Below are 57,671 nucleotides of genomic sequence, written 5' to 3'. Positions count from 1 at the left end.
TAATGATGACAATGGCATTATTGATGGTGGTGACACCGTTATTGTTGATGGCAATGCGCTAGTACTCATAGATAAAGACCAAGATGGTTCTGTCGACAATTGGGACGATGCTAACAACAATGGTCTGATAGATAGTGGTGATTCAGTTTCTGGTTTAGTCGACAGTGATAGTGATGGTCTGGCAGATAATGAAGAATTGCGCGGCACGACCGTGATGATTAGGCTAGTTAGTGGTGAAACTATTCTTCGTGAAGTCACCAGTGACCCTACCACTAAAGATACCGACCAAGATGGTTTATCGGACGGTGAAGAGTGGGCATTTGGTATGGATCCCCGTTCACCTGATACCGACGCCGATGGTTTGAGCGATTATATCGAGTGGAACGTTATATACAGCGCGCCTGCAGAGCAAGACACCGATGGCGATTCGTTACCGGACGGAGCAGAACATACTTTCTTCCTAACGTCTCCTCTGCTTGCTGATACCGATGGTGATCAATTTACTGATGATGAGGAGCTAACGTCTTTAAATCGTGATCCCAAAGTGGCTGATATGCCTGCCTTAGATATCAAAGTAAATGGTATTAATTTAAAAATCGATGAACGGTATACCTATGTGAATAGCGATGGACAAACGGTTAGTAGCGAGTCTAGTACCAGTGCGTCTCTTAGTAATTCACAAAATACCTCTTTCGCAAATAGTACTACGACTTTTAGTGAAAACGTCAGTTCGTTTAATTGGGATGTAGGCTTTGGTATTCGTGATGCTCAAACTGATGATGGAGCCGCAACTACCCCGGAAGTAACTACTACATTTGGAGCCGAAATAGGCTTTTCACTATTTAACCGACTTTTCGTTGAGGTTGGTTTGGGTGGTGGAAGCGAAACTAAAACAGGAACTAATACCCAGATAGATACAGCAAGTGCACGCGAGTCTCAGCAAGCATTGGAAAATTCGTTAGTTAAATTTAATGAGCAAGCTAAAGGTCAGGAAGTGACCCGTGAGCTTACAGCGGCAAGAATTAGTGCAAATATTATTGTACAAAATAAAGGGGATGTAGCTTTTACCGTTAAAAATTTAGAAATATCAGTGTTACAAGTCGATCCTCAAAACCCATCTCGTTATTTGCCTATTGCTACTTTAATTGCTGATTCTACCTTAATTACTGGTAATGATTTAGAGGTTAATATAGGTCCATTTGATGGCAGTAAAGGACCATTTATATTTGCTAATAACGATGTTTATCCTTCCGTGATTGAAGCGTTAATGCGCGACCCTAAAAGCTTAGTGTTCAAAGTGGTAAATTATGATATTGCTGACGAATATGAGCGTAACTTTGCTTTTAGTAGTCAATTGGTTCATGACAGAACAGTGGGTATTAGTTTTGATTTCGGCGAGCTTGGAAATGAAAATTACCAAGCAGCGAGCAACGGTGTGCTCGACAATAAAATCTACTTAGGTGGATTTGATGATAAAGGCAAAACTAAAGGTTTGCCCTTAGGCTATTTGCTTGAATCTGTATTAGGTCTCGCCAAACATGATACCGCAGCAGACTATATTGATGCCGGTAGTGACGGCGCACTTAATTCGATTATTGCTGGAGATGACGTCTTAGTAAATGGCAGAATAACTGTTGGTGCAGACGGTGTACTAAGTTCTGTTCCAGGATATGGCGATTTGAAACTGAATGACAACGTATACACAGGCATCATTGCTGGTGTGAATAAAAAGGTCGATACCCATGCACAGGGAGATGACGTGCAATTGGTGCCCTTTGGTACAACAGGTGTCGCGCCTCGAACTCTAGTTATCGGTCCCGGTGACAATGGAGTGCTGGACTCTATTCAAAGCGTTGGTGATGAGCAGGAATTTATCAGTGGCTATGAATTACAAAAAACGTGTTCGATAACGTCATTAGATCAAAGCTTAGTTGGGGAATATTGTGCAACAGATACCAACAATTGCGCTTGTAATGGTCCTTCAGGATTAGTTCGTGTAAAAACCTTCCGAAATGGCGATTATGGTGCTAATTGGTTTGCGCGTATCGAAGGGGATATGCCTACATCTGTCGATTTTGATAAGATTACCTTAAAAGCAGGCCAGTCAATTCGTTTAGCATTCTTACAAGATCTTGATAAAGACGGTTTGTTTGCTCATGAAGAGTTTCTATTTGGTTCAACCGACAGCAGTGCTGATATATACAAAAACGATGAGTTTGTACCAAAGGTCATTAATAATCGTTATTTGAAGAAATCACTTGGAGATTATACTGACGTTGGTATTGGAGATGGCTTGCCAGATTCAATGGACAGTGACCGAGATGGTATTAGTGATTTAGTTGAAGCTAAATTGGGTTGGTTGATTAGCCGTAATGGAGAATTAAAACGTGTCTTTTCAAGCCCTGCGACTGAAGATTCAGATAACGATGGTTTGTGGGACATCCAGGAACAAGATTTACGTGAGTTCTGCACAGTAGATGACCCACGAAGTGACTCGTTATGTGTTTCGCAAGTTGTTTCAAAAGCTGATGCCAGTGCCATTATTGTTGGTAAGAATGGTAAATTAGATAGTCTCGTTAGCGGTGATGATGTTTATGCATTTATTGCTTTAAGTGATGATAACAATGATGGAATACCCGATGAGAACAGCTTCAACCGCGCTTTAATGTTTGCTACGGTCGGTATTTTACCCGGCGATAACGGTATTATAGATACAGATATTAGTGCTCTTGATGAATACAGTAATTCTAGTCTTATTCTGCCGGCCACAGACCCTCTTTTGAGTGATACAGATGCTGACAGAGTCAATGATGGTGACGAGTTATTTGGTTTTGCTGCTGGAATGTCAATTGTTGAAACCGGTGAAACAGAATGTAACTACACAGTAGTTGGCGCTAATAAAGTATGTGATAGCAGCGGTATCAGGTGGGGAATTGTCGAAACCGTAGCACAGGGTGATGACATTCAGCGAATTTTCCTCGGCAGTCGCACTCAAATTGGTGATGTAATCATCACGGCAGGCCCAAATGGTATTTTAGAGACCGAGCCTCAAGGCAGTGATGCAACGGTCCCTGAGTGGTATTTAGCCGCCGGCCCTGATAGACAATTAAACAGTATAGATTTGAGTACCTACAATTACGTCTCAAATCCCGCTCCGGGCAACAATATTGTTGTTTACGCAACAGACAATCTTGTTCTAGACCCATACGCAGCGGCTGTGTGGAATACCGCAGGCAGCCCAGTAGGTTTAGATCCAACTAAATACGTTGAACCTTGGTTGCCAGTGGCAAGTGGTCAGGACATAAAACTTTATGGCCATATAGTCACTACCGACCCGCTGAGACGTGATACCGATAGAGACTCTATACCAGACGGTTTTGAAGTGGCTATTGGTGCTGACCCAACCGTAGATGATAGCGAGCAGTTCAAAGATAGTGACTTTGATGGCCTCTCTGATATGCAAGAAGCTCGAGGCTGGATTGTATCGGTCAATAATGCCTTAGGTGTATTAGTACGTCCTAGCTCTGTTGTTGCAGATTCTGACTACGACGGATTACCTGATTATGTTGAACGTGATATTGGCTCAAACCCAAATAATAGCGACACTGATTATGATGGTCTGGATGATTATGAAGAATTTCGCTCCGTCACCAGAGAGGCTATGGATGGTACTAAAGTCAATTTCAGCGTTTACGATTACGCTAAAATAGCGCAATTATTTACTGGTTTTAACCTAGTCATCAACCCAGATGCAATCAATACCGACCCTGTTTTATCGGATAGTGATGGTGATACTTTAAGTGACTATGCGGAAGTCGTAACCGGTTATAAGGTGACATTAGTGGGTGAACTATATCCAGGCGACCTTATTCTAACAGATCCAAATAATGCTGACTCAGACGGTGACGGTCTAACGGACTATGATGAAGCAAGTGGTGTTTTTGGTTTTATCACTGATGCAACTGATGTCGATACTGATGGTGATGGCACATCTGATAATGCTGAAATGGTTCCAAATAGTCTTACTAACCCTTTACAGGAAGATGCACTGGTGACTGTTAATTATGAATCCTTGTACCTTGCCAATCTCGATAGCTGTACAATTGGAGGCGAACAAATTGATGATCAGGGTAATGCTATACCGTGTCCAACAGCAACCAATGTATTGTGGTGGTTATATGCCAACGGAGATGACGGTATTGAAAAAGGTAATCACTTGGTTTCCAGTTCTGACGAATTTGCTTATACGCCCGAAGGCACAGTAAGGCCAACAGCTGCAGGTCATTACTCTTTAGTTAGCTCAAATTCCTTAATTGGATTAAATGCGGGAGAGGTTCCTACATCTGCCGCATCAGTTTATGGTCTTAGACAGCAAGCTAAGGAATGTCCGCACGATACTTTGCGCGAAGAATTGGGCTGCCAAGACAATTTTGATGTTGAATTAGGTGACCCTGGTTACAGTTCAAATGCCAATATCAATTTTGGGTGGGGTGGCTTTAAAGGACTTTGGGATAACTTTGTGGTTACTTGGAGTGGTGACATATACATTCCTGCTACTGGGGATTATAGCTTCTATATTGTTTCTGATGATGGGGTGCGCTTGACTATAGATACAACAGAGCAGGTGTTGACTATGTTAAACGGTACAACAGCCACTGATGAGCAAATATGGGGAGACCATGGTGCCCTAGAGGCCAGCGGCGAGCTTAAAACTTTAACCGAAGGATGGCACACCATTAAACTTAAGTTGTACGACCAAGGTGGTCCGTCAAATATTTCATTTAGATGGACAACACCCAGCGACACTGAGAAAAAGGTGATCCCCGAGGGATATTTTAGACGTCCATTAGGAAATGGCTCCTTTGCATGTATCGGTATAGAACGAGATCCAACCCGTTCAAGTTTCATTTCTCTTAATCGCGAAATCGAATTAGACAATACTTTTGCGCCAGTTGACTCATACCTACCTGATCAACCTTACTACGGTAGTGTGCAAGGCTCGGAACTGAGGTTATTTAGAGATATCGTTGCATTGGACACGGGCGATACTAATTATGCTCCTCACTCTCGTTTATTTTTAGAAGATGCGCTGGGCAAAACAACGCAGGAATTGATTGCGATGGCTCTTGACTTAGCAGCATCTCGTCAGATTATTGATAAGTTGGTTCGTCCAGATGCGCAAAATCAAACGGTTACTACTAGTGCATCGATTAAATCTGCTAATGGCAAACGTTTCTTCGAATTGTCTAAAACAGGCAGAATGTTATATCAACAACTTAAAAATCAGCAGCTTTATGGGCAGCAGACGTTTGTTGTACGTAAAGGCGAAAACATTCAGTTGTCGGGTATCTTGATGAAAGTTGATGATCAGGAAAGCCTTACTTCTTGCCCAATTGGTTCGGCAGGTGCGGTAAGTCAATTTGACTCAGGTTGTACTAAACGTTTCTCAAGAACAGTGAGTTTTGCAGAAATCAGTCAACAGTCTTATACCACATTTGATTTCAACAGTTTGTTGACCGACACCTACACGTCTGATGGCAACCCTGCAGGCTGTGAAATTGAGTTAAACGTGATTCTTTCACGATAATTTTATAGGCAGGATAATGCAGTTTTAATTTGTGACCTTACTAGTTCGATAATATTCAAGAGCCTTGAATATTATCGAACATTTTGTGTTTCGTTGGGCCTAGTGCCTGTATGAAATTTGTTTAAAATATCATCTATCAAACCAGCCTATCTGAACTTTTCTTTAATCCATTTTGTATTGACCGAGATAGTCGTTTAATTACACATTGAGTGTCGATACTGAGTTGTGTTTGACAGCGAAAATATAATGTGTGAATTAAAGCAGTCCTGCCCGTTTAACTCCTAAGTAGGTATTAATGATATTGGCGTTAAGCTGTCCTGCAGGGCAATTAATACAAATGACGCCAGACTTTTTAAGGCGCTGGATATTGTTGTTGATTGAGCGCTTAAGTAATTGCGCGGAGCTATATAATAAGGCTTGCTCAAAATCTTTAATTTCTTGGTCGTTTATCTGTTGATAAATAGGTTCAGTAATTGTGATAATTGCGACTAGATGCACTCTTTGTAATAATTTTACGGCGGCAAAAAGGTCTGAAAAGTCCTCGTCGCGCAAACAACTTACCAATAAAATTAATGAGCGCTTAGGCTGTTTACTCAATAGGTTTTCGGCTGCTTGTAAATAATCACTGGCTATCTTATGAGGGTATAAATCATAGAAGTGATGCATTATTTTGCTAACACTTTGTATGCCCTTCATGTTGCCAAGCCAACGGGTGTCACTGCCGAAACTTTGAAAACTTAATTTGTCGCCATTTTTAAGGGCAGTATGGGCAAGTAAAATTAGCGAATTAAGGGCATGATCAAAATAACTCATGTGCTCATCTTGAACTAACATTCGTCTACCCGCATCGAGCATAATAATTACATGTTGATTTTTTTCTTCTTGAAACTCTTTGGATATAAGTTTGTTAAATCGGCTGGTCGCCCGCCAATCAATTTGTTTTAGACTTTCCCCTTCGCGGTATTCCCGTAGTTGACGAAAATCCATACCACTGCCACGCAGGTTTATCTTCTTTAGTCCCGCTTGGCTTAAGTTTACGCTGCCATTTAAGCCTGCCATATCACTTAATACACTGAAGTTAGGATAGACCTTTATCTCTTGTTTATTTTCAATCAACCAGTTGAATTGCCAATAGCCTAATTGCGAACGAATTCTAAACTCACTGGCCAAAATTTCTGCTAGACCGCGTTTTTGTGGTAATACCTTGTAGCTCAGAGTTATATCCTGTCCCGCTTGCAACAAACAATCTTCAGGTTTTTTAACTAAACTCCAAGTGCTGGGAATGTGCTCTTCAAGCTCAAATTCATATGCTCTTACTGCATGGCTGCTTACTTTAAGGCTAATAAGTTGCTCAACATAAATAGACAGATTGTTTGGAGCTGTCCGCTCAGCACTGAGTTTTGGCTGAATACGACTAAATAAGCAATCAATTGTGCTAATTAGCAATAACACCACAAAAGCGACCCAGGGTAGGAGTTGTAACTGGGGGATTTCAAACCATTGACCAAGGCCTGGCAAAACCAAGGCCCATGCACAGAGCCACGCTAAGTGCCGTAATAATTGCCTGGATGGGCGAAAGCCGTTTCTAATCATTGTCTGGGTACAGGCACTTTATTAATGATATCAGTGAGCACTTGCTCAATACTGCCACCCGATATCTCTTGTTCTGCTGACAAAATAATCCGATGACGCAAAACAGGTAGCACCATGTTTTGTATTTGCTCAGGCATAACAAAGTCATAGCCTTGCATTAGTGCCTTCACCTTGGCTGTTTGAATTAAGGCAATACTTGCTCGGACGCCGGCGCCATGGGCGATACCGTTCCATTCTCTTGAGGCTCGCACTATGCTAACCGCATATTCAACGATTTTTTCATCAACAATGACTTGCGCCGCTGCTTGTCTTAAATATTGAATGTCTTGAATATCCAAGACTTTAGCCAAGGGCTTTTTGATTGATTGAGAAATACTAGTAGTATTTGCAAGGGTCAAACTGATCTCGTCTGTAAATGACGGGTAATTGACTTGGACTTTCATCATAAAGCGGTCAAGTTCCGCCTCAGGCAAAGGGTAAGTACCTTCATTGTCAATCGGGTTTTGAGTCGCCATGACCATAAAAGGTAAATCAAGAGCATAGCTCTGGCCATCGATAGTAATTTGATATTCTTGCATCACTTCCAGTAAAGCCGCTTGGGTCTTAGCTGGTGCACGGTTAATTTCGTCAGCTAACAGTAAATGAGTAAATGCTGGCCCTTTTCTGATTTCAAATTTTCCGCTCGACATGTTTAGCATCGAGTGGCCAGTTACATCAGCTGGCATTAAATCTGGAGTAAACTGTACACGTTTATAATCAATATCAATGGATTCAGCTAGGGCCCTGATCATTAGCGTTTTACCCAAACCGGGAACACCTTCTAACAAAACATGTCCTCCGGCTAATAGCACTATAATGATTTGTTCAAGAACTTCATCTTGACCCACCAATAGTTGGCTCACATTACTTTGTAGCAGTTTTATTTTTTTCTGACACAATTCGACCGCTTCAGTGTCCAATATTAAATCACTCATAGCATTTTCCTGAGTTGTTGTAAGCCTTTCATACATTGAGTAAATTGGCTTTGATTAAGCGTATTATCTGCAAACATAAGTTTATTGATTGTGTCTGGGGACCAGCCTGAAAGCTCTTGTAATAGCAGAATGATTTTTTGTGCTTCAGCGCCCTTAGCACCTGGCCACTTGTTGCCAACCATCAATAAAATATGATTTCTAACTTCGGCTAGCAGAAGATGTTGATTGCCTTGTTCCCAATAATGGTCACCAGCCACTTTAATGTGTTGAGTAAAGTAGGACTGTGTGGTTTCGAATAAGGACATCGTCGGTCCAAAACGACTGGCTAGTTGCCATAAGCTGAAGGCTATCAATAAAGCTAACAACCAAACAAATTCTGCCGCATAGTGATATAACAAAATAAACCAATGGGCTTGCTCTTTAGGATTAAATACATAGACATGAGACATATTTTCCAAAAAGCTCACTAATAATATCGCATTATCATGTTGAGCTAATTGCTGGTTATTCCAGATAAAGGTTTCAGTCACAAAAGTGATTAGGCCTTCGCCGTGTTCTAATTGTATTAGGGTATAGCCATCTTCATTACTTACTGTATAAAAAATGTCGCTATCTTCAGGCAAGGTGATTCGATAAGAACTCTCTAAGCCAGCTTCAATTTTATGAGAGTTGGGATCATTTAAAATACTTTCTTTTTGGTCGAACTTACTTAAGGCTAATTGATCATCAACTAACCAATGCACCCCCACACCTAACTTTTCCAGTAGGGCATTTGCCCTAAATGAATCTTGAAATGCTTCGGCATTAACAGCGGTGATTAAATAGCCTCCACCTTCAACCCAGGACAGAAGTTCTTCACCTAAGCGCTGAGAAATCGCTGCGTTTGCATCTACTAAAATAATTGCTTCATCCAATTGCGGTATGACTGCATCAGGCGTATCACTAAATAGGCGGCGATAATCATCTTCTATGGTTGTAGCAACCCCCATTCGCTCTAATAACAATTTACTCGCTAAATAGGGTTGTTGACGCACTTCTTTACTCTCACCCATATCCTTTGTTTCATCATAAAACTCAACACTGGCGACGATATATATGCCGACAATTAGAGTCAGCAGCAATAAAATGAGTTGTTGTAGTTTTTCTGTCTTCATACGTCACTCTTTGTGGTTGGAGTAGCATAAAGCTGTGTCCATGTTACAAAAAGTGCCTGCATTTTTTCAGGCTGAGGCCAGCGGTGAGCCCACGCTAGCTGAATCCAAGTATTGATAAGTTCAACCATAAACACTTTACTTTCGCCCTCTAGAGACCGATTGATGGCCGTCAAGCATTGCTGCTCAGTCATCGCTTTATTTAATGAAATCAGCTTACGAACTTGTAAATTCATTAAACTACTGACCAACATTAACGACAGGGCTTGTCTATATGCCTGTTGACTCATTAGTAGCCTTAGCTCAGAGGGGATATCTTTAGGCAGGTCTTTATGCGTACGATGTTGACCAAAACTTGGCATGTCTATTAGCGTTTTAGTCGGGAGTTTTATATTAGCTAGACTCGCTATACGAAAACGACTTAACCATAACAACCAAAGCAATAAGCTGATAAAAACTACCCACAAAATGACTTCTAAAAACTTTGCGATAAATGCAAATATTGTGGCAAATACGCTCAGGTCGGGTTGTTCGTCACTTTTGGATTCCCACTGCCAGCCTGTCCAGCGCCAAGTCCTTACCATTTCGTTTTGATTAAAAGGTGGTGCTTGCAAGACTTCTTGTAAGTTTTGGTTTATCTCTACATGGCGCTCAATACTTTCTGCCTCTGGAGCTAATAGGGCTGCTTGCTCAAATTCGGTGTTGCTTGGGGTTTGTAATGTTTCATCGCTTTGCTGCGCGGCAGTTTCAGGCATGTTAAAACTCAGACCCAAAGTGAAGACCATGACTATTACCGAAGCAAATTTCTGCAGACTATTTTGTTGTATTTTTTTAAAACTTAACTCAATGTCCCATCCCTCGAGAATAATACGTCGATTGAGATAAGCAGCAAAACTGCCACCAATATAGATGGGAGCAATGAGTAAAATCGCTAAGTAAGTAAACAAGTTGGTACCCAGTTCAATAGCCAATGTTTCACTACTGAGTACCTTAAAAAAGTCAAACTCGACTCCCGAGGGTACGAGCATATCCATCAAGACAAAAAGTCCCATAAGGATAAATAATTCCCAGTGCACACAGATAATAAGCCACCAAGCGTTATTATTATCTGCAGTTCGGTGTAAAACCGCTAAACGCGAAGCCCGTTTTTCGCCAGTGAGTTGCTCAAGTTGTGTTACCGCCAGATCAAAGCCTCGGCTGGGTGAAAATCGCCGCCAAGTGATACTTTGAAACCAATTAAGTTTAAGTTGGCTAGGCCAGGCTTTTATCGCGTTTGAGGCGCTGATTTGTTGACCAAAAACCTGACGACTAAAAATATACAGTAGCCCCCGTTCAAATAAAGGCTTACACCACCACAAGATAAAAATGCCAAATTCAACACTGACAAGTTGACATAAGACAAACACTGGAAAGGTAACAACCAGCAAAAAACCATAAAGTTGGCGCCACCAAGTCATCGCCATTCGGCATCCCAAGTCAAAGGACTTCCAACTGTTGCGCGCTTGAGTAGAAATGACTAATTGATCAATTTTCATGTGACACTCGGCGAAAAATATACATCAATACCCAAAACCAACAAAATCCACCAACCCCATATTTCACGAGGTGGGGAATGGTTTGACTCGATGACCAAAATGCCTCAACAAACGCAGCAATAACTAACATCAGAAATGCCGCAAACATAAGTGGAAGGGCCTTCTTGCCCGATACTTTTAAAGCATCTAAGCGTGAATAACGACCAGGCGCCAGCAAATTAACGCCGATGACACTGCCTGCGGCAGCGGATAATACAATAGCGGTTAATTCAAAAGCGCCATGGGTAATGACAAAAGAAAAGAAGGTCGAGCCATAGTCTATATTTACAATATGCCCGCTGATTACGCCTAAATAAAGTGCGTTAAATAACAACACATACAAAGCGCCAAAGCCCAAAATAATCCCACCCACAAAGGATTGAAACGCGATAGAAATATTATTGAAAATATAATAACCGAACATCAAAAAGTCACTGTCAGATTCGCGCTCTTTGGCATAGTGCTTAGATAGCGGATCATACATTTCTTCAATATTGACCACCTGTGCATTGCTAATCACATTGCGGACAAAATCGGGGTCAATCAGGGTAATTGCAAAAGCGATAATGCTGACGCCGTAAAATAATATATGGGCCCAAACTACATAAAGGCGCAATTCGCTGAGTGATTGTGGCAAATCATATTTGATAAACTTCCAAAGCGGTGCAATAAAGCGATTCGTCGGTTTGTAGAGCTGTTGGTGGCCCATCAACATCAGTTGGTTAAGATAATTAACTAAAGATGGGCTATATAAGCGACTTTTAGCAATAGCCAAATCATGGCTCAGTTGGCGGACCATTTTGGGTAAATCGTGGTCTTTGGCCAATTCCGGATCAGTCAATACCTCTTTAAGTAATTGCCACTGGTTTTGTTTTTGTTTGGTAAATTCAGCTTGTTTCATGCTTTACCCAACAAATTTGCGGCCATTGATTTAAGTTTGGTGATGGCTTCATCATCCTTACATCCCAAAAATTCACTTAAATTATTGGCTAACTCTCGTTGTCTATCTTGGCTTAACTGATTGCTACGTTCTGCAAAAGCAATAACGGCTTGTTGCTCAGCAAGAGACATGTTCAAAGCAAGGGTTGGTGCGGCCGATAGTTGTAGCTCATCTATTTTAAGCGGTTTTTCGTGATACACCACCATCGTCCCCGCCACATAATCACCGAGACGTTTAAATCGTTTAGAGCAAAGTATGCTAATTAAACCAGTTAGATAGGCAAAAGGTAAAATATCGATAGAACGAAACAGGTTGCGCAACAATGAGCCTGGCAGACTTATGGGCAGGCCATTGTCATAAACCACCACTAAACCATACATCGATTTACCAGGAGAAGAACCTTTATAAATTTCGAATAAAACAGGATAAAACCATTCAACAATAAACAAGATTAGAAAATAAACACCGGTACCAAAATCGCCGATTAAATTAAGCACTGTGGCTGCAGCTGCAATAATGCATCCGCGGATCAATAAATCAATTACAAATGCCATCGTACGCGCGCCCAGCCCTGCTGGGGTAAGCAATATGTCAGTTCCTTCCGGTGTTTCGAAGGCAAAGCGATTATCTATCATGTTTATCAAATCGAAAATGAGGTTATTGGTTTAATTAAGCTGATGGCAGAAAAAGCCCAACCATGACAAGTAGCCACCATAAAATGCCTAGAATAATAAAAATCCAGTTTTGCCAAGAGAGTGTGGCGTTTTTTAGCCCTTTGGGATCACCATTGAGCTCATTTGCCGTTTGTTGTACCAAAACCAAAGGGATAATAGGCAGTAAATAGCAGACTAGAGAAATTAAGCTATAACTTGACAAGTTTTGAGTATTGTCGCCAAAGCGTTCAATTATAGAGCCTGCAATAGTGCAAAGAATATAAAAAGCCGCTAACCAGCCAGCACTCCAAGCCACGGCCAGTTTTTTAAACTCAGCGTCATATTTAATCGTAGAAAATAGTGAAAAAACAAAAAATATCTGAAAAATTGCGCGCAATACAGGAATGCAGTCACGCCCGCCATTTATCCTCTGTGCAGTCCAATGTTTGTAAAACCAATAAACGCTGTACATATTTAGAGTACAGACACTTAAAATAATCATCTTACGGCGCTGAGTCGTAAACAACTGCAAGGCCTCTTCTGGTTCGTCTTGGCTTAGTAAGGGGGCTTCAGGGGCTTGATAGAGATTATCCGTTGTCATGTATTTTCCTTATTATCTTGTTTATTCCATGAGTAAATCTTGGGCAAAATCAAACGGTTTACTAGCTGTATTAGACTGTATAAATTTCTAAGCCAATACAAAAACTTTTTGCAATAAATAGAGCCAAAAGCCGCATCTAGGGTTTATAAGCTTCTACTATATTATCAATGTTGATTTAATAAATTTCATATTGACGAATATGCCACTTTATTTATCCCAATGTAAGCAAAGTTAATGAATTTTGCCGACAACTGCTTGTTTTTTGAGCGGGAATTTAGAGTGTTTTCAGGATTTAATAGCTAATTGCCTTTGGGGCTTGCCTTTCAATGGATTTAAGCAGGCATGCATATCCACTTTAAATAAATCCAATCTAAATTTGTTTAGGTCCAGTAGACTAGCAACTAATAACTTGTTATTTTTTTATTGAACCATAATCTTAAAGTGAAGGCGTAATTAGATGAAAATTCTTGTTGTAGACGATCATGCGCTTTTTTGTGAAGGTTTATGTTATGTGCTGGAAAAGTTAGATAATAACGTGTCTATTTTGGAGGCCAATAATTTCAATGATGCTGTGACACAACTAAACACAAACATTGATATAGACATGGTTTTATTAGACCTGAATATGCCCGATAAAGATGGTTTCTCAGTATTAGACTTTTGCAGAGAACATTATCCTTTAATTTCAATCGTTGTTTTATCAGCGTCCAAGAAGCGCAGTGACATGAATCGTGCTCTTGAGGCCGGAGCGATGGGATTTATTCCTAAAGATACCACCAGTAACGTAATGTTGGGTGCGATACGCTTAATTATGACCGGTGATATTTATGTACCTCAGTCAATGGCCATGAATGTCCCAGATGAAGATGAAGAACTAGCAAACTCGTTTACTCCCAGACAGCTAGAAATAATACCTATGATGATCAAAGGGTTTTCTAATAAAAAAATAGCCTTAGAAATGGGTATTTCTGAGGCCACTATTAAAATGCATGTTACCGCTATTTTTAAACGTTTGGAGGTGAACAATCGTACTGAGGCTGCTTTGGCGGCCCGAACCTTGGGATTTATCGAGTAAGATAAATGCTAAATCATCAAATAACTTTCTTTTTTGCGAATGCCTATACACGAGCACTGCGCAAAAATGCCCTGAGTTTCATCGGTGGCACGGGTTTAAACAATACTTGAAAATTACTGCTACTCATTTCAACCAATCTATCACTTGCAATATCTCCGGTAATGATAAGCGCTGGTATGTTTCTATTGTAAGCGGAATGAATTGCCTTAATAGCATCAATCCCTGTTTTACCTTCCTTTAAACGATAATCAGAAATAATAATGTCAGGGTATCTGTTGCTTGATTTAAGTTGTAGCAAGGCATCATCAAGGTCGCAGGCAACAATAACACTGTAACCCCAAATTTGCAGAATACTATCAAGGCCCTCTCGAATACCTTTTTCATCATCAATAACAACGATTAGACCTGAATTATCAGCAATGTCGTGATTATCTTCTTTTGTTGTAAAACCTAGGGTATCAACCACAAGTTGAGATTGATCGACGAAGATAGAAAATCTAGATCCTTTGTCTACTTCAGATGAGACGGCAATGTCGTGCTCAAGCAGCATAGCCGTTCGCTTTACTATGGACAAACCAAGCCCGAGCCCTTTTTCTCTATCTCTTTCTGGATTGCTGATTTGGTAAAATTCTTCATAAATGTCTGCTAGATTGACTTCACTAATACCTATGCCCGAATCTGATACATGAATGCTTACCATTCCCTTATTCACTTCACTGTCATCAACTTCGCATTCAATCGTGATTTCACCTTTCAGAGTATATTTGATGGCATTAGTTAGATAGTTTCTAATTATTTGTTCTAATAAGTCGGGTTCACTATGTACTGCTGGATATTTAGCTGGCCAATTAATAGTAATATTTTTTTCTCTAGCCTGAGAATCAAAACTATCCTGCAATTTATCGAAAATTATCTTTAGGCAAAAATCTTGCTTTTTAACCTCTATCACACCAGCATCAAGTTGAGATATATCTAATAGTTTGTCAAAAAGATTGGTAAGTGCACTAACCGATGAGTTTATTTGCTCAACCACCTTTTTTACTTTGGGAAATTGTATTAACTCATCTAATACGGACGTAAATAAACCCAAAGAGTATAAAGGCTGACGCAGGTCATGGCTGGCTGCGGCAAGAAACTTCGACTTAGCTCTATTAGCCCTCTCAGCTTCGTCTTTTTGTTGTTTTAGTTGCTCTATTAAATCTAAATTTTCGAAACGTAAAGTTAAAGAAGTTTTAAAGTTTTTGTTCACCCTGATATTGAATGAGGTAAGCACCAAAAAGAACGCGGAAGTGGCTACGGCTAAAGCAATATGAAATTTTTCACCTAATATGAAAAGTTGAATGATGATAGGAAGTAAGGTGACAGGCACATACGCAAAATAACAGGGTAAATAAATTGCCAAGGTGAACGCCGACCCCCCTGTCATTGCCATCAAGGCCAAGAGAATAAAAAGCTGATAATTTTGTTCGCCTGTAGGCAGAAATAAAACACCAATTAAGCCCCAAATAATACCCGCGCATGCACTGCCAATAATAAGTGAATGGCGATAAAGCTTTTTATTACTCGGCTTGAAATATTTTTTATAACTAAGGAAAAATGCGCCACGTGTTATCACCATTACGAGCAATAGAGCTAAACATATTAAGATTGATTGGTGAGAGACGACATCCCAAAACCCATAGGCCAAGGCAAGGCCAACCAGAACATTTACCAATAAAAGTGATGGAATAGCATCATGTAACATTTTGATCTGTTCAGTATTAATTTTATCGTTAATGTGATTATCTGATTCTGTGTGCAAACGTCGTCCTTTTTAAAAATACTACTAGGTTAATGAGTTCCATTACATATTGAGGTATTTCGATAGTCTCGTCTATCTTGGCATTAGCTCAATACGTGATTTTAAGCCTTTCTGCTGCCTGCACTCTTGTGTGTTATGACCCCATACTTTAGTTGGTAGTCTACAGACTAATGGCTACTTACATACTGGCACTATAAGGAGTATTCTCACCCCTAAATTGTCAATAGTTTGCCTGAAACTACCATAATTCCGTCAACAAGCACGCTAATGCCTCAGAACAACCTAAGCTTAATAAGGTTCGAAGGACTATTATGAACTCAAAGACATTATCACTATTTCCCATTAAAACCCTGCCATGTAAAACTGTTTTAGCTCTATCTATTTCACTTGCCCTTGGTGCTGGGGTTATTCCAAGCGCGCTATCGGCTGAAATATCACAGAAAGTTACCTTGGCAAGCAGTGGTCAAAGTATGTGGGGCACCGGCAGTTCTGTGGCTTTTTCTAATCTGGATAATCCCTTATTTTTAGGCGCCGAATGGGACAAAAGTGGCAATATTTTTAGTGTGGGTAATGCAACTTACGGCAGCAATGGTTTAAAGGTTGATGCGGCGACAAGTGGCAGAATTGGCTTAGAAACAGGCTGGGAGATAGACAGCGGTACAGTAAATACCAGTTTGCCTTTTGAATTTACCTTTGACTTGCCTGATTTCAATGAGTTGCAAGACAATCAAACGTTTTCCATGGGTGTCACTAACTCCACCTTGTTGAGCAATGCTTTTTTACAAACCATCTCGCCGACTATTCAAACCTATGTTGATTTTATCGTTGAAGCTAATGCCTCGGTTACCGCAACAGGTTGTTATGACGTTTGGGTAAGCACAGATTGTGGCAGTAAAAAGAAAACCTTATTTAATATTGACGAAAGTTTTGAGTTGTTATCCCTTAATCGGGATAAAGATGGCGAAGTAAGAGTGTTAGATGGTTTTAGTACCTTGTTTGCCGTGGGTGACTCGGTAGCCAGTGTAGTTGAAGTGACGGAAGAAACGGATCCCGATGATCCTGAAGGCAAAAAGAAGAAAAAGGTCTCAATTGATTTAAAACCTAAGGTCAGTATCGGTGGTTCGCCCTTAGTTGAAGTGGATGTGCGTTTGCCCGATATCATTGAAAAAGAATATTTAGGGGGTGCTGGTCTCAATGTTGGAGCCAGTGGCGCATTAAATGTGTTGTCGACTAGCGGATCAGATAACTTTTTAGATATCAGTTTAGATGTGGATCAACTGGGCACCAGTTTAGGGATCTTGCCGCCTTTAGGTGTAACCGCAGATGTGGATTTTGGTATTGGTAGTGTATCGGCAGCAGTGGATTTAATTGATTTAACCCTCACACCTTCTTTAGCCTTAACTCAAGATTTTAGCTTGTCTATTGGCAAGATAGGTATCAGCTATGCTTTTGATGAAGCGGTATTTGCTGGCGTAAGTGGTGGGCCATTAAGCAGCGTGACGCGCCTTGATAATCTGAATTTAAATCAGCAAATCGATGTAACCTGGACCGACGGTAAAAACTTGGGTGTCACCCCCATTTATAGTATCGATGTGAGTTTGACCAATAAAACCGGCTTGCGTATTGATACCACCTTTGACATTGATTTAATCAAAGGCAGCATTTCAGGTGAAGTGTTTGGTATTGATATGGGCTCAAAAAACTTTGGTCCATTGGCGTCAATACCCTTTGATTTAGGCAGTATCGAGCTTCCTCCGTTATTCAATAACACCTTTGCTTTAGGGGGCTTTGATCCCACTAAAGGCAATAAGTTTCTATTTAGTACCGACAATATTGAATTAAAAGCGGGTTGGAATAATTGGAATAACGCTGGTAGTTGGGAAAGTGGTAGCGTTCCCCTAATTAATGATGTGACGATTCGAAATCACAACAACAATGCCTCCTGGGACACTGTCGCACTGGTAACAAATAATGCGCAAAGTGGCGCCTTAAGTATTTTGGGTGCAAGTGCTGTCTCGATTGAAAATGGCGGTGTATTGTCAGTTGGTGGCGATTTTATTCAACTAGAGTCTGTCAAGAGCACACTCAATCTGATGGGCAATGGCCAGCTAAAATTAAGCAGTATGGATATTATCGGAGATGGCGTTATTCAGTTGACTGATACGGCCAATCTCACTTCACTTGGTTCGTTGCCCGCTAATGTTAAGTTACAAGGCGCTAAAATCAATTCTTTGAGCGGTAACACTACTATCAGTAATATTGCACTGGAACTGAGTAACGACAGCACAATCACCGCCAATAACAGCCGCTTAAATATCAATGACTCCTCAATAAAAGGTGATGGCTACACCACACTTAGCACAACTAACTATGGGTCTATGGCTTTCAACTCAGCCATACTTGATAGCGTCAACTTAAATGGTGAGTTTTATGTAGGTGATAAAAACAATACTCAGTGTGTATATTACGATCCTGAGGCTGGCTGTTATCTGGTGCAAAATATCAATAATGTTACCTGGAAAGCCGGCTCCTCTGGTGTCCTAGCGCTTGAAGGTAGTATGGAAGTATTCAGCTTCGGTGGAAGTGGCGTTCCTGCCAATGTTAAAGCTCTGATTTTAGATGGAAGTGAGCAGACTAATGTTCTAGTCAACAATGGCGATATTATTATTTCTTCAGATAATGAAGGTAAGGTGATTAATAGCTTTGGCATCGCCAATCAATCGTCATTAACAGTTAAAAAAGATTTTACCTTGGTAGGTGATGGCACAGTTACCCTTTGGGGGGCGCAGGATAGCGTAAACCGCATGGGTGAGGGCGCTGCAATCCGAGCCGCAGGGGCTGGCATCGATTTAGTCAATGGTGCTGAACATACTATTCGTGGTAATGGGGCAATTGTCGGATTTGCTAGCATTGATAACCAAGGCACCATTGTTGCACAAGGCGACGAGTTATATTTGGCCAACACTTCGCTAACTAACAATGGCAATTTGGGCGCAGAAGCTGGTGGTACCTTATATACCACAAGCGCTTGGAGCAATAATGGTCGTGTATTTGCTGAAGGTACTGGCCTTGTAAAAAATGACATTTTGCTCGCTGAAGGCGACACTAATATTAGTAATTTAACGGTTAGTGGTATTAGTGTCAGTTTAAGCGGTGGACAATGGGAAGCGAGCAATGGAGGCCAGATTGATCTTGGCCGTGCATCGGCCGCAAGTAATTACACCACCTTTAACAACAGTGCTGATCTTCGTTTAGATGGCGCTACCGCAGAGATTAAAGTCGGTAAATCAATCGAAAACTATGTGTTATTTAATAACCAGCAAGATGGTTCATTAAGCCTCAGCAATGGTGCGTCGTTCGACTCTACCAAACTACAAAATTCTGGAACGATTAATTTAGCCAATGCCACAGTTAAAGGCCTTGAAAACCAAACTGGCGGTTTAGTGCAGGGCCATGGGCAAGTTTATATAAATCACACAACTGATGCCTCTACTGGCGTAAGACAACTGATTAACGAAGGCACCATTCGTTCCGACGGTGGGTACTTAGCGATTAGTAACCTTGATAATAGTGTGCCTAGCACCTTTATTAACCGCGGCACAGTGGAAGTGATGGGTGGTTCAAACTTATATTTTGGTGGCTATACCTACAATGTATTTAATGGCACCGGGGGCACTTGGGCGGCTTATGGCGAAACGGCTGAGGCCACTATTGCGCTGAATAACTTTAGCACCACAGACTTAGGCGAAGATGGTATGACCAAACTCGATAATGTCACCGTAAAACTCAGTGGTGCTTATGCCAAACTAGAAGCGCAATATCCAACGGATGGCCCAACTAAGATCATCAATCTGCAAGAATCTTTGCAAGACATCAATGCAACTGCGGCATTGGAATTGGCTAATGGCCAGCATTTTGTGGCCAGCAACGACCTTAATAACCAAGGTCAAATTAAACTGCAAGCCGCTGACTTAACAGTCATTAATCTCGACAATAGCGGCACTATAAGCGGCCATGGCAACCTTGCCACTACCAGCATACAAAACAGTGGTGTTATTAGTGCGTCAGGTGGCCAGCTTAACCTGAGCAATACCATTACCAACAGCGGTAGTATTCAAACTGGTGAGCAATATGGCGATGTACTGCATTTAAATTCTGCCACCATCAACGGTGGTAATGTAACTGTAGGCCAAAATACGCTACTTAACGGTGATGGTGCTTTACAAAATGTGCTGCTCGACAACGAAGGTACTATTTCTGCGGATGCTACTGGCTTAAGTATGAACCTTGCTTCTGGCTCAAGTAATAGTGGTTTAATTGAAGTCACTTCGGGTGTGCTTGCCCTGCAAGGTGATAGCTTACAAAACACTGGTGGATTACTGACCGCCAGAGCCAACAGCGAATTGAAACTACAAGGCATCACTGTGCTTGGTGGTGCTATTGATGTTGTCGGAAATGGTTCAGTATTAAGTGGCTATGGCACTTTAGATAATATCGCTCTGCAAATCTTTGATGGTACGGTCACAGCCAATGTTAATGGTCAGCGTTTAACCCTTGATCCAGGTGATGCAGCTCAGTTGATGCGCGCCACTTTGCGGGCCGAAAACGGCGGCATTTTACTGTTAACCAGTGGTGATTTTGATAATGGCGGTGGCACTTTAATTCAAGCCAGAGAAGGATCAGTGGTAGAGATTAAAAACATCTCCATGAACGGTGGCAGGTTAGAAACCATTGGTGATGGTAAAATTATCGACTTAGGTTCGAGTGATTTTACTGACATGAGTATCAACGCTAATACCGAAGTGGCAAATGGCGGAGAATTTAATTTATTCGGCACAATTATCAACACGTCTTCACTTACCGCTTTAAACGGCGGCGAAATCGTATTGCACAATGCACTTCTGACGGCCAATACTTTGAAAACCATTACTCATCCTGATGGTAGTGTTACGTTTGAGTCTGTAGTGACTGACGGGCAATTAAATATTGCTGCCGGTGGCACATTTAAAGGTGAGGGTAGAGTCGATGAACTAGCCATGCTTAACCAAGGTAAGATTCATGCCGATGGCAGTAAAGCCTTAATTTTTGACCTTAAAGGTGATTTGTTTACTAACAATGGTGAGGTAGATATAACCGGTGCTGGCGGTATGCAAATACTCGATAACGAAGTAGTCAACAATGGCATCGTCAATGTTCAATCGTCACTTACCGTCCAGAGTGAACTCACACAAAAAGCAGGACAACTGCAGGTTGATGGCACCTTGGTGGCTAACAACGTCACGATCGACAAAGGTAGTTTAAGTGGAAGTGGCATGGTGGATGCCGATGTGACTGTTAATGCAGAGGGCAAAATAGGCCGTGGTAGTCTGATTTTAATGCAAGACCTCGACCTATATGGCACGCTTGAAATCGATGTGAGTCAGTCAGGTTTGTTTTCTATGTTGGATGTTCGCGGTGATGTTACTGTGGATTCTTCAACGAAGTTTGAATTGATGTTTGCCTCTGATTACAACCCACTTAATGGTTTAGATTTTGATTTCTCATTTGTTAATGATTTTATTAACTTTGATTTACTAAGTATCACCAGTTTTCTGGTTACTGGCCTAAGCGAGCAGTTCGATTGGGCAGTGGTTTGGGATGATGTTAACGGTGGATTTGCGGTAGATATATTTGAAGATGATAGTTGGTCGCCCAACACTAATGTACCTGAGCCTCACACCATTATGCTGATTTTGTTTGGCATAGCATTTTTGGTTTTGCGCCGCAAAGAGCTCTTACCTAAGCGCAAAAACACTCCCTAATGTTTTAGGCACATATCGTCTTTTTGCAAGACGGTATGTGTTATGACAATACTACCAAGCAGTAAATTCTCTGCCAAATTGACACATTGGGCTTGAGAGGAGTCGCTTGAATAAGTGATTTATTGGCCAAATATAGCAAAACCGCTAGGGTATGAACTTGTCTACTGAGATAGATTAGCAATATTTTGCTTGGACTAATTCAAAGGCCAACCTTGCTGCTAATTTTGCCGTTTGATTACTATTGTCGTAGGTAGGGTTCATTTCAGCTATATCAGCTAAGCGCCAATTATAAGCAAATTCTGTTTGTGCCTTGCTTAACCAATGCAGTAGATTAATGACAAACAGTGGCGAGATACCTAAGGCGCTAGGGGCACTCACCCCGGGTGAAATACCTGCAGGGAAAGCGTCCAAACAAATGGTCACATATAACTCATCTATATCTTGTAACATGGGCGTTAAAAGGGATTTAGCAGTTTGTTCATCACAATCCACATCACTTAAATATCTGGTGTTTGTTGCCTTCGCCATATCAAACAATGCGGGTGTATTGGCCGCAGTAGATACGCCTAAACAGGCATAATGAAAGGGCTGACCTTGTTGTTTACAGTGTTGGGCAATTTGCCAAAAAGGAGTGCCTGAACTTGTTTTGGGTGCGGGTTTGCGTAAATCGAAGTGAGCATCAAAATTAATAATACCGATTTTTTTAGCCGTAGTGTGGTTATCAAGATGTTGGCGCAGACCCAGATAACTTGCCCACGCAATTTCATGACCGCCGCCTAGTCCCACAACAAAACTAGATTCGTCTAATGTTTCATTTAATAAATCGGCAAATTCTTGCTGAGCGGAGCCGAGCTTATCTTGGGCAATAATATCCCCTTTATCCAGTAAAGCGCTTGGCGCATGCCAGGCCATATTTGCCAAAGCAGAACGGATAGCAGTTGGCCCTAAGGCAGCGCCTTCTCTGCCTTTATTGGCTTTGACTCCTAAATCACATGCGAAACCGATAAGTGAGCAACGAGTGGCAAACACACTGTCGTTATTGACTACCTGATGCCAACGGAATCCTCTTTCTGCATCTTCGGTGTCAATGCGTCCTTGCCAATTAAAATAGTGTTTTGCTTTTATCATAATGTACTCAAACGACCTTTGTACCATTTCTTAAGCGGACGATGTTGATTGATTCCGTAGACTAATTCAACAGGATGATTGATATTCCACAAACAAAGATCCGCATCGAAGCCCACTGCAATTTTACCTTTGCACTCTGCCAAACCCAGTGCTCTGGCGGCATGAATGGTGGTGCCTCGAATGGCTTCTTCCGGCGTTAATTTGAATAATACACAGGCCATATTCATGGCGGTCAAAATCGAACTTAGTGGCGAGCTACCCGGATTCAAATCGGTTGCTACCGCCATCGGAACACCATGCTGACGCAATGCCGCAATAGGCGGTAATTGGCTTTCATTTAAAAAGTAAAATGCGCCGGGTAACATTACCGCTACCGTGCCTGACTGTTTTAAACAAGCCACATCCTCTGCTGCCATATATTCGATATGATCGACTGACAAGGCATTAAACTGTGCTGCTAATTTTGCCCCTTTTTGGTCTGACAGTTGTTCAACATGAGCCTTAACTCTCAAACCATGCAGGGCTGCAGCATTAAACACCTTGGTGCACTGCTCCAGTGAAAACCCGATGCTTTCACAAAATACATCCACTGCGTCAGCCAGTCCTAGTCTGGCGATTTCCGGCATTACGGTTTCACACACATATTGAATATAGTCATCAGCGCGCTGTGCGTATTCCACGGGCACGGCATGAGCACCAAGATAAGTGGTCATAATGTCCACATCGAGGTGTTGTTCAAGTTGTTTAGCCACCTGTAACATTCTGATTTCTGTGTCGAAATCCAGACCATAACCCGATTTAACTTCAATGGTGGTTACGCCTTCTGCAGCTAAACGTCTAGCGCGACTTAGGGCACTTTGTAATAATTCTTGCGTACTCGCGGCTCTGGTGGCGCTTACCGTGCTGCGTATACCGCCGCCTTGTTTGGCAATGTCAGCATAACTTTGGCCGAGTAAGCGTTGTTCAAATTCTGTTGCCCGATCGCCGCCATAAACCAAATGAGTATGACAATCGATAAAACCGGGTAACAGACATTGACCTTGTCCATCTATAACATCATAGCCTTCAGGCAGGGTGTCATTCTCGCCAAAAATGCCGACAATCTTGCTGCCACTAATAGCAACACTGGCGTTTTCTATCAGTCCATAGGGCTTGCCGTTATCTTGCATAGAAGCAAGCCTTACGTTGCGTATCAAAATATCGTTTTGCTGAGCCATGGTTTTGTTTCATTTTTACTAGCGTGCAGTTACTTTACTTGTACATACTTGTATATACAAGCTAGTTGGTATAAATTCGTTGGCCATCGCGCTAAACAGAATGAACAATATGCAGCCACGTTTTCAACATATTAAGTCAGTATTACTGGATAAAATTAGCCATGGTGAAATGCAGTCAGGCGATCGCGTGCCTTCTGAAAATCAACTAGCCGAGCAATATAAAGTCAGTAGGATGACGGCTCGTCGGGCCCTCACTGAGTTGGTCGATGAAGGCATATTGGCTCGCTCTCAAGGTTTAGGAACATTTGTAGCCGATCACCGCCCCATGAGCTCAATGTTAGAAATTCGCAGTATTCAAGACGAGATTAAACAACGTGGACACAGATACAGTAATCTGCAGTTCATTAAACAAACTATTTTGGCCACGGAGCAACAAAGTGCCTGGCTAGGTGTCGAGCATAAGAGCGAAATCTTTCATACCCAAATTGTGCATCTAGAAAATGATTTGCCGGTGCAAGTTGAAGACCGACTAGTTAATCCAGCATGGGCACCTGACTATTTACAGCAAAACTTTGCACTCACATCGGCCAATAAATACCTTAATAATGTCGCACCTCTGACTCAAGCAGATCATATTGTTGAAGCCATCCTGCCCAATGCGCAAATGGCTGAGTTATTGAAAATCGACCTTAATCAGCCCTGTCTCAAAGTCTGTCGTCGCACCTATTCCGCCAAAGGCATAGTCAGTTATGCCTTACTTTATCATCCAGGCAATCGTTACCGCTTAGGTAGCCACCTCGAATTTAACCCTACAAATTAGGAGTCGTTATGAACCGACACGATCCAAAACGCATAATTCGCGCCGCGCGCGGCACACAGCTCACTGCAAAAAGTTGGCAAACAGAAGCGGCTATGCGCATGTTAATGAATAACCTAGATGCTGAAGTTGCCGAACATCCGCAAGATCTTGTGGTGTACGGGGGCATTGGCCGTGCTGCGCGAAACTGGGCTTGTTATGACAAAATTGTTGAGGTGCTTACCCGTCTCAATGACGATGAAACCCTGTTAGTGCAAAGTGGTAAACCGGTAGGTGTTTTTCCTACTCATGCAAATGCCCCGCGTGTTTTGATTGCCAACTCGAATCTGGTGCCTCATTGGGCTAACTGGGAACACTTTAACGAGTTAGATAAACAAGGTTTGATGATGTACGGGCAGATGACCGCAGGTTCTTGGATCTATATCGGCTCGCAGGGCATAGTACAGGGCACTTACGAGACATTTGTGAGCATTGCCAACACGCATTTTGAGGGTGAAGCCAAAGGTAAGTGGGTACTTACTGGTGGTTTGGGTGGCATGGGTGGAGCGCAGCCTTTGGCCGCAACCATGGCAGGTTTTTCAATGCTGGCGGTTGAAGTAGATGAAAGTCGTATTGATTTTCGTCTCAAATCTGGCTATCTCGACAAAAAAGCAACCTCTTTAGAGCAAGCACTGGCCTTAATTAATCAAGCTAAGATGACAGGCGAAGCGGTTTCCGTGGGCCTGCTAGGTAATGCAGCAGATATTTTTAGTCAAATACTTGAGCTGCAAATCGTACCTGATGTGGTGACCGATCAAACCAGCGCCCATGATCCTTTGAACGGTTATTTACCCCAAGGCTGGACTATGCAACAAGCCGCTGAGTTGCGCCTAACAGATGAAAAATCAGTCGTTAATGCGGCTAAACAGTCTATGGCGGTACAGGTAAAAGCCATGTTAGGTCTACAACAACTTGGTGCTGCTACAGTAGATTATGGTAACAATATTCGTCAAATGGCTTTAGAGACAGGGGTGACTAATGCCTTTGATTTTCCTGGTTTTGTGCCTGCTTATATTCGTCCTTTATTCTGTCAAGGTATCGGGCCATTTCGCTGGGCGGCTCTCTCTGGCGACCCACAAGATATCTATAAGACCGATGCCAAGGTCAAAGAGCTCATCCCAGACAATAAACATTTACACAACTGGTTAGATATGGCTAAGGAGCGTATTCAATTCCAAGGTTTGCCCGCGCGTATTTGTTGGGTCGGTTTGGGTGAAAGGCAAAAACTCGGTTTAGCTTTTAATGAAATGGTCAGAAGCGGCGAGTTATCTGCGCCTATTGTTATTGGTCGTGACCATCTAGATTCAGGCTCAGTGGCCTCACCTAATCGTGAAACAGAAAGCATGTTAGATGGCTCGGATGCAGTGTCAGATTGGCCACTATTGAATGCCCTGCTCAACACGGCGAGTGGCGCGACATGGGTCAGTTTGCATCATGGTGGTGGCGTTGGCATGGGTTTTAGTCAGCATTCTGGCATGGTCATTGTGTGCGACGGAACTGATGATGCCGCAGCGCGTATTGCCCGAGTCCTGCATAACGACCCCGCGACTGGAGTGATGCGCCACGCAGATGCAGGTTACGATATTGCCAAGGATTGTGCACGTCAGCACCATCTCGATTTACCCATGTTAGAGGCGGAATAAGATAATGAATAAGTTGATACTACAACCCGGTCAGTTAGATTTGAACATACTCCGTCAGGTTTACCGCAAGCACATTCCCCTCGAACTATCTAAAGATGCCGAACCTGGCATCAATGCGGCTGAACAAGTGGTGCTAGACGTCATAAAACAAGGTCGCACTGTTTACGGAATTAACACCGGCTTTGGCCTATTGGCTAATACCCGTATTAATGTTGATGAACTGGAGTTATTGCAGCGCAGCATTGTATTATCTCATGCTGCGGGTACCGGTGATTTTATGTCTGAAGGCACAGTACGTTTGCTTATGCTGCTTAAAATTAATTCTTTATCGCGCGGCTACTCAGGTATTCGTCTAGAGGTTATTAATGCGCTAATTGCCTTATACAACGCACAAATTTATCCCGCTATTCCAGAAAAAGGCTCGGTAGGCGCATCGGGTGACTTAGCTCCCTTAGCGCACATGAGTGTGGTTTTGCTGGGTGAAGGTGAAGTATTTCATCAAGGGCAACGTTTATCAGCCCAGCAAGGCTTAGCCATAGCTGGATTAAGCACTATCACTTTGGCGCCCAAAGAAGGACTGGCCTTATTAAACGGCACCCAAGCGTCAACCGCTTTTGCCTTACAAGGTTTGTTTTATGCCGAAACCGCATTGCATAGTGCCATCGCTATTGGTGCATTAAGTGTGGATGCCGCTCAGGGTTCTCGGGTACCTTTCGACGACAGAATTCAGCAAGCCAGAGGGCACAAAAGCCAAATTGACATTGCCAGTGCTTACCGAGGACTGTTAGATGTTTCACAAATTGGCTCTTCTCATGTGGGCTGTGAAAAGGTCCAAGACCCCTACTCTTTGCGTTGTCAGCCACAAGTGATGGGTGCCTGTTTGCAGCAAATCCGTTTTGCTACTGAAACCTTGGTGACTGAAGCTAATGGTGTATCAGACAACCCCTTGGTGTTTGCTGATAGTGGCGACATTCTCTCTGGTGGTAACTTTCATGCCGAAGCGGTAGCTATGACAGCCGATATGCTGGCAATTGCCTTGTGTGAAATTGGCGCTTTATCTGAACGGCGCATGGCTTTATTGATTGATCCCAGTTTAAGCAAATTACCACCATTTTTAGTCAATAATGGTGGGGTCAATTCGGGTTTTATGATCGCCCAAGTGACCAGTGCGGCTTTAGCCAGCGAAAATAAAACCTATGCCCACCCAGCTTCGATTGATTCATTGCCCACATCAGCTAATCAGGAAGACCATGTTTCCATGGCCACCTTTGCCGCGCGTCGCTTACGTGATATTTATGACAATGTGGCAGGCATATTAGCGATTGAATGGTTAGCTGCCGCTCAAGGGGTGGACTTCAGAGCGCCCTTACTGACCAGTGAAAAGCTCGAAAAAATTAAAGCTTTATTGCGTGAAAAGGTTAGCTTTTACGATAAAGACCGTTATTTTGCACCTGATATTGAAGCGGCTAAACGTATGATTAAAAACGATCAATTAGCCGACTTAACTCAGCTAAATTTATTAAATTAACTTGCTTTTGCGCTGGCTAAATTTGATTGCTTAATACAATCATCTTTAAGCAGCGCTTTTATCTGAAACAAGCTCGACTTAAGCGGTCTATTACCTCATGCCAGTCTGCTGGTGGCTGTTCAATCCATATTTCTGTGCAGTGTAAACGATCTGCTTGTGCCAGTGCTTGATAAAGTTGACTGGTATATTGTTGCCGTTGATTGGCCATTTTGATGGCTTGCATGGGTTGATTAATCGCCAGCTCACTAAAATGTAATACCACTACTGAGCTTATTTTTTGCTCAGTTTTCGATAATTTTTCCATAAGCTCATTGCTGGTAAATAGGCTTGCCTTAGTCTCTGGTTGATAGTGGGCTGGCATGTTGCCAGCTACTGCGATGTTATGCTGGCTAGGCAATAAAACATCTTGACCAATAATCTCAGCAAGATGCTGAGGATAAAATGGCCCCGCACGTAAAATTTGCACGGGTTGGCGGGTTAAATCAATAATCGTTGATTCTAAGCCTAATTGGCAATCGCCGCCGTCGAGCACGGCATCAATGCGTCCGTTTAGACCATCCATGACTTGTTGGGCACAGGTTGGGCTAATCTTTTTATGCAAGTTAGCCGAAGGCGCAACCACAGGGCCACTAATACTTAATAATTGGCGGACCCGAGCATTGTCAGGCATGCGCACCGCAATGGTATCGCGGCCGCCGGTAATCAAAGAGCTAACCCCAGGGGCCTTGGCAAAGATCATAGTCAAGGGGCCGGGCCAGCATTGTTGGGCCAATTGTTCTGCGACAGGCGGTATGTCGGCCACCCAAGCAGAAAGTTGTTCGATTTGACCGATGTGCACTATTAAAGGGTGATCACTAGGACGTTTTTTAGCAGCAAACACCGCTTTAATAGCGCTTTCGTTATGTGCACTGGCGGCAAGCCCATAAACTGTTTCGGTAGGAATGGCCACTAACTTGCCAGCCTTTAGTAGCGCGGCTGCATGCTCGAGGTCAGACTCAAGTTCGAGAGATAATAATATGGTTTCTATGGTCATTTAAGGATTACAGTATGGGCAGTTAACTGGGTCAGCAAAGGTTGCGTCGACAACAAAAGACTGTTGATGGTGGCAACCGTGGCAAATTGCAATACGCTTGGCAATTGAATTTGTGGGAAATTGGCAGACCTGACAAGGTAAACCGTCAACCAATTGGTCGGGCCAAAAGCCAGGCTGTTGACATGCCGGGCAACAACATTGCCAGCGAGCCACCAGATTCTCTGTTGCTTGACCAATTCGAATAAGACGCTCTGGGCAATGCATGGCGCGTAAGTCAAACTCAACTACGACCTCTTCATTGTAACGAATTTGGCATTGATGAAATGTCTTTATTATATTGTCTTTACCCAAGATGCCTTTAAATAAGCAGTCTGCTGGGCGTGATTGTGGATAGAGTATCAATGCTTGGTTGTTGGGGATTTCATCAATAAAGACGATAAGCTCTTCTACAGTTGCTACTTGGCTGTGTTGATGAAAAGAGGGACCATGGGCAATACCAGTGACCTGCCAGTTGTTATCTAAGTCAAGCAAGGTCACTAATTCTTGATTCCAAGGTAACAAGGCGCCATAAGGGCCGGCATTAAAAGAACCTTCGCTGCCCAAGCCCATGGACAAGCCGGTTAATTCACAGGCCAAGTGGGCCTTGCGTGCAGCGCAATCTGATGGGCTTAATGTTCTGCTTGTTTCGCCACTGAAAGTACCAAGTTGGTCGGTATCAAATGCATCAGTGCTGACGACTTGCCAGTTAAGCGCCTTGAATAACACCGGCGCAATAACGCCTCCTTTTGCGTGGCGCGTGAGCAGAGCAACAGGCTTGGGTTTAGGTAACAATAGCATCAAAAATAGCCTTCACGCTTTTTTTGCTCCATCGAGCCGGGTTGGTCTTGGTCGAGCAAACGGCCTTGTCGTTCACTGGTCTTACACGTCAGCATTTCTTGAATTATGTCGGTAACCGTAGTTGCCTGGCTCAATACTGCACCTGTTTGCGGATAACAACCTAAGGTCCTAAAACGGATATTGCGAGTGGCAATACTGTTTTTTTCCTGCTCATTTAAAAACGGCAGTAAACGCTCGTCATCAAGGGCTAAAATTGCCTGACTGTGATTGTCTATCCAACTGAGTCGTGGTTTGGCAAAATACAGCGGAACTATTTTGATATTTTCCAAGTGGATATACAGCCAAATATCCAGTTCAGTCCAATTAGATAGAGGGAAAACCCGCACTGATTCTTGGTGACTCAGTTGGGTGTTATAAAGTTGCCATAATTCAGGACGCTGTTGTTTAGGATCCCAGCCTTGAAACGCATCACGCACTGAAAAAATCCGTTCTTTGGCTCTAGATTTTTCTTCGTCTCGTCTGGCTCCGCCTAAAGCAGCATCGAACCCATACTGGGCCATGGCTTGTTTTAAGGCCTTGGTTTTCATGTGGTCGTTGTACGCAATAGAGCCTGAACTTATTGGATGAATACCTAAGTCTAAGGCTTCTTGATTGATGTGCACTCGCATATCTAGTTCTTGTTCTTTGGCCAGTTTATCGCGAAAACGCCCCATTTCAGCAAATTCCCATGTGGTATCCACATGCAAAAGGGGAAAGGGTACCTTGCCTGGGTAAAAGGCTTTGCGTGCCAAATGTAACAACACGGTTGAATCTTTACCGATAGAATAAAACAAACAGGGATTATCGAAGCAGGCAGCCACTTCACGGATAATATGAATACTTTCGGCTTCTAATTGACGTAAATGACTAATACGCTCATGCATGGTGCCACACTCCTTGAAATAAACGCTGTATCTGGCCATTTTCTGGTTGCCAAGCATACAGATACAACCATTGGTTATCGACCAACTGACGCACCGATTCGTGGCGCTCAACGAGGGTTTGAATAATATCTTGTGGTGCATCGATAACCACGCTTAAACGCAGCGGTTCGTGCATCCATTGTTGACCATTATGCAGTGACTGCATGGGCAAACCGACTCTTAAGTCACCGCCATTTCCCTCAAACACACCAAGGTGGCCGGCCACTACGTTATGCAAGGTTTTATCGCCACAGCCATAGACATTATTGTCAGTGACTGAGGCATAGTATTGAAAGTTGATCCAGTGCGTGACGATCATAGGTGCAGTCAAAATCAACTCTAAAGTGCGATAGCCTTTGTCACTTTGCCAGTCATAGTCGTGTAAAAAACTGCGCCCCTGCAAATTGCAGCCACGGGTGTGCTGGCGTTTGGCCACGATAAAACTGGCGTTGTTGGCTAAGCCCCATTCTGGCCGTAGTTCAGCCCAGTCACGACTGCGTTGTAATAGTGTAGTTGTGGACGGTTCAGCCTCAGTGGTCAAGCGGCTAGCTCGCTCATTACGGGTTTGTACCGATGCTTGTTGTAACCATTGCTGTTGCTCGTGTGACAAGGCATCACCATTAGCCACCAAGGCGATGTCATCTGTTGTAGTGTTATGCAAGGCGGCAACAAATTGGGTAAGCTCAGGGATAGTTAAGCCTTGCTGCGCTAAGCCTAAGCGCACCTCAGGGTCATTGAGCAAAGCTGCCAGCACCCGCACATTGACCTCACCGGTTTGGCCGCAACAAGCGCCGCAGTCTAGCGCGGCTTGCATATGGTTATTGCAACTTTGACTTCCGTGGCCAACGAGCAATACGACCGGGGCTAACTTTTTGGTCAGTCCCATGGCAGTTAAAACACCATGGGCTAAAGTGACTTTATCTCCTGTAGTTAATAGTTGACCTTCTTTGTATAATTGCCATTGGGCGCTATTGAGACTGTCATTGACTGGATGGCTTGGCGCGCCAGCAAACCAAGTGTTTTTGATCATTTTCAGACCGTAAAACCATCCACTGGCTTCCACTGCATTGAACATGGAAACAGACGACGACGAAAAGGTATCCCAAGATTGACCAAAGTTACGGGAAAAGCCTCTAGTCGGTGTATTTTGTCTTACTTCTATGCTGGAACTGAGTAAACCCGGCAGTTGCGGCCGTTGATAGCCCTTGTTGATGGGCGAAAAAGATAAGGGCAAACCAAAAAAACCAGCAAATCCAAGGGTTTCGATATGTGAATGCTGTGCTTCTAGTGACCGTCGGTAAACCTCTGAGCGTACATCAATACAAAAAGCCGCTTGCATCACAGGAGTCGCAATCGTCTGCGACTCTTTATTGCTGCGCTGACGCAGAGTTGCAAACAAACTTTGCTGATAAGCAATTTCTGCTGCTCGTTGCCACAGCCAATCCAGTTCTTGTTGGCTTTTGACGTGAGTGATAAGTAAAGGTAGAACCACAAATTGTTGATGCCAACGGTGAATTAAAGCCCGGTGTTCATCGGCTTCTTGCTGAGTAATATAACGGTACAATACCCATTCCCACGCCATTCTGATGGCCAGTAACTGCCACAGTTGATCCTGCTCAAGTTCAATATCGGTTTTAAGCCATTGCTGATGCGCAGCCCATGACGCCCAACCGTTTATATCTAGTAACATCGCGTGGGCAAACTCTGATTGGTAACCCGCGGCAATATCGAGTTCAGTTAAGGTCATGGCTAATATCTGCTGGGGGTCGCGCGGTAAACTAGCAAATATTTTGCTGAGTTTTGGCGCAGCCATCACGATGCCGATGCCCTTATCGTGGATCACATGATCCCACCAATATTGATAAAGAGTCTGTTGTTGGGTTTCACCCTGCTCCATTTGTAAGGCATAACTGGCAACGGTTTGTGATATTTGATGAATGATTTCATCATGCCAACTGATTTGGCGCTGCGGATTGCGCTGTAAATCAAGTAAGCGGCTAAATGCCATAAAGTCATGCTGACTGTCCGCAGTGCTTAAATGCGCTACCACATCACTAAGCTCAACGCTTAGCTCAGATTCAGCGATTGCTTGGCTTAAATGCGCTGAGCTTATTTGCCGTTGCCAGCGACTTAAAAAATATGACTTTGGCATGGTGCACTTGGCTCCAGCCAAAACCTTGAGTTTAGCGCTAACCTCGGTCAAAGGCTGATCATGCATTCGCCACCAAGGGTTAACGGCAATCCAATTATCTAAGGGCCAACTGGGTGCTATTTTTTGACAAGCCACCTGCAGGCGTTGTATTTGCTGTTCACTTAGGCTCTTCGCTGCACTGGCTACATGGCTCATTTAAACATCTCCTGTTGATTACTTTTTATGCTAACAACTTGGTTTTTGGGTAACTCAGTGGGCCATACGGCCAACGTGAGTCGAGTTGACCATTCATCTAAATAAAATCCTGCATACAACCAGCGGTATAGACCATGACCAATAGGATGGTTTGCTGTGAGTTTTAATAACCAGTAGAGACTACCTAACAAGACGAATAGCATCGATACCCACACTAACTGCCACAGCGACAAGCTAAACTCAGGTAAGGCAATTAGGTGAGATAAACCTAATTGTTGGGCGCCATAGACCGCCACAAAAAGCATTGAACCGAGGGGGATGCTGACGTACCAATATTGACGGCTAAGGAGTTGATTAAATAGCAAGGAGAACATCACAATATACAGCGCAGCCATAGCCGGATGGATGGGCAAAATGCTGTGCCACAGCCCTACCATCAATGTTGCTAGCAAAAGGCTAACTGCAACCCTTTGAAAGCTAACTGGGCTGGGTCCACTCATTTGATCTTGTAGGTATTTATTCACTTCTGAGCTAGCTGCTAAAAAGGCGTAAGCTTTGTAAAGGGAGTGAGCCAACAAATGCAATACCGCTAACTCATAATACCCTAGCGCGCATTCAATCAGCATAAAGCCCATTTGGGCACTGGTTGACCAAGCCAAACGCACTTTGACACTAATACGGGTATGCACCACCAACGCGGCAATCACCACACTGAGTCCAGCCCAAATGAGTAAGGTCCAAATAGCCACTTGCGACAAACTGATGAGGGGGGCGAATAAAATGATCAAAAATCCCCCCAAATTAACGATGCCGGCGTGCAGCAAGGCTGAAACCGGGGTAGGCGACTCAACTACCTGAATCAACCAACCATGAATAGGCAGTTGCGCGCATTTAATCATGGCGGTAATCACTAACAATAAGCTAGCCAAAATCAATGAGACAGGCAGACCTTGCAGCTGAGCGATGTTGCTTGTCCAGTCGCTTATCCAAGGACTTTGCCAATGTGTATACAGCAGTAAAAAGGCGATAAACAAACTGAGTTCGGCGCAACGGGCAAAAATGAATTTTTTATGGGCGGCAAGAGCGGCGCGCGGTCGGTCTGGGAAGATCATAAGTAAACGATGAAAACATAAACTAATGGCGACCCAAGCCGCAAAAAACAGTGCCATATGGTTACTCGTCAGTACTCCCCACACACTTAATAGGCTTAAGGCAAACCAACGTTGGTAATAGCTTACTCGTGATTGACCGGCAAGATAGCTGCGGGCATAACGAGTTAATATTAAAGCGAGAAACGCAACCAGTGGCATTAATAGGTCAGTTAAGATTGAAGGGTTAAACCACAGGGCAGGAAGGTCATCGCTGAAGAATTTAATTACGCCGTAAGTGAGTGATAATATTAACGCCAGGCTGTAACACCAAGTCATGTTGCGCCACTGTCGTGCTACTTCGCTTTTTACCGATGCTAGGGCAAAACAGCAACCGACTGAAAGTATGAGTACGGAGAGGAGAATTTGCATAACCATTGAATTCCACATTTATAAGTGGCAGTAGTATGCAAATTCAATTTCATTCAGTAAAATAGATAAATATTATGTAACCGTTCTGAATTAGAGAACTATGAGCCGTTTAAATTATCACCATCTATACTATTTTTGGCATGTTGCTAAAAGTGGCAACTTAACGCAATCAGCCCAAGAGTTGCATACTTCTCAATCTGCATTATCTAGCCAAATCAAGCAGTTAGAGCACGCTATGGATGTGACATTGTTTGAGCGACGCGGGCGTAAATTGATCCTCAGTCAAGCCGGACAGCAGGCCCTTATTTTGGCACAAGACATCTTTAGTAAAGGTGAAGAACTCGAGTCATTGTTAAAGGGAGATTTACAGTCGGCAGTTCAACCACTGCGTATTGGTGTGATGTCGATTATGTCGCGAAATTTTATTGAAGCCTTTATTTCGCCGCTGTTACAGCGACAAGATGTGCAATTTACCTTGGTTTCCAAAGGCATTACCAACCTGTTGCATGACCTGTCAAATCATCAGCTCGATGTGGTGCTATCTAATGTGAATGTGGCGGTAGATGCCGGTAATTTATGGCAAGTGCAATTACTGGGACGCCAACCGCTGTCAATTGTCGGTCCACCTACACTAAAACCACAAAGGGATTTCCCTGCTGGATACCAAGATTTTCGCTGGGTAGTACCAGGCAAACAAAGTGAAATTCGTGCCAGCTTCGATGCATTCTGTAGCCACTTTCAGTTTGAACCTAATATCCATGCCCAAGTTGATGACATGGCCATGTTGCGCCTACTTGCTCGTGACAGTGGTTCACTGGCCGTGTTGCCTAAAGTTGTTGTTAAGGATGAACTAGCTGCCGGTGTATTAATCGAATACTTGAGTTTACCTAAGGCTTTTGAGCATTTTTATGCCATAACCGTAAAACGCAGTATTCGTCCGCCCTTACTCGATGAGTTGCTAAGCAAATCGATTTTTCGTTAATTAAGTAGCCATTTGAGCACAACTAAATCAAGTTCGCTGCCACAAGCAAAACGAATAAAAATCGAGCTGTAAGTTTTAATTTGTTTATTTATTGGTCGTTGGACACTTTAGCCATATTTTCATTTTCTGCTCCTAGATATCATGAACTCAATCTAACAAGCTCAGAACTTGTTACCTCTCATCAATTGTAAATAAGGCTGTATTCAGTGAAAAACTTTTTAGCGTTTGTGTTTTTATGCACGGCAAACCTGCCATTCCTTGCCACAGCAGGAATCATTAATTTCGGTGATGCCGACAACTATATATTTGCTACAGCGAGCACTGAGCAATGGAGTGGTAATTTACTGCTGGGCTCAGAAGCGCATATTTTTGGTAGTGTTGCCGCTTCAAAGACATTGGAACTAGGTGCGGGAGTTATTGTTGACGGTGATGCTTGCGCGGGTATCACTAATAATTGGGGAGCGACTGTTGCAGGTGCGGCAGGTGCTTGTACAGACTTTACGCAACTGGCCAATGATATTAGTAGCGCGGCAGCTCAAGCTCAAACGTTTATCGGCGCCAATTTGGGTAATGTGTCAGGGAATTCACAATTTATAGGTAATGGATTTCAGTCTTTTGTAATCAATGACTTACTGCTTGCTGGTGGTGATACCTTGACTGTTTTGGGTAGTGTGGAAGATTATTTTGTGTTTAATATTTTTGGACAGGCCAAGTTAGGCTCAGGTGCAAACATCCTACTGTCAGGCGGTGTTGCTGCTGAAAATGTTATTTTCAATTTTGTGGCAAACCCGGTCGCTCAAAGTTTTGAACTGGGCGGTGCTAATATCAGTGGTACGTTTTTATCATCTGGACGCACGTTTATTATCGGAGACGGCGCTACATTAAATAATTCGCGATTTTATTCGACTGAAAGCATTGTTGCTAACGTACAAGACGTGCGTTTTCCTATCAGCGCTGAAGCTAACGTACCGGTGCCAGCCACGTCTACCTTTGCGCTTTTCGCAATAGGAATGATGGGTTTAGTGATACGTCGGTTTAACAAAATCTTAAGTTAAATAATAAGTGTCGCAGCTTGTCTGCAGTTCACATTAGATAGGCAGACAATATTTTTGGCCCTCTAACACAAAATTATTGTTAGAGGGTTTTCAGTTTTATGGCTTTAATTACTCATTAAAGAACTTACACAAATTACTGACATAGCGAGTGTAATAGCACTTCAATCAATTAATTTAAATCAGCTAATAACTGCTTTATTTCTGAAAAATTTTGAATGTGCAGCAACTCGGCTTTTTGTTCTAAAACACTAAAATCGTTATGACCCGCGGCGGCGAAATATAAACACGACAGCATAAACAGTATTAATTCATCTTGTTCGCTACCTTTTGTACCTGAATGGCTAACTTTATCTAAATGACCAATGTGTTTTACTAAACTCGCGTCAAGATGCCATAACGACAACATCAGAGACGAAGCGCCATAAAGACTGATCGCCATAGATTCTCGGATATGCTCATTCAGTGATTGCAGATCTTCGATACCTTGTAATGAATACAGCACCAACTCATGTTTATAGGTACTTTTATGACTTAATAAAAATATCCCTAACAATGAAAACACTAACACTTGCTCAGTCAGGGCTATGTCGAACTTAATATCTGCGCTCAACAACTTGCGTAAACGTTGAAATAATTTTGGCGCCAATAGAAAAGCTTGGCTGTATTGCTCAATAATGACCTTCTCTACGTGCTCTTGCAGTGCATCTTTGACTGCATAGACAATAGCAAAATTAACCACAGTCCCAATACCTAGATTTCGGCTAATGGCTTCTTGCAGTGTTTTTGGGGTTCTACCATAAATGGCTTTACTTGCTTGGCCCATAATACGACCTGAAAAAACCACGTCCTTACCAACAATATTAAGTACCCTTTGCAGGTCAAGATTACCTTGATCTTTCTCTTGCAGTAGTTGCTTACAGCTGCCGGGCATTGGCGGCATATTTTCAGCTATTTCTGTTAGCTTTAGATAGTTATTTTCTACGCTAGTCATTAAGGATAATTCACGAAACTGCGAGGGGGTAATGCCAAACTTTTGTCGAAATGCCCGTTCAAATGTTGCCCGTTCTGAATACCCCAACTTAATGGCCAAGTCATCAATCTTGCTTTGCATGGTCAGCAATGCTGTAACGCATAGTTCATTTAAAAATTTACTTTGAATCAGTTTATAACTCGTTTCTTCTAGAGTGAGTTTACGCCTAAACGAGGTCATGCTCATGGCCAAAGCCGAAGCACACTGCTCAATAGTCAATGAGGCAGGTAAATCACTTTCGCTCAGTAAGCGATTAACCGCTTCAGTCAGTAAAAAAGTAGGTTGGGGCTTATTCATCAGCATTAATCTTTAGTTTGAGTATCATCACAAAGCTTAGCTTTTTGAAAATGATAACTGCGCTGTCATTATTTTGGGCTTTCATTTTTGCTTAATCCGCTTACGGTTGTGAGTCAACAGTCGCTAAATAATATCAATATGTTGGTTTTCTATAAATTGGACAGTTTAGCCATATTTCCATTTCTTTTCGCTCGGTATTATCCACACATCAATTGGCATTAATTTGGAAAATGACTATGAAATTTAAACTTATTACCACAGCTTTACACGCAATGATTTTGTCTTTTAGCTGCCTTGCAGTCAATGCCAACGCAACCATCATATTCGCGGAAGATTTTAGTGGTGGCAGCTCAGCACTAAAAAACTCTTCTTTTGTTTCTTGGGTAGACTCCGATGGTGGTGGATTTGAAGTTTATGGTTCTACTAGTTCAGGTCCGCGCGGTATGATTGGCACCTACGATCATGACAATAACCCAAGCACACCTAACATTAGCTTACCCGGTGCTCTTGAAGTTAACGACGATAGCGGTAATGTTCTGCTCACCGCTACTTTTACGCTCGATTCAATCATAGCGTCAAATCAAACTGGAATTCTTTCGTTTTTTGGCGGAGTCAGAGGTGGCAATGCAAATGGTGCAAGCGTTGAAATCTTCAATTTGACTGCAAATACGTCTATATCAGGTTTATTGAATCCTAATTTAGGTGCTAGAAACTGGGTTTATAATGAGTTTCGTTTTGCATCACCAGCGGCCAATATTGGCGACCAAATACAATTTCGCTGGCAAGGAGGCGGAACCAACTCTGCCAATGGTCAAGAAGTTGCTTTAGTTTCGTTTTCAATTGTTGATGCACCAGAGCCAGCACTTTCAGCTGTTGATGTACCTGAACCAGCCGCGCTTGCCCTTTTTGCCTTAGGAATGATTGGCTTGGCTTCTCGTCGAAATAAGAAAAACTCTTAATATAGGTTCGATGGCAGCGCAATTAATCGATGACGCTGCCATCTTCGACCCTTCACATGTTGTTAATCTTCAATAAAAAACACCTACTCATTTTATAGGTGTTTTTTGTTATAAAGCTGCCTTATTCGACCAAGTGATGTTGTAAATAGCGTTTGACTGCATCATTAAACGGCGAGGTATCTGCCGACACAATAATCGTTTTAAGAAATTTGTCTTTCTTGTCCCTCCCAGTAGGGCTTACGCAATTCGGTCTTAAGTACTTTATTCGCACCCGATAGCGGAAACGGTGTCGTTCTAAATTCAATGCTGTGTGGGCACTTGTATCCAGCAATCAGGGTATGGCAGTGCTTTTTTAAGGCTTGTGCGCTTATCTCAGCACCGGGGTGCAGTATGACCAAAGCATGCACGCTTTCACCCCATTGCTCGCTTGGAATTCCAATCACGGCACTAGTAGCTACGGCCGGATGCTGGCCCAGGGCGTTTTCAACCTCGGCCGAATAGACGTTCTCGCCGCCGGTTACAATCATGTCTTTTACGCGGTCCATGAGGAAAATAAAGCCGTCCTCATCCATATAGCCTGCATCCCCTGTTAGTAACCAACCGTCGCGGATTGTTTCGGCAGTAACTTCGGGTTTGTTCCAATAACCCAACATGGTGGTTGGCCCTTTAACTGCGATTTGCCCTACATCGCCGCGTGGCAATTCCTGCATGTCGGCGTCGACCACCTTGATCTCGCAGACTCGCGTTGCACGCCCTGCTGAACGCAATTTGCCCGCTTTTGGCCCTTCTAAAACATGATAGTCTGCAGACAGCACAGATGCGATGGGGCTTAGCTCAGTTTGACCAAACGCTTGTATGAAAGAGCTGTTAGGAAACTTTTTAAACGCATTAACGAGGACGGCCTGGGTAATCGGTGAAGCGCCATAGGCTATCTGACGCAAGGACGATACATCGGTCTGTGCCAGTTTGTCACTTTGCATAACCAACTGCAGCATAACAGGCACCAGCAACACTTGACTGGGTTTGTGTTTTTCGATGGCCGCTAGTGTGCCATCAGGTGTGAACATCGGAATAATCACATGGGTTCCGGCCATAAAACTGACTGCACTAAACCAAATTAAATCAGCAATATGAAACATCGGAGCAGCGTGCAGATAGACGGTACCTTCAACCATGTTTAGCTCATGAGCATTAGCCACACCGCCTACATAAAAGTTGGTATGCGACAACATGACGCCCTTAGGGAAACCCGTTGTACCACCGGTATAAAATATGCCCGCTAGATCATCGCTGCCTCGACCTGCATCCTCTGCAGGTGCATTGCATGCCACAATGTTTTCGTAATTTTCCATGCCATCAGGGGTCTCACCATCGCCGCAATAGATTATAGTCTTAAGGCCCTTAACATCAGCTCTAAGCTCAGCGGCGACCCCTTTGAACGTTTCATCCACGATGAGTATCTCAGCCTGCGCATCATTCAATGCATAGGCACATTCAGCTGCCGCCCAGCGAATGTTCATCGGCATCATCGCTCCACCACCCCAGACAACGGCAAAGTAGTATTCAATAAAACGGTCGGAATTTAGTGACAACAAGGCCACTCTATCCCCTGGTTTCATACCTAGTTGCTGCAAACCGCCAGCCAAGCGCGCGACCCGCTCCAGCATTTGGGTCCAAGTTTGTTGCCTGCCCTCATAGATGGTGGCAATCCCTTGGGGATTAATTTGCGCTGCGCGTCTAATAATGGATGTGATTTGCATAGGGTAATGATTCCTTGGCGTGGTGTTTAAAATTCTTGTTTTATAGACCTTAACCTCTTTTTACAAAAAAAATTAGCTCTCAGCTTAAAAAAATTAGATTGTGGGTATATCTTGTCATGAGATTATTAAATAGATTGGTTTAAAGTTAAAAGTCATCCTCTTGATAGAATGACTTTTCATTGATAGCTTAAGTAATTTAAAGCAAAGCGTATTTAGAATGCATACGACACACTGGCCAAGCGCAGTTAGTAAACGAATATATGCAATGTTTCGTAACCCCCCTCTAGCACTATCAGCAAGCTAACAACATCGACATATATTAGAGAATGATCCTGAGGTAGGTTTTGTCGCCAAGGTTTTTTTTACAGCATCTGTTTATCTTTTTTTGGTCGTCATGTTTTTGCTGTTAACGGTGGCTTTAACGATTGCCACTCATGGACTACTCGAACATTTGTAAAAGTTGAATCTAGCAAATTAGTGCATATCACCATCCGTACTTATTAATCTTATTTTGCGAGATGTGTTAGACCTAAGGAGTTAATGCCTTTGCTACTTTAAGCAGTGATTATATGTTCTAGACCGTTTATTGAGCTAATGTGTATACTGATCAAAATTGTTATGCTCTGGGTGGTGTAAGTGTTGTTCTCAGCCAATTTTATTCCTATTTATTTTTCGACAACAATATCTATAAGCTTGTTAACTGCATTACTTATTTTGGTCAGTGGGCTCCGCCAAAAGCTCCCCGGTTTGTTAGCGCTTGCTGGCTTGTGTTTGTTGCTAGTGGTCTACCAATATGCCACATTAAACTATCACTCCAGTCATGATGTGAATGAAGCGGTTTTTTGGTTAAAAATTCAAACTTCAGCAAGCCTTTTTGCGATGTCGACCTATTTTTATGCTTTCGCAACTTTGGCTAAGCATCCGAAGGCAGTGTTAGGTACCTACTTTTTTATTGCCTTATCAATCGTTTTACTTTTAATTAATAGTTTCGCTGAATATTCACTAAGATTCACTTCGATTGATGAACTGAAAGTTATGCAAATCTGGACAGGTGAGAGCATTACATTGCTAACGGGTAAGTTTGCGCTAACCGGACTGTTAGCTCACGCTACCGGTTTATGTATGTTATTGGCATTGTTAGTGATAGTGAAACGCCTATATCAAACTCAGCAACGTCAACTTGCAATGCTTTTGCTAGCAGCTGTTTTTCTGCAACTTGTTGCTGTCGGCGTAGGTTACGCGATAGATATTGGCAGACTCGCATTTGTTTATATTGCTGCTTTACCAATGATGTTTATGAATGTGGGAATTTGCGTTTTTGGGGCATTTTCTATTCGCTCTCAGACCAGCCTCATGTCCAAACTTAATTTCAAAACCCAACAACTTGAGCGGTCATTTTCTGAGTTGGCCAAGGTAGCCAACCAATCAGCAAGTGATGACTTTTATTATCAAATGCTAAAAAGCCTTTATGACATTACTGGCTGTGCTTACATTTTTATTGGTTTGACTGAAAATAGTGACACTACAGAAAAAAAAGTCACTACAAAAATATTTGTTGCTGATGGAGAAGTGGCTGAAAACTTTTCTTATAGCTTAGCCGATACGCCATGTGAAAAAGTACTGAATAATAAAACCTGTATTTATACGTCTGATGTGACTCAGATTTTTCCAAAAGATCGGCTACTTGTTGATATGCATGTCCAATCTTACATCGGTATTCCTTTGATTGGCGAAAACGATGAACTTATTGGTTTATTAACCTTATTAGATCCAAAACCTATTGCTCCATCTCCACAATTACTTGAGGCCATTCAGGTCTTTGCAGCACGAGCATCTGCTGAAATTCGTCGAGATAAAGTGGAAACCAAACTGCGCACAATGGCTTATGTTGACTACACCACAGGTCTAGCTAACAAGGCTCGTCTATTTGAAGTCGTCAACGAGACTTTTAGTCGTCGAGAAACAGATAAGCATGACGCCTTACTGATGTTAATTGATATTGATCGGTTCACCAATATCAACCGTGATCTCGGCTACGACGCAGGTGAACAGGTTCTGCGTGAAATTGGCAACCGTTTAATGCAATATCAAACCGGTGATATCTTCTTCGCTCGCAATGGCGGTGATGAATTTGCTGTGGTATTTCCACGTATTGGCGTCCAGCCTACCGCATTTATGAATGTTCAGTGGGAGGCGCTCAGAGCGATTCTGCGTCGTCCCGTGCAAATTGGTGCGCAACTAGTCAGTTTAGATTTTAGTATGGGGGCGGTGATATTTCCGCAACAAACAGGGCGTAAATATGATGTCGTTCAATGCGCTGAGAGTGCGCTTTCACAATCAAAATCAAAAGGCAGAGGATGCGCATCCTTATTTGAACCCGAACTTCTGGAAGTCTTAGAGCGTCGCCAGTATATCGATCATCAATTACGTATTGCCTTAAAAACACCGGGCCAATTGAGCCTAGTCTACCAACCTAAAACTGACCAAAACGGTACGCTTATCGGTGCCGAAGCCTTGCTTAGGTGGCAGCATAAAACACTGGGCTTTGTTTCTCCAGCTGAGTTTATTCCTATAGCAGAACTGAGTGACCTAATTATTGACGTAGGTGATTGGGTCATTGAGCACGTTTGTATTCAGTTGTCTAAGTGGCAAAAAGATAATTTTAACTGCAAGGTGGCAATTAATATGTCACCAGTACAACTATTAAAAACTGACTTTGTTGACTTTCTTTTTTCTCAGTTAGAAAACTATCAAATATCGCCTAATTTGATAGAGCTAGAAATTACTGAATCTGGTTTGCTAAATGATATTAATAATGCAGTTCAGGTATTGAAAAAAATCCAAGCTAAGGGCATCACTATAGCATTAGACGATTTTGGTACAGGTTACTCTTCCTTATCTTACTTGCGAGAACTCCCTTTAAATGTATTAAAAATCGATAAATCCTTTGTCGACAAAATTAATGATGAGAGTTCAGCTGAATTGATTAAAACTATTATAGGCATTGCTCATCATCTCTCAATTGACATTATTGCTGAAGGAACAGAAAGTATTGAACAAGTGGAATTGCTTATAAAAATGGGCTGTGAAGGCTTCCAAGGTTATTATTTTAGCCGCCCGTTACCGGCTTCTGAATTACCACTTTGGCACTTTAAAACAACAAGTTAATTTTTAAATATCTATCACAAAGCGTATATTCAAAATTTCATTCAGTAATGTTTAATATCCGGTAAGTTCTAAAAACCCTTTACCGCTATGACTGCCAGAAACGTCAACCATGCCTTCGTAATACGCAATAAGAGCAGGGTTCCATTGCTCATTTTTTAGGGTCTTAACCGCTATATTTATATCGAATTGAGGAATATTAAGCTGCCAATTAAGCGGCAGTTTGCGTTGGTTTACTTCAATCCAAGCGCTGGGTTCAAGTGATAAGTTTTCCTCAGTGAGTAGAGTCTGGGTGCCATTGGCTTGCACTAAGGTACCCGTTATATAATCCGCTTGACCTTCAATACGCATTCTAAAGGCCATTAATTTGCTGCCGTCGTCTAAGTGCAATGACAACCAATCCCAACCCAATGTTTGCCTATCAACTAATTGTGATGTCCACTCATGATCAAACCAAGCTTGTCCCTTAACGGCTATGGATGAAGATGCCTGATCTGGCTTATCTTGGCCAAAAGTAAACTGACCTTCAATGTCTATGCTTGGATTTGAATAATAGTAGGAAGCATATGCCCCATCTGCCGATTTGATGCTGTAACCCTTGTCACCTTGCAATACAAAAGGACCCTGTTGTTGCAGTGCCACAGATACCTGTAATAAGCTGTGTTCTTGCGCTTTTGTGGTATTAATAAGGGGGATTTGAAAAACTAAATTTGCAGGTAATAGTTGCTCTCTTGCACTTGCATCACTTTTTGAGGGAACGGCGGTATTTAGCCAGTTCCAATCGTCTATATACAGATGCAATGGGTTTAATTCCACGCCCGCATTACCCACCTCACCGCGAGCAAATTTTTCGGAGAACCAATGTGAATCAAGGCTATTAACAGACGCATGGGCCATATACAGCTGATCATTCGACCAGCTTGTTTTGTCTGCCAGTTGAGTAGGGGTTCTAAAGCGAAACAGCGTCCATTGTAAGCCATAGATATTACCTTGCTCATCTTCCAAATTGGCTGTCAGGTACCACCATTCAATATCAAATGCTGGGTGTTCGCCATGGTCAGCGGGGAAACTGATGGGGTAATTAACCAGCACCTGTTGGCCAACGGTAGCTTGATTACTTGAACCAGACCCCAGTCGATTTACTCTACCAGTGTTTTGTACTTGCGCCTCAGAGCCGTCAAAAAAGTTAGCTTTGATGGCTAAAAAACTACTTAGCGCTAACAACAAGACTATGACCAAGTAAGTGGCCTTATTTAATTTAGCCATCGTATGTCCTCGATAAGGGGCTTGCGGCTGGCCCTAAAAGTAGGAATAAAAATAATCAGCAATACCACACTTAAACTGACGGCATAATTTTGCAGTAAGGTGAATAGATTGATCTGCAACGGATAGGTCCACTGAAAGGCGTGATAATTGATATCGTTAATCAAAATCCAGCTGAGCAAAATGCCAAAAGGGGTGGCAAAAACGAGGGCCACAATACACAATAACAAATATTGAAATAAGGCCAGTAACTGGCTCGTCAGGCGGGATACGCCTAAGCTTCTGAGCAACATGTTCTGCGGTTTCATGTCTTTACTTAATACAATAATGGCGCAGGCCAACGACAATGCCGCCACTAATAAGGTGACTACATTTAAGCCATCGGTGATCAAAAAAGTGCGATCAAAGGTTTGCATCGACATGGCCAATAAATCAGCCGTTTTAAATAGGCTATTGCTCATATCAATATCCAGTATGGCCAATTGCTTTTTAAAGGCCTGAACCTGCTCTTCACTGCCTTCAAGGGCATAAACTGACGACGCTGAACGTGCTGGGTCAAAAGCTTGTATCGGCAACAACACCTGTTTGCTAGGGCTGCCAAAATCGTAAACAATACCGACAATGTTATAGGCCGTCATGATCTCGGTACTGGGATCAGGCAGGGTGATGCTATCGCCTAATGCAGCATTAAAATGAAAGGCAAACTGTTGATTAACAAAGATGCCTTGGCTTGCAGTAAATGCTTGCCAAGCTTGTTCTTTATCCTGTACTTGATAGTAGACCATGGCATTTTTGAAGGTCTCAGTGTTTGGGTAGCTATATTGCTGAATCGTTAAGCCTTGGTAGTCAATATAGTTTTCAAATCGTTTACTCAGAACAATTCCTTGCTGTTTGGCAATGTCTGTTAAGTCCTGCTCGCCTTGATAATATAAATAATAATCGGCCGCTAAGCGTGTATCTAGCCAATTTAAGGTGGCACCGCGAAAGCTATCAACCATGAGGTTCATACCAATATTGCTAGTAGCGGCAATAAAAAAAGCACAACAGGCAATTTTTGATTTTGATGACAGCGCAATGCTTTGTTTAACACTGACCTTGAGTAATAGTAAGCGTGCAGGTATTAAGCGACAGATTAAGGCCAGCACACTTGAGTAACTCAGTAAGAGTAGGGCGCAACCACATAAAATCAGGCAAGCCACGGCCATTAATAACAACCATAGTTGGGTGGCAAGGTTGAGTATCAGTAGGGTAAACAACGCTAAACTGCTGGCAATGCATAAAAGCAAGATCTGCCAGCGCCTATGCTGATTGTTATTAGGCGCTAGGGTTTTAGTGTGGTTCAAGGCTAGATTTATCTGCCTAAAAGGTAGCATAAGAGCTAATACTGAGCCGACTAAGCTGATACTACATACCTGCATGAACAAAGATAAAAACGACACCTGGCCAAAGCCTACTTCCACATTGTATAGGTTCTCAAGCGTGGCCTGCACTGTGGGCGAGACTAGGTTGGCTAGATACATGCCAAGCACAATACCGACAGCACAAGCCAACAGATTAAACAGCAGTAATTCTGCCCCTTGAATAAAGAATATGGCGCTACGGCTAATGCCCAGTTGACGGCTAATCTTGAGCCACGGCATTCTTGCGTTGAGTAAAAGATTAACGGCATTCAGTACAATAAATAAACACACCACAAACATCAGCAAGGCCATAGCCAATAGGTTTAGGTGGAAGCTTTTGGTTAACTCTCCTTGCTGGTCGCCAGATGCCATGGCAATAAGTCTTAGATGTGCAGGAAGTTGTGCTGCTAACGATTGCAGTCTGGCCTCATTGTTATTGCCTGATTGACCAAGCCACAGCAAACCGCTTATTTCGCTGTTAGGTAGAAGTCTAAAATAGCTGGTAATATCCAGCACAATATCATTGCCTAAACTGGCTTCATCTATGTCTTGCAGAGTAGGTAAGAGCTTGCCCGCAGGGCTATCTAGACTAAACTTTGCATCTGGCGAACTATCAGCCTGAGTTAAGTTGCTAATCAAACTAGGATGACCAAAAGCGACATTGGGCGAAAAGGCTAGCGCCAGTAAGGTATTGTCTTGTTGCGCATTTTTGTTATTGCGCATTTGTTGCTGAAAAGTCGGTAAGGCGATGGCACTGACAAGGTCTATGCCGGTGAGTGATATGCGCCCTTGATTGACTAGCCTGTCACCTTGGTAAAGTCGATGTTTGCTGGTGGCATAGGCCACTAATTCATCGAAACCCAGTTTTTTAAGCCTTGCATAATCATCTTTGCTGAGTGTTTGGTGCTGGTTTTTAGCCACAATCTGATGGCTAACATTGGGTAGTAAATAGGTGGTTTCTTGTGCATAGCTTTGCTTGGCGCTGTGATTGATCACAAGCACCGCAGATAAGCCACTGGTGGCAATAAGTAGAGCGCTAAACAGCATCACTAGGCTAAACTTAGTGTGTCGATAACTTTGCAATAACATGCGCGCAAAGTAAAAATAGCTGGAGTTTATGAACATGTTTACAGTGTGCTGCCGGTCATCTGCAACCTTCCGTCTTGCAATACATATTGGCGCTGCGTTAAGTTTGCGACTTTTTGACTGTGGGTAACCAAAATTAAGGTGGTGTTTAATTGTTTACAGGTATCCACTAATAATTGGCTGACTAAAGCTGAATTTTTACTGTCTAAATTACCGGTTGGTTCATCAGCCAATACTAACTGAGGTTTGTGTGCCAGTGCGCGGGCAATAGCAATACGCTGTTGTTCACCGCCGGATAATTGATTGGGTAGTTTGTTTTTGTGCCGCTCCATACCTAAGGTGCTTAGCAGTTTATCTAAATAGGCTTGGTCTAGGGTTCGGCTCAGTTGTGCCGGCAGCAACAGATTTTCCATAACAGTAATACAATCAATTAGATTATATTTTTGAAAAATAATACCCAATTGGCATTTACGGTATTCATTTGCCTCTGACTCACTAAACTTAAGCAAATCTAGGGTCTGTGTGGCTGATTGCAATACGATGTCACCACTATCGGCTTTATCTAGGGTAGCGAGTAGATGCAAGAGTGTCGACTTGCCAGAGCCGGACTCACCTTTGATCGAAATGCTGCTGCCCTGAGCCACCTCTACACTGAGATCCTTGAGAATAAGCCGAGTCTCTTTGACATCTTGATAACTTTTACACAGGTTGTTGATAGATAACATGCATGCCTTAGTGTTGACAGAAACAGAGACGACTTGGCTAGATGAGATAGCCTAACAAAAGATTACGGTATTTAGATAGATATAGATTGATTGGCAAGTCTGCGGGCACAAAAAAGGCGCTAAATTAGCGCCTTATTGATATTCTTTACAAACTATTCTTCAACAGCTGGCTTTTTAGACAAAGCAGTGAAACGTTTGTTGAATTTCTCGATACGACCACCGGTATCTACGTTACGCTGTTTGCCAGTATAAAAAGGGTGGCAAGCAGAACATACGTCAAGACTGATTGGTTTCTTAACAGTAGAACGCACTTTGATTACGTTTCCGCAAGCACAAGTTGCAGTCATTTCTTGATAATCGGGATGTATACCTTCTTTCATGGGGTTACCTCTTAGTAAGGCCGTACCGCTATCCAACCCGTAGTTGAACACCATACGAAAATTAAATTAAATTAGGAAGCTTTGTGGCTTGCCGCAAAGTGGCGCGCATATTAATGTACCTGCCTCAAGTGATCAAGGGTTTTGCTGTTTTTATCAGCACTTTTGCCGGTAAACCCCGCTTTTTTAGCGTTTTAAAGTGAGTTAGTAACAAGTTAGATGACCATACTGCGTATTGCTCTGCCTATTCCTAAACGGCAATTATTTGATTATAGCTATCAAGGCCCGCCTCCAAAGCTTGGCGTGAGGGTGCAAGTGCCCTTTGGGCCAAGAACGATGATAGGGCTGTTGTGGGAAATCGCCGACAGTTCACAGTGGCCAGAAGATAAACTCAAAGCGGTTATTCAAGTACTAGACGAACAACCGGTTTTTAACGCTACTCAAATTAAGTTGTGCAACTGGCTCGCCACCTATTATAAACACCCTCTTGGCGATGCAATACAAACCGCTCTGCCGGTTGCTTTGCGCAAAGGGGGCTCGAATGAGCCTAAAATAATCCATTATTGGGCGCTGACTGATAAAGGCCAACAAACCGATATCAGTGAATTGTCCCGTGCGCCCAAACAACAAGCCTGTCTCACTCAACTAAAAGTAGCTGCATTAGAAAAATCATCAGCAAATCGCGATTTTGGTGCTGCAACCCTCAAAGCCTTATTGACAAAAGAACTAGTTCAGAGCAAAGAATATACCATGGCCGACCGTGAGCCTTGGACACAGCAAATTCAGATTAGTGATAAACCGCAAGCCAATACTCAACAAGCTTTAGCCATTAGTTGCATAGAGGCCAGTATTGGGAAATTTGCTTGTTTTTTACTAGAAGGTATTACCGGCAGCGGTAAAACCGAAGTGTATTTACAAGCTATAGAGTCGGTTTTACTGCGTGGTCAGCAAGTTTTAATTTTAGTACCTGAGATTGGTTTAACGCCGCAAACCGTGTTTCGCTTTAAACACCGTTTTGGCATTGAAGTGGGGGTATTGCATTCAGCCCTAACCGATAATGAGAGACTGCAAGTCTGGCAACAAAGTGCGGCTGGTCAATTGGGTTTAATTATTGGTACTCGCTCAGCCATTTTTACCCCCATGCTCAATCCGGGGCTATTGATTGTGGATGAAGAGCATGATGCCTCCTATAAACAGCAAGATGGCTTGCGTTATCATGCTCGTGACCTAGCGGTGATGCGCGCCCATACTGAAAATATTCCGCTGGTATTAGGTACGGCCACTCCCGCCCTCGAAACCCTCAACAATGCCTTAACAGGCAAATACCACCATTTACACTTGCCCCTTAGGGCTGGTAATGCGGTGGTGGCAAAGCAGCAAGTATTTGATATTCGCCAGCAGCCCCTAGAATTTGGTTTAGCCAAGGGCATGTTGGAGCGCATTGCCCTGCATTTAAAGCAGGGCAGTCAGGTGATGTTATTTATTAATCGCCGTGGTTATGCCCCTGCACTGATGTGCCATACCTGTGGCCATGTTGAGCAATGTCACAGCTGTAATAAACCCTTTACCTTGCACAAGAGTTTGTACAAATTGCAATGCCACCATTGTGGTGCGGCAAAGCCTATTCCTAAGGCCTGCAATAACTGCCAATCGAGCGAGATAAGCTCACAAGGAGTGGGCACTGAGCAGCTTGAACAGGGGCTGGTGGAGTATTTCCCTGATTACGCCAGTGTACGTATCGACAGTGACACTACTCGGGGTAAAAATAAGCTTGATACCATGCTTAATAAAATCAATAACAACGAATATCAAATATTGATCGGTACGCAAATCCTGTCGAAAGGCCATCATTTTCCTAATGTTACCTTGGTGGTCATTATGGATGTCGACGGCGCTTTATTTAGTGCTGACTACCGTGCAGCCGAGCATTTGGCCCAGCTCATTACCCAATTAGCCGGTAGGGCAGGTCGCGCTGAAAAGCCCGGAGAAATGTGGTTACAAACCCACGATCCCGCCCACCCTTTGCTGCAAGACTTAATTAACAATGGTTATGGCCACTTTGCGCGTTATGCTTTATTAGAAAGACAACAAGCCAATTTGCCGCCCTATACGTATCAGGCCTTATTTAAAGCACAAGCCTTGAGTGCCCGCGATGCCCACGAGTTTTTACAACAAATTGCTGATCTATTTAATCATGAGGCAGGGCTTGCTTGTTTGGGGCCTATTCCGGCTTTAATGGAAAAACGCCAAGGACAGTATCGTATGCAGTTGTTATTACAAAGTCAGCATCGTAGCTCCTTACAGCAAGCGATAAACCGCCATATAAATCAAATAGAAAATCTAGGTTTAGGGCACAAAGTGCGCTGGGCTTTAGACATTGACCCACAAGATTTTAGTTAAGGCTTCAACAAGGAACCCACCCAGTGATCATACTTCGCGATTATCAAAAATCAGATGCCCCTATGCTTGTTGAATACCTCAATAACCCTAAAGTCACGCGATATTTAACCAGCAGTATTCCTCAGCCATTCACCGAAAAAGCCGCAGGCTGGTGGATTAAAGACGGCACATTGAATAAATACATTCGTGCCATTGAATACAATGGCGTGTTTGTTGGCACTATTGGCGCGGTACGTGAAGAATTTGAACGCAGCAAGTCGGCCGAAGTCGGGTATTGGTTGGCAACGCCTTATTGGGGTAAAGGCATAGCGACTCAGGCCTTAAGTACTTTTACCGACAATTTATTTGAGTCAACGGATTTAGTGCGTTTGTTTTCTCAAGTCTTCGAAGGTAATAAAGGCTCGTTAAAGGTACTCGAAAAAAATGGCTACGAACTCGAGGGCCGCCTTAAAAAAGCGGTGTATAAAGACGACAAAATCTTTGATGCCTTTTTATACGCTAAAGTCCGTAACTAAACTAGCTTGCAGTAAGCTAACCAAAAACCCTAAAACTTGCTAGAATACTGTTTTTTCATCCAGTTATTTTTTTATGATTGTTTATATTGCTGAGAAACCCAGTTTAGGTCGTGCCATAGCCACTGGATTTGAGGGGCGCCAACAAAAGCGCGACGGCTATATCGAACTCGATAATGGCGATTGCGTGACGTGGTGTATCGGTCATCTGTTAGAGCAAGCTGAGCCAGATAAATATGATGCCGCTTACAGCAAGTGGTCGCTGCAACACCTGCCGATTGTGCCTGACAAGTGGCAACTGGTACCTAAAAAGAATACGCAAAAACAACTTACTGTAGTCAAGCGCCTATTAAAAAGCGCTACTCATATCGTCAATGCAGGCGATCCTGACCGGGAAGGGCAGTTGTTGGTAGATGAAGTGATCACCTTCTGCGGAGTAAAAGCGGCGATTATTGAAAACGCTGGTCGTTTGCTGATTAATGATTTAAACACCTCTGCGGTGAAAAAAGCTTTACAAAACATGCGCGCCAATCGAGAGTTTTTAGGCTTGTCTATATCAGCCTTAGCCCGCTCTCGTGCTGATTGGTTGTATGGGCTAAACCTAACTCGCGCCTATACCTTGTTAGGACAACGGGGTGGATATCAAGGCGTATTGTCGGTGGGGCGAGTGCAAACCCCAGTGTTGGGTTTAGTGGTTAGGCGCGATCAAGAGATTAGTCATTTTGTATCTAAACCTTTTTTTGAAGTCATCGCTACCTTAGAAACCGCCAATAAAACTAGTTTTACGGCTAAATGGCAACCCAGCAAAGCCTGCGAACCTTATCAAGACGAAGAAGGCCGCGTGCTGTCACGCAAACTAGCACAAACCGTGGTTAGCAAAACTCAAGGCCAAAAAGCCACTGTCACCGACTATAAAGTAAGTAACAAACAAAGCCCTCCGCCTTTGCCTTATAGCCTGTCAGTGCTGCAAATAGATGCCTCCAAACGTTTTAACTTATCGCCCAAGATGGTCTTGGATATTTGTCAGTCATTGTATGAAAAACACCAACTGATTACGTATCCACGTTCTGATTCGCGCTACTTGCCTAAAGAACAGTTTGCCCAAGCCGCCAAAGTACTTAGTGCTATTAAGTCAAATGTACCGAGTTTTATTAGTGACGTTGACAACGCCAACCCAAAATTAAAATCCAAAGCTTGGGATGACAGCAAGGTGGATGCCCACCACGCGATTATTCCCACTAATCGCACTAAAGCCTTAGCGAGGTTATCGGCAGATGAAGCCAAGATTTATCAGCTTATTGCCACCCAGTATGTGATGCAGTTTTATGGCCCACATCTTTATCAAGAGCAAGGCGCTAAGGTTGATATTGCCGGTGGTGAATTTATTGCTAAGGGCAAAACCACAAAAGAACTAGGCTGGTTAGCGCTGACTAAAAACGATAACAACAAAGCCGAAGTGGTATTGCCAAGCTTAACAAAAGGTCAGCCGCTACAATGCACAGACTCGCAACTGGTCGAAAAACAAACTTCACCGCCTAAACATTTCACTGAAGCGACCTTACTGGCAGCCATGACCGGCATCGCCCGCTATGTGCACAACAGCGAGATCAAAAAAATCCTCAAAGATACCGACGGTCTGGGCACAGAAGCCACCCGTGCCTCGATTATCGACTTATTATTTAAACGCCAGTTTATGCAAAAAGTCGGCAAAGAAATCCACGCCACGGATACCGGTAAAGCCTTAATAAACGCCTTACCCAGTGAAACCACTCATCCCGACATGACAGCCATCTGGGAGGCCAACTTAGATAAAATTGCTCACAAGCAAATGCGCTATGAAGCCTTTATGTTGCCACTAACAGAGTCTATTACCCAGTTGATAAATAACAGCCAACAGTTGGATACTAGCCAGTTTGCCGGCTTGAAGAGTAGCCAACCTGCGGGTAAGAAAGGGTGGGGGAAACGCAGAGGGGGTTTTAAGAAAAAAGTATGAATTGCGAATATTGTCATTGATGTCTTCAACTAAAACGGGACACATTCAAAATTTGCCCAGCTAACAGTTGTGTAGGAGTCCACTGTAACCAGTCTTATTCAGTGCGGAACAAATCAACAAGCGATTTCAATCCTCCCGCTAATACTAATTCAATCTCAATAACGTGGCTGTCCAATTAAGCTAGTTGTTGGGTTTTTGGCAAGAACGATTTTATTTTGTTGCGGCCTTAGTTATTTTGTCAGTTGTATAGGCTTGGCTTAGTCTCTATCCTAGCTAGAAATAAGTTGGCCTTACGAACATTGTAGAATTGAGGCAATTTAAGTATTAAATTCTTCAACTAACAAAAATTATCTCCTTAGTTTTAACTCACTTAATCTTTTTTTATAATTAAGAATGGGATGCTAAAAATTTTGGTCCTGCAGCCGCTCATCATCAAACAATTCAGTTTCATAGGTAATACGTTTTGAAGCACTACATTATTAGGATAAGCCAATCCATTAAGCGCCAGAATTCTGTGGTAAAAAACAAGGCGCTTATTCCGCTCAAACTTGGTTTATTAACGGTTAAAAGAGGGCTAGCCCAAGAAACTCGCGAGACGAAAGTCATGTTGAGGACTTACCAGCGATTCACCAAGGGCCAAGCGAGTAAGCAGGAAATGGAAGAAGCTAATAAACAATTTGTTGATGTCATTCGAGGGCTTGGGTTGGGTGTTCTTGTGGTCTTACCCTTTTCACCAATCACCTTGCCGTTTATTGTTAAGTTGGGGGAAAGAATAGGAGTCAATGTATTGCCCAGCGCATTTAAGCTCGATTTCAAGGATGATGAAATCATCGAAATTCAACAAGAAATTGAAGTATTAGTTGAGTCTGAGAGTGGCTCCCTACCTACTGATGATAAACTATAAGCTTTTTATTCAACTACCAATGAGCTTATATTATTACAGGTGAGCGCTAACAGCAGTAATAGCAAAGCAGCTCTTCAAAAACAAAAGCCCTTCGCAGTCGCAGGGCTTTGCCAAATCCGAGTTGATTTTGTTACGCCCCTAATTATTTTAAGAATAATGCTTTCGGGGGTGTTACCTACAAATTTGCCTCACGTGTTAAGTAGCTAATCCGGCACGGATACTATTAGTTGCCAATAGTCAGTTCCTCCGAGGTAAGCAGCCTCAACCATAATGCTTTCGCGAGTGTATTCTATTGTTGTCTTTTGATGTTGATTGAAAAATGGCCAATTATCTGCAATTTGGTATGAATTAATTGTTTGTCCTGAAAAGTTATGTAAATATCGTGAAAACGAGGAAAAACATACCAAGAATGGAAACTAAAAATATGAAAAAAATCTTAGGTGCAGCAGCACTTTTATTAATCGCCGCATCTTCAGTGCAAGCTGCTGACGCTAAATTAAATCCGTGGCAACAATGTGGTATCGGGGCGATGATTTTCCCTGAAACGCCGATTGGCGCAGCTATCTCAAATATTATTTGGGATTTGGGTACTACTGCTGTGACTTCTGCCAGTGTTTCAGAAGACACCTGTAAAGGACAGCGCACTGCAACGGCTCTTTTCATCAATGAAACCTACAAACAGCTTGAAGATGAAATCGTTCAAGGTGAAGGCGCTCATTTGACTGCAATGATGTCTATGATGAGCTGTGATACTTCTGCTAAACACACTATTCGTACTGAAGTCGCTGACAAAGTACTTGGTAGTGATGCGGTAAATACCGTTAAAGCAGAGCAATTATTTAATATCGCTGAAGCTGCTTGTTCAGCTAGTTAATTCCTTTTTCCTCGTTTTTACGGGCATGTTTCATGCCCGGTTTCTAATTGCCTATGAATGTTAAATTATTTTTTGTCAGCGTTTTATCCTTGGCTTGTTGCAGCTTGTCTTACGCTCAAGAGCCGTGGCAATCTCGTACCTGGCAAAAACTCCTGCATTACGCTGCTGATAGTGAAATAAGTGAGATAGAAAACGCCGATTTTTTTATTTCTCCTGTAGGAAAATCTAACGCTGAGTCTGAGTTTTTAGCCACAGTAGCCTTGTTAACCAGTGACGAAAACCATGACAAAGAACGAGCTTGTCGCTACCCCGCAAGAGCGATATATCTACTTTCCTTGGGTTATAAAGTCGTCGATATCGCTAGTTTGTGTGATGATTTTAACCAGTGGCAAGGTGAGTTAAGTAAACAACAGGTCAGTATTGTTTATGCAGACGGGTACTTGGGTAACCCTGCGTCTTTTTATGGTCATTTGTTATTTAAATTAAAAAGCGAGAGCCATTCCACCGATCTGTTGAGTAATAGTTTAAATTTTGGTGCAAAGGTACCTGATAATGAAAACCCTGTTACCTACATACTCAAAGGTTTAGTTGGTGGTTATAAGGCCAAATACAGTAGCAATCATTACTACCGTTACAATATTAATTACGCCGAAGTGGAAATGCGTGATTTATGGCAATACACCTTAAATCTAAACGAACAAGAAAAAGCCCTGCTGGTGGCGCACGCTTGGGAGTTATTGTTTAGCCAATACACCTATTATTTTACGCATCGTAATTGTGCGTATCATATTGCAAAGTTGCTTGAACTGATTCTAGACGAAGACTTGATGTCTAATTCGCGGCCATTTATTCTGCCGATTAGTGTGTTTTCAGCGCTAGCTGAGGCGACAACCAGTTCTGGTCATCCGGCTGTGCTATCGATTGAGCATACTTTATCTAGACAGGCACGCTTCAGACAATATTTTGCCCATCTCGATTCGCCACTGCAGGTAGCGGTATCTGATATTGCTGAAGGACAAAATATTGCAGCTAATATTCAAAACATGCAAAAAATCTTTAGTGTTGAACATCAACTCATGATGTTTGATGTGCTATTAGATTACGTTAATTTCAACCTTGAATTAGACAAAAAAAACCAACATTTTGTCCAACTAAAAAAGCACTTACAACGCGCTCGGATTGCACTACCTGCTAAAAAAGTGCAGTGGCCTACCCAGTCTGATATTTTGCCACATACGGGGCAAAAAACGACAACAGTGCGCTTTACCGGTGGCCATAACAAAGAGCTTGGCAACTATGTTGATGTGATGTTACGGCCCGCTTATTATGATTTACTATCGTTACCTGGCGGCGTCCTACCAAATTCAGCTCTATCGATGGCGGCTGTTACGTTGCGACTCGAAAATGATCAGCTCAGGCTCAGCAAACTAGATTTGCTAAATATTGAAACGATCGACACTCAGGCCAGTGGTTTGCCTGGCGACACCGGTATTGCATGGAAGTTACGCCTGGGAAATGAAAGAAATTATCTAGGACCAGCCGAGGTGAGCAATGAGTTTTTCATTGAGAGCGGCATGGGTAAAGGTGCAAGCTTTGACAATGTCACTGTATATGGTTTAGCTGAGGCGAGGTTGCAAACGCCAGATTCCCTTAATACCCGCTTGATAGTCTCGCCAACTTTTGGCGTACTATGGTCAAATAATGCTGTTAAGGGACTTTGCCAAACGAGTTACCCTGTCCGACTTGATGGTCAAGCCTACCAAAAACGCCTTGAGAGTCGTTGTGAATTGCGCGCATTTGCCAATAGTAGTGCTGATTTACGCCTAGGTTTTAGTCGTTACGTTAGCAGCGAGTTTTACGTGAGTGGCGCGTGGTATTTTTAATTAATAACAACGTTACAAATTAATGAGACCAATAATTATTAGGACAGCCATGGTAAATGGTTTTTAGTAATTAACAGGACAGCCATGGTAATTGGTTTTTGTAATTAACAGGACAGCCATGGTAATTGGTTTTTGTAATTAACAGGACAGCCATAGTAAATGATTTTTAGTAATTAGCAGGACAG

37 protein-coding genes (1 of these 37 running past the window's edge) are annotated in these 57,671 nt (G+C 42.8%); 16 read left to right on the top strand and 21 right to left on the bottom strand.

Annotated elements, in window-relative coordinates; genetic code table 11:
- On the top strand, positions 1-5,587 hold the 3' portion of the coding sequence (locus tag ABKW31_RS19360; protein ID WP_348618242.1) for a PA14 domain-containing protein. 2,531 nt of this gene lie to the left of the window's left edge; the window shows 5,587 of its 8,118 coding nt (coding positions 2,532-8,118); the start codon falls outside the window, past its left edge; the stop codon is at positions 5,585-5,587.
- A gap of 255 nt (positions 5,588-5,842) precedes the next feature.
- Here the strand turns inward: ABKW31_RS19360 and ABKW31_RS19355 are convergent, their stop codons facing one another.
- From ABKW31_RS19355 to ABKW31_RS19325, 7 genes are all read right to left on the bottom strand, one after another.
- Positions 5,843-7,105 carry a DUF58 domain-containing protein gene (locus ABKW31_RS19355; RefSeq protein WP_348618241.1) on the bottom strand — a complete coding sequence of 421 codons (1,263 nt, stop codon included), beginning with the start codon at positions 7,103-7,105 and terminating at the stop codon, positions 5,843-5,845.
- Positions 7,106-7,176: 71 nt separating this feature from the next.
- Positions 7,177-8,154 (bottom strand): MoxR family ATPase, encoded by a 978-nt coding sequence (locus ABKW31_RS19350; protein ID WP_348618240.1) that lies wholly within the window; start codon positions 8,152-8,154, stop codon positions 7,177-7,179.
- Complete coding sequence (locus ABKW31_RS19345; protein ID WP_348618239.1) at positions 8,151-9,308, bottom strand: DUF4350 domain-containing protein; 1,158 nt, start codon at positions 9,306-9,308, stop codon at positions 8,151-8,153. The genes ABKW31_RS19350 and ABKW31_RS19345 overlap by 4 nt, the downstream gene beginning before the upstream one ends.
- Positions 9,305-10,840, bottom strand: coding sequence for a hypothetical protein (locus ABKW31_RS19340; protein WP_348618238.1), 1,536 nt, complete (start codon positions 10,838-10,840; stop codon positions 9,305-9,307). The genes ABKW31_RS19345 and ABKW31_RS19340 overlap by 4 nt, the downstream gene beginning before the upstream one ends.
- The gene (locus ABKW31_RS19335; protein ID WP_348618237.1) at positions 10,830-11,780 is read right to left on the bottom strand and encodes a stage II sporulation protein M; all 951 of its coding nucleotides are present in this window, start codon (positions 11,778-11,780) and stop codon (positions 10,830-10,832) included. Before ABKW31_RS19335 ends, ABKW31_RS19340 begins: the two co-directional genes overlap by 11 nt.
- The gene (locus ABKW31_RS19330) at positions 11,777-12,454 is read right to left on the bottom strand and encodes an RDD family protein (protein WP_348618236.1); all 678 of its coding nucleotides are present in this window, start codon (positions 12,452-12,454) and stop codon (positions 11,777-11,779) included. Before ABKW31_RS19330 ends, ABKW31_RS19335 begins: the two co-directional genes overlap by 4 nt.
- 34 nt (positions 12,455-12,488) lie before the next feature.
- Positions 12,489-13,073: a hypothetical protein gene (locus tag ABKW31_RS19325; RefSeq protein ID WP_348618235.1), complete on the bottom strand. Its 585-nt coding sequence runs from the start codon at positions 13,071-13,073 to the stop codon at positions 12,489-12,491.
- Between the two features lie 457 nt (positions 13,074-13,530).
- Here ABKW31_RS19325 and ABKW31_RS19320 point away from each other — a divergent pair, with 457 nt between their 5' ends.
- On the top strand, positions 13,531-14,148 hold the full coding sequence (locus ABKW31_RS19320) for a response regulator transcription factor (protein ID WP_348618234.1): 618 nt from the start codon (positions 13,531-13,533) through the stop codon (positions 14,146-14,148).
- 43 nt (positions 14,149-14,191) lie between these two features.
- On the opposite strand, the gene ABKW31_RS19315 is transcribed toward ABKW31_RS19320, so the two are convergent.
- Positions 14,192-15,949, bottom strand: a complete 1,758-nt coding sequence (locus tag ABKW31_RS19315) for an ATP-binding protein (protein WP_348618233.1) — start codon at positions 15,947-15,949, stop codon at positions 14,192-14,194.
- Positions 15,950-16,260: 311 nt separating this feature from the next.
- Between ABKW31_RS19315 and ABKW31_RS19310 the strand changes: the two genes are divergently transcribed.
- Positions 16,261-21,750 (top strand): PEP-CTERM sorting domain-containing protein, encoded by a 5,490-nt coding sequence (locus ABKW31_RS19310; protein WP_348618232.1) that lies wholly within the window; start codon positions 16,261-16,263, stop codon positions 21,748-21,750.
- 174 nt (positions 21,751-21,924) lie between these two features.
- Here ABKW31_RS19310 and hutG read toward each other — a convergent pair whose 3' ends face one another.
- Together hutG and hutI are read right to left on the bottom strand one after the other, a co-directional pair.
- Positions 21,925-22,878: a formimidoylglutamase gene (gene hutG / locus ABKW31_RS19305; RefSeq protein ID WP_348618231.1), complete on the bottom strand. Its 954-nt coding sequence runs from the start codon at positions 22,876-22,878 to the stop codon at positions 21,925-21,927.
- Positions 22,875-24,095, bottom strand: coding sequence for an imidazolonepropionase (gene hutI, locus ABKW31_RS19300; RefSeq protein WP_348618230.1), 1,221 nt, complete (start codon positions 24,093-24,095; stop codon positions 22,875-22,877). The genes hutG and hutI overlap by 4 nt, the downstream gene beginning before the upstream one ends.
- A gap of 109 nt (positions 24,096-24,204) precedes the next feature.
- On the opposite strand from hutI, the gene hutC reads away from it, so the two are divergent.
- From hutC to hutH, 3 genes are read left to right on the top strand one after another with little or no spacing between them, the layout of a single operon-like run.
- Positions 24,205-24,915 (top strand): histidine utilization repressor, encoded by a 711-nt coding sequence (gene hutC / locus ABKW31_RS19295; RefSeq protein ID WP_348618229.1) that lies wholly within the window; start codon positions 24,205-24,207, stop codon positions 24,913-24,915.
- An 8-nt stretch (positions 24,916-24,923) separates the two neighbouring features.
- On the top strand, positions 24,924-26,594 hold the full coding sequence (gene hutU, locus ABKW31_RS19290) for a urocanate hydratase (protein ID WP_348618228.1): 1,671 nt from the start codon (positions 24,924-24,926) through the stop codon (positions 26,592-26,594).
- Between the two features lie 4 nt (positions 26,595-26,598).
- Positions 26,599-28,122, top strand: a complete 1,524-nt coding sequence (gene hutH / locus ABKW31_RS19285) for a histidine ammonia-lyase (RefSeq protein WP_348618226.1) — start codon at positions 26,599-26,601, stop codon at positions 28,120-28,122.
- A 58-nt stretch (positions 28,123-28,180) separates the two neighbouring features.
- Here hutH and ABKW31_RS19280 read toward each other — a convergent pair whose 3' ends face one another.
- From ABKW31_RS19280 to ABKW31_RS19260, 5 genes are read right to left on the bottom strand one after another with little or no spacing between them, the layout of a single operon-like run.
- A complete protein-coding gene (locus tag ABKW31_RS19280) occupies positions 28,181-29,155 on the bottom strand; it encodes an L-threonylcarbamoyladenylate synthase (RefSeq protein ID WP_348618224.1) in 975 nt (324 codons plus the stop codon).
- The gene (locus ABKW31_RS19275) at positions 29,156-29,992 is read right to left on the bottom strand and encodes a DUF6671 family protein (RefSeq protein WP_348618223.1); all 837 of its coding nucleotides are present in this window, start codon (positions 29,990-29,992) and stop codon (positions 29,156-29,158) included.
- A complete protein-coding gene (gene cysD / locus ABKW31_RS19270) occupies positions 29,992-30,915 on the bottom strand; it encodes a sulfate adenylyltransferase subunit CysD (RefSeq protein ID WP_348618222.1) in 924 nt (307 codons plus the stop codon). Before cysD ends, ABKW31_RS19275 begins: the two co-directional genes overlap by 1 nt.
- Entirely contained in the window at positions 30,908-33,301 is a 2,394-nt protein-coding gene (locus ABKW31_RS19265) for a DUF2309 domain-containing protein (protein ID WP_348618221.1), read from the bottom strand. The genes cysD and ABKW31_RS19265 overlap by 8 nt, the downstream gene beginning before the upstream one ends.
- Complete coding sequence (locus ABKW31_RS19260) at positions 33,298-34,821, bottom strand: NADH-quinone oxidoreductase subunit L (RefSeq protein ID WP_348618220.1); 1,524 nt, start codon at positions 34,819-34,821, stop codon at positions 33,298-33,300. Before ABKW31_RS19260 ends, ABKW31_RS19265 begins: the two co-directional genes overlap by 4 nt.
- Before the next feature lie 100 nt (positions 34,822-34,921).
- Between ABKW31_RS19260 and ABKW31_RS19255 the strand changes: the two genes are divergently transcribed.
- Positions 34,922-35,803 carry a LysR family transcriptional regulator gene (locus tag ABKW31_RS19255; RefSeq protein ID WP_348618219.1) on the top strand — a complete coding sequence of 294 codons (882 nt, stop codon included), beginning with the start codon at positions 34,922-34,924 and terminating at the stop codon, positions 35,801-35,803.
- A gap of 206 nt (positions 35,804-36,009) precedes the next feature.
- Positions 36,010-36,858: a PEP-CTERM sorting domain-containing protein gene (locus tag ABKW31_RS19250; RefSeq protein WP_348618218.1), complete on the top strand. Its 849-nt coding sequence runs from the start codon at positions 36,010-36,012 to the stop codon at positions 36,856-36,858.
- A 169-nt stretch (positions 36,859-37,027) separates the two neighbouring features.
- On the opposite strand, the gene ABKW31_RS19245 is transcribed toward ABKW31_RS19250, so the two are convergent.
- Entirely contained in the window at positions 37,028-38,185 is a 1,158-nt protein-coding gene (locus tag ABKW31_RS19245) for a helix-turn-helix domain-containing protein (RefSeq protein ID WP_348618217.1), read from the bottom strand.
- Positions 38,186-38,421: 236 nt separating this feature from the next.
- Between ABKW31_RS19245 and ABKW31_RS19240 the strand changes: the two genes are divergently transcribed.
- A complete protein-coding gene (locus ABKW31_RS19240) occupies positions 38,422-39,144 on the top strand; it encodes a PEP-CTERM sorting domain-containing protein (RefSeq protein ID WP_348618216.1) in 723 nt (240 codons plus the stop codon).
- A gap of 200 nt (positions 39,145-39,344) precedes the next feature.
- Here ABKW31_RS19240 and ABKW31_RS19235 read toward each other — a convergent pair whose 3' ends face one another.
- Positions 39,345-40,904 (bottom strand): long-chain-fatty-acid--CoA ligase, encoded by a 1,560-nt coding sequence (locus ABKW31_RS19235; RefSeq protein WP_348618215.1) that lies wholly within the window; start codon positions 40,902-40,904, stop codon positions 39,345-39,347.
- 636 nt (positions 40,905-41,540) lie between these two features.
- Here ABKW31_RS19235 and ABKW31_RS19230 point away from each other — a divergent pair.
- Entirely contained in the window at positions 41,541-44,072 is a 2,532-nt protein-coding gene (locus ABKW31_RS19230) for a sensor domain-containing phosphodiesterase (protein WP_348618214.1), read from the top strand.
- A gap of 51 nt (positions 44,073-44,123) precedes the next feature.
- Here ABKW31_RS19230 and ABKW31_RS19225 read toward each other — a convergent pair whose 3' ends face one another.
- From ABKW31_RS19225 to rpmE, 4 genes are all read right to left on the bottom strand, one after another.
- Positions 44,124-45,335 (bottom strand): lipocalin-like domain-containing protein, encoded by a 1,212-nt coding sequence (locus tag ABKW31_RS19225; RefSeq protein ID WP_348618213.1) that lies wholly within the window; start codon positions 45,333-45,335, stop codon positions 44,124-44,126.
- The gene (locus ABKW31_RS19220; RefSeq protein WP_348618212.1) at positions 45,323-47,857 is read right to left on the bottom strand and encodes an FtsX-like permease family protein; all 2,535 of its coding nucleotides are present in this window, start codon (positions 47,855-47,857) and stop codon (positions 45,323-45,325) included. The genes ABKW31_RS19225 and ABKW31_RS19220 overlap by 13 nt, the downstream gene beginning before the upstream one ends.
- A 2-nt stretch (positions 47,858-47,859) precedes the next feature.
- A complete protein-coding gene (locus ABKW31_RS19215) occupies positions 47,860-48,543 on the bottom strand; it encodes an ABC transporter ATP-binding protein (RefSeq protein ID WP_348618211.1) in 684 nt (227 codons plus the stop codon).
- Between the two features lie 152 nt (positions 48,544-48,695).
- Positions 48,696-48,923 carry a 50S ribosomal protein L31 gene (gene rpmE / locus ABKW31_RS19210; protein WP_348618210.1) on the bottom strand — a complete coding sequence of 76 codons (228 nt, stop codon included), beginning with the start codon at positions 48,921-48,923 and terminating at the stop codon, positions 48,696-48,698.
- Between the two features lie 216 nt (positions 48,924-49,139).
- On the opposite strand from rpmE, the gene priA reads away from it, so the two are divergent.
- The 6 genes from priA (at position 49,140) to ABKW31_RS19180 (ending at position 57,486) form a co-directional block, all read left to right on the top strand.
- Positions 49,140-51,320, top strand: coding sequence for a primosomal protein N' (gene priA, locus ABKW31_RS19205; RefSeq protein ID WP_348618209.1), 2,181 nt, complete (start codon positions 49,140-49,142; stop codon positions 51,318-51,320).
- A 23-nt stretch (positions 51,321-51,343) separates the two neighbouring features.
- Complete coding sequence (locus tag ABKW31_RS19200) at positions 51,344-51,835, top strand: GNAT family protein (protein WP_348618208.1); 492 nt, start codon at positions 51,344-51,346, stop codon at positions 51,833-51,835.
- 73 nt (positions 51,836-51,908) lie between these two features.
- The gene (locus ABKW31_RS19195) at positions 51,909-53,825 is read left to right on the top strand and encodes a DNA topoisomerase III (RefSeq protein WP_348618207.1); all 1,917 of its coding nucleotides are present in this window, start codon (positions 51,909-51,911) and stop codon (positions 53,823-53,825) included.
- A gap of 463 nt (positions 53,826-54,288) precedes the next feature.
- The gene (locus ABKW31_RS19190; protein ID WP_348618206.1) at positions 54,289-54,729 is read left to right on the top strand and encodes a hypothetical protein; all 441 of its coding nucleotides are present in this window, start codon (positions 54,289-54,291) and stop codon (positions 54,727-54,729) included.
- A gap of 424 nt (positions 54,730-55,153) precedes the next feature.
- Positions 55,154-55,603, top strand: a complete 450-nt coding sequence (locus tag ABKW31_RS19185; RefSeq protein ID WP_348618205.1) for a DUF3015 family protein — start codon at positions 55,154-55,156, stop codon at positions 55,601-55,603.
- Between the two features lie 53 nt (positions 55,604-55,656).
- Positions 55,657-57,486, top strand: a complete 1,830-nt coding sequence (locus ABKW31_RS19180; RefSeq protein ID WP_348618204.1) for a DUF4105 domain-containing protein — start codon at positions 55,657-55,659, stop codon at positions 57,484-57,486.
- Positions 57,487-57,671: the final 185 nt, after the last annotated feature.

This window comes from Paraglaciecola sp. 25GB23A, assembly GCF_040012495.1.
Lineage (GTDB): Bacteria > Pseudomonadota > Gammaproteobacteria > Enterobacterales > Alteromonadaceae > Paraglaciecola.
The sequence above is the reverse complement of the archived record's forward strand: the minus strand, read 5'-3'. Positions and strand labels throughout refer to the sequence as shown.

What these genes read in the sequence shown, in the direction of transcription:
- ABKW31_RS19350 (WP_348618240.1), bottom strand. Translation starts at nt 8,154, where the DNA reads ATGAGTGATTTAATATTGGACACTGAAGCGGTCGAATTGTGTCAGAAA.
- ABKW31_RS19345 (WP_348618239.1), bottom strand. Translation starts at nt 9,308, where the DNA reads ATGAAGACAGAAAAACTACAACAACTCATTTTATTGCTGCTGACTCTA.
- ABKW31_RS19340 (WP_348618238.1), bottom strand. Translation starts at nt 10,840, where the DNA reads ATGAAAATTGATCAATTAGTCATTTCTACTCAAGCGCGCAACAGTTGG.
- ABKW31_RS19335 (WP_348618237.1), bottom strand. Translation starts at nt 11,780, where the DNA reads ATGAAACAAGCTGAATTTACCAAACAAAAACAAAACCAGTGGCAATTA.
- ABKW31_RS19330 (WP_348618236.1), bottom strand. Translation starts at nt 12,454, where the DNA reads ATGATAGATAATCGCTTTGCCTTCGAAACACCGGAAGGAACTGACATA.
- ABKW31_RS19325 (WP_348618235.1), bottom strand. Translation starts at nt 13,073, where the DNA reads ATGACAACGGATAATCTCTATCAAGCCCCTGAAGCCCCCTTACTAAGC.
- ABKW31_RS19320 (WP_348618234.1), top strand. Translation starts at nt 13,531, where the DNA reads ATGAAAATTCTTGTTGTAGACGATCATGCGCTTTTTTGTGAAGGTTTA.
- ABKW31_RS19310 (WP_348618232.1), top strand. Translation starts at nt 16,261, where the DNA reads ATGAACTCAAAGACATTATCACTATTTCCCATTAAAACCCTGCCATGT.
- hutG (WP_348618231.1), bottom strand. Translation starts at nt 22,878, where the DNA reads ATGATAAAAGCAAAACACTATTTTAATTGGCAAGGACGCATTGACACC.
- hutI (WP_348618230.1), bottom strand. Translation starts at nt 24,095, where the DNA reads ATGGCTCAGCAAAACGATATTTTGATACGCAACGTAAGGCTTGCTTCT.
- hutC (WP_348618229.1), top strand. Translation starts at nt 24,205, where the DNA reads ATGCAGCCACGTTTTCAACATATTAAGTCAGTATTACTGGATAAAATT.
- hutU (WP_348618228.1), top strand. Translation starts at nt 24,924, where the DNA reads ATGAACCGACACGATCCAAAACGCATAATTCGCGCCGCGCGCGGCACA.
- hutH (WP_348618226.1), top strand. Translation starts at nt 26,599, where the DNA reads ATGAATAAGTTGATACTACAACCCGGTCAGTTAGATTTGAACATACTC.
- ABKW31_RS19280 (WP_348618224.1), bottom strand. Translation starts at nt 29,155, where the DNA reads ATGACCATAGAAACCATATTATTATCTCTCGAACTTGAGTCTGACCTC.
- ABKW31_RS19275 (WP_348618223.1), bottom strand. Translation starts at nt 29,992, where the DNA reads ATGCTATTGTTACCTAAACCCAAGCCTGTTGCTCTGCTCACGCGCCAC.
- cysD (WP_348618222.1), bottom strand. Translation starts at nt 30,915, where the DNA reads ATGCATGAGCGTATTAGTCATTTACGTCAATTAGAAGCCGAAAGTATT.
- ABKW31_RS19265 (WP_348618221.1), bottom strand. Translation starts at nt 33,301, where the DNA reads ATGAGCCATGTAGCCAGTGCAGCGAAGAGCCTAAGTGAACAGCAAATA.
- ABKW31_RS19260 (WP_348618220.1), bottom strand. Translation starts at nt 34,821, where the DNA reads ATGCAAATTCTCCTCTCCGTACTCATACTTTCAGTCGGTTGCTGTTTT.
- ABKW31_RS19255 (WP_348618219.1), top strand. Translation starts at nt 34,922, where the DNA reads ATGAGCCGTTTAAATTATCACCATCTATACTATTTTTGGCATGTTGCT.
- ABKW31_RS19245 (WP_348618217.1), bottom strand. Translation starts at nt 38,185, where the DNA reads ATGAATAAGCCCCAACCTACTTTTTTACTGACTGAAGCGGTTAATCGC.
- ABKW31_RS19240 (WP_348618216.1), top strand. Translation starts at nt 38,422, where the DNA reads ATGAAATTTAAACTTATTACCACAGCTTTACACGCAATGATTTTGTCT.
- ABKW31_RS19235 (WP_348618215.1), bottom strand. Translation starts at nt 40,904, where the DNA reads ATGCAAATCACATCCATTATTAGACGCGCAGCGCAAATTAATCCCCAA.
- ABKW31_RS19225 (WP_348618213.1), bottom strand. Translation starts at nt 45,335, where the DNA reads ATGGCTAAATTAAATAAGGCCACTTACTTGGTCATAGTCTTGTTGTTA.
- ABKW31_RS19220 (WP_348618212.1), bottom strand. Translation starts at nt 47,857, where the DNA reads ATGTTCATAAACTCCAGCTATTTTTACTTTGCGCGCATGTTATTGCAA.
- ABKW31_RS19215 (WP_348618211.1), bottom strand. Translation starts at nt 48,543, where the DNA reads ATGTTATCTATCAACAACCTGTGTAAAAGTTATCAAGATGTCAAAGAG.
- rpmE (WP_348618210.1), bottom strand. Translation starts at nt 48,923, where the DNA reads ATGAAAGAAGGTATACATCCCGATTATCAAGAAATGACTGCAACTTGT.
- priA (WP_348618209.1), top strand. Translation starts at nt 49,140, where the DNA reads ATGACCATACTGCGTATTGCTCTGCCTATTCCTAAACGGCAATTATTT.
- ABKW31_RS19195 (WP_348618207.1), top strand. Translation starts at nt 51,909, where the DNA reads ATGATTGTTTATATTGCTGAGAAACCCAGTTTAGGTCGTGCCATAGCC.
- ABKW31_RS19185 (WP_348618205.1), top strand. Translation starts at nt 55,154, where the DNA reads ATGAAAAAAATCTTAGGTGCAGCAGCACTTTTATTAATCGCCGCATCT.
- ABKW31_RS19180 (WP_348618204.1), top strand. Translation starts at nt 55,657, where the DNA reads ATGAATGTTAAATTATTTTTTGTCAGCGTTTTATCCTTGGCTTGTTGC.